At 73.0% G+C, this 55,859-nt stretch carries 56 protein-coding genes (2 of these 56 only partly in view); 20 read left to right on the top strand and 36 right to left on the bottom strand.

Translation table 11 applies throughout. The annotated features are described in order from the left end of the window. From ACFYZF_RS17110 to ACFYZF_RS17100, 3 genes are all read right to left on the bottom strand, one after another. Positions 1-1,795, bottom strand: partial view of a glycoside hydrolase family 65 protein gene (locus ACFYZF_RS17110; protein WP_387021280.1) — the 5' portion only. Its footprint begins 578 nt before the window's first position; only the first 1,795 of its 2,373 coding nucleotides appear in the window; it begins with the start codon at positions 1,793-1,795; its stop codon lies beyond the left edge, outside the window. Beyond that, entirely contained in the window at positions 1,792-2,544 is a 753-nt protein-coding gene (locus ACFYZF_RS17105) for a beta-phosphoglucomutase family hydrolase (RefSeq protein ID WP_387021278.1), read from the bottom strand. The genes ACFYZF_RS17110 and ACFYZF_RS17105 overlap by 4 nt, the downstream gene beginning before the upstream one ends. Positions 2,545-2,623: 79 nt before the next feature. Continuing rightward, the gene (locus ACFYZF_RS17100) at positions 2,624-3,091 is read right to left on the bottom strand and encodes a DUF4442 domain-containing protein (RefSeq protein ID WP_387021275.1); all 468 of its coding nucleotides are present in this window, start codon (positions 3,089-3,091) and stop codon (positions 2,624-2,626) included. 255 nt (positions 3,092-3,346) lie between these two features. Between ACFYZF_RS17100 and ACFYZF_RS17095 the strand changes: the two genes are divergently transcribed. After that, a complete protein-coding gene (locus tag ACFYZF_RS17095) occupies positions 3,347-5,449 on the top strand; it encodes a protein kinase (RefSeq protein ID WP_387021273.1) in 2,103 nt (700 codons plus the stop codon). Positions 5,450-5,593: 144 nt separating this feature from the next. Here the strand turns inward: ACFYZF_RS17095 and ACFYZF_RS17090 are convergent, their stop codons facing one another. From ACFYZF_RS17090 to ACFYZF_RS17060, 7 genes are all read right to left on the bottom strand, one after another. Continuing rightward, complete coding sequence (locus ACFYZF_RS17090) at positions 5,594-6,568, bottom strand: hypothetical protein (RefSeq protein ID WP_387021270.1); 975 nt, start codon at positions 6,566-6,568, stop codon at positions 5,594-5,596. Positions 6,569-6,658: 90 nt separating this feature from the next. Further along, positions 6,659-7,966, bottom strand: coding sequence for an ABC transporter ATP-binding protein (locus ACFYZF_RS17085; protein WP_387021268.1), 1,308 nt, complete (start codon positions 7,964-7,966; stop codon positions 6,659-6,661). A 119-nt stretch (positions 7,967-8,085) separates the two neighbouring features. After that, positions 8,086-10,275: a CDP-glycerol glycerophosphotransferase family protein gene (locus ACFYZF_RS17080; RefSeq protein WP_387021265.1), complete on the bottom strand. Its 2,190-nt coding sequence runs from the start codon at positions 10,273-10,275 to the stop codon at positions 8,086-8,088. A 16-nt stretch (positions 10,276-10,291) separates the two neighbouring features. Further along, positions 10,292-12,301, bottom strand: a complete 2,010-nt coding sequence (locus tag ACFYZF_RS17075; protein ID WP_387021263.1) for a DUF5941 domain-containing protein — start codon at positions 12,299-12,301, stop codon at positions 10,292-10,294. Next, positions 12,298-13,044: an ABC transporter ATP-binding protein gene (locus ACFYZF_RS17070; protein WP_387021260.1), complete on the bottom strand. Its 747-nt coding sequence runs from the start codon at positions 13,042-13,044 to the stop codon at positions 12,298-12,300. The genes ACFYZF_RS17075 and ACFYZF_RS17070 overlap by 4 nt, the downstream gene beginning before the upstream one ends. A 92-nt stretch (positions 13,045-13,136) precedes the next feature. After that, positions 13,137-13,964 (bottom strand): ABC transporter permease, encoded by an 828-nt coding sequence (locus ACFYZF_RS17065; RefSeq protein WP_387021258.1) that lies wholly within the window; start codon positions 13,962-13,964, stop codon positions 13,137-13,139. An 18-nt stretch (positions 13,965-13,982) separates the two neighbouring features. Beyond that, positions 13,983-15,353, bottom strand: a complete 1,371-nt coding sequence (locus ACFYZF_RS17060; RefSeq protein WP_387021255.1) for an L-serine ammonia-lyase — start codon at positions 15,351-15,353, stop codon at positions 13,983-13,985. 349 nt (positions 15,354-15,702) lie between these two features. Here ACFYZF_RS17060 and ACFYZF_RS17055 point away from each other — a divergent pair, with 349 nt between their 5' ends. Together ACFYZF_RS17055 and ACFYZF_RS17050 are read left to right on the top strand one after the other, a co-directional pair. Further along, positions 15,703-15,909 carry a PspC domain-containing protein gene (locus tag ACFYZF_RS17055; RefSeq protein WP_387021253.1) on the top strand — a complete coding sequence of 69 codons (207 nt, stop codon included), beginning with the start codon at positions 15,703-15,705 and terminating at the stop codon, positions 15,907-15,909. 24 nt (positions 15,910-15,933) lie between these two features. Further along, positions 15,934-16,548, top strand: coding sequence for a nicotinate-nucleotide adenylyltransferase (locus ACFYZF_RS17050; protein WP_387021250.1), 615 nt, complete (start codon positions 15,934-15,936; stop codon positions 16,546-16,548). A 30-nt stretch (positions 16,549-16,578) separates the two neighbouring features. On the opposite strand, the gene ACFYZF_RS17045 is transcribed toward ACFYZF_RS17050, so the two are convergent. From ACFYZF_RS17045 to pdxH, 6 genes are all read right to left on the bottom strand, one after another. Next, positions 16,579-17,265 (bottom strand): DUF4230 domain-containing protein, encoded by a 687-nt coding sequence (locus ACFYZF_RS17045; RefSeq protein WP_387021247.1) that lies wholly within the window; start codon positions 17,263-17,265, stop codon positions 16,579-16,581. Between the two features lie 512 nt (positions 17,266-17,777). Beyond that, a complete protein-coding gene (locus tag ACFYZF_RS17040; protein ID WP_161689172.1) occupies positions 17,778-18,083 on the bottom strand; it encodes a type II toxin-antitoxin system VapB family antitoxin in 306 nt (101 codons plus the stop codon). A gap of 218 nt (positions 18,084-18,301) precedes the next feature. Then, a complete protein-coding gene (locus ACFYZF_RS17035) occupies positions 18,302-18,904 on the bottom strand; it encodes a nitroreductase family protein (RefSeq protein ID WP_387021243.1) in 603 nt (200 codons plus the stop codon). A gap of 22 nt (positions 18,905-18,926) precedes the next feature. Then, complete coding sequence (locus ACFYZF_RS17030) at positions 18,927-19,856, bottom strand: aldose 1-epimerase family protein (protein ID WP_387021240.1); 930 nt, start codon at positions 19,854-19,856, stop codon at positions 18,927-18,929. Between the two features lie 10 nt (positions 19,857-19,866). Beyond that, positions 19,867-21,171, bottom strand: a complete 1,305-nt coding sequence (locus tag ACFYZF_RS17025; RefSeq protein WP_387021238.1) for an MFS transporter — start codon at positions 21,169-21,171, stop codon at positions 19,867-19,869. Then, positions 21,168-21,854 carry a pyridoxamine 5'-phosphate oxidase gene (gene pdxH / locus ACFYZF_RS17020; RefSeq protein WP_387021589.1) on the bottom strand — a complete coding sequence of 229 codons (687 nt, stop codon included), beginning with the start codon at positions 21,852-21,854 and terminating at the stop codon, positions 21,168-21,170. The genes ACFYZF_RS17025 and pdxH overlap by 4 nt, the downstream gene beginning before the upstream one ends. 246 nt (positions 21,855-22,100) lie before the next feature. Between pdxH and ACFYZF_RS17015 the strand changes: the two genes are divergently transcribed. The 4 genes from ACFYZF_RS17015 to ACFYZF_RS17000 all read left to right on the top strand — a co-directional run bounded on the left by ACFYZF_RS17015 (position 22,101) and on the right by ACFYZF_RS17000 (position 27,000). Further along, complete coding sequence (locus ACFYZF_RS17015; RefSeq protein WP_387021235.1) at positions 22,101-23,207, top strand: citrate synthase 2; 1,107 nt, start codon at positions 22,101-22,103, stop codon at positions 23,205-23,207. 320 nt (positions 23,208-23,527) lie between these two features. Next, a complete protein-coding gene (serC, locus tag ACFYZF_RS17010) occupies positions 23,528-24,655 on the top strand; it encodes a phosphoserine transaminase (protein WP_387021233.1) in 1,128 nt (375 codons plus the stop codon). Between the two features lie 185 nt (positions 24,656-24,840). After that, positions 24,841-25,929: a septation protein SepH gene (gene sepH / locus ACFYZF_RS17005; protein WP_387021230.1), complete on the top strand. Its 1,089-nt coding sequence runs from the start codon at positions 24,841-24,843 to the stop codon at positions 25,927-25,929. 84 nt (positions 25,930-26,013) lie between these two features. Beyond that, positions 26,014-27,000, top strand: coding sequence for an aldo/keto reductase (locus ACFYZF_RS17000; protein ID WP_387021228.1), 987 nt, complete (start codon positions 26,014-26,016; stop codon positions 26,998-27,000). A 121-nt stretch (positions 27,001-27,121) separates the two neighbouring features. On the opposite strand, the gene thpR is transcribed toward ACFYZF_RS17000, so the two are convergent. From thpR to ACFYZF_RS16975, 5 genes are all read right to left on the bottom strand, one after another. Beyond that, positions 27,122-27,700 (bottom strand): RNA 2',3'-cyclic phosphodiesterase, encoded by a 579-nt coding sequence (thpR, locus tag ACFYZF_RS16995; RefSeq protein WP_387021225.1) that lies wholly within the window; start codon positions 27,698-27,700, stop codon positions 27,122-27,124. A 12-nt stretch (positions 27,701-27,712) separates the two neighbouring features. Next, positions 27,713-28,222, bottom strand: coding sequence for a hypothetical protein (locus tag ACFYZF_RS16990; protein ID WP_387021222.1), 510 nt, complete (start codon positions 28,220-28,222; stop codon positions 27,713-27,715). Between the two features lie 111 nt (positions 28,223-28,333). Beyond that, positions 28,334-29,614, bottom strand: coding sequence for an MFS transporter (locus ACFYZF_RS16985; RefSeq protein WP_387021219.1), 1,281 nt, complete (start codon positions 29,612-29,614; stop codon positions 28,334-28,336). A gap of 64 nt (positions 29,615-29,678) precedes the next feature. Next, complete coding sequence (locus ACFYZF_RS16980; RefSeq protein WP_387021216.1) at positions 29,679-30,128, bottom strand: MarR family winged helix-turn-helix transcriptional regulator; 450 nt, start codon at positions 30,126-30,128, stop codon at positions 29,679-29,681. 142 nt (positions 30,129-30,270) lie between these two features. Further along, positions 30,271-31,749, bottom strand: a complete 1,479-nt coding sequence (locus tag ACFYZF_RS16975; protein WP_387021586.1) for an NCS2 family permease — start codon at positions 31,747-31,749, stop codon at positions 30,271-30,273. Between the two features lie 89 nt (positions 31,750-31,838). Between ACFYZF_RS16975 and ACFYZF_RS16970 the strand changes: the two genes are divergently transcribed. After that, positions 31,839-32,117 (top strand): DUF2530 domain-containing protein, encoded by a 279-nt coding sequence (locus ACFYZF_RS16970; protein WP_387021214.1) that lies wholly within the window; start codon positions 31,839-31,841, stop codon positions 32,115-32,117. 10 nt (positions 32,118-32,127) lie between these two features. On the opposite strand, the gene ACFYZF_RS16965 is transcribed toward ACFYZF_RS16970, so the two are convergent. Further along, the gene (locus tag ACFYZF_RS16965; RefSeq protein ID WP_387021212.1) at positions 32,128-32,964 is read right to left on the bottom strand and encodes a DUF3027 domain-containing protein; all 837 of its coding nucleotides are present in this window, start codon (positions 32,962-32,964) and stop codon (positions 32,128-32,130) included. A 106-nt stretch (positions 32,965-33,070) separates the two neighbouring features. Between ACFYZF_RS16965 and ACFYZF_RS16960 the strand changes: the two genes are divergently transcribed. Then, positions 33,071-34,753, top strand: a complete 1,683-nt coding sequence (locus ACFYZF_RS16960; protein WP_387021209.1) for an MFS transporter — start codon at positions 33,071-33,073, stop codon at positions 34,751-34,753. After that, a complete protein-coding gene (locus tag ACFYZF_RS16955; protein ID WP_387021206.1) occupies positions 34,750-35,505 on the top strand; it encodes a futalosine hydrolase in 756 nt (251 codons plus the stop codon). The genes ACFYZF_RS16960 and ACFYZF_RS16955 overlap by 4 nt, the downstream gene beginning before the upstream one ends. Positions 35,506-35,520: 15 nt before the next feature. Here the strand turns inward: ACFYZF_RS16955 and ACFYZF_RS16950 are convergent, their stop codons facing one another. Continuing rightward, positions 35,521-36,426, bottom strand: a complete 906-nt coding sequence (locus ACFYZF_RS16950; protein WP_387021204.1) for a GNAT family N-acetyltransferase — start codon at positions 36,424-36,426, stop codon at positions 35,521-35,523. 771 nt (positions 36,427-37,197) lie between these two features. Here ACFYZF_RS16950 and ACFYZF_RS16945 point away from each other — a divergent pair. Next, positions 37,198-38,115, top strand: coding sequence for a 1,4-dihydroxy-6-naphthoate synthase (locus tag ACFYZF_RS16945; protein WP_387021201.1), 918 nt, complete (start codon positions 37,198-37,200; stop codon positions 38,113-38,115). On the opposite strand, the gene ACFYZF_RS16940 is transcribed toward ACFYZF_RS16945, so the two are convergent. Together ACFYZF_RS16940 and ACFYZF_RS16935 are read right to left on the bottom strand one after the other, a co-directional pair. Next, on the bottom strand, positions 38,076-38,462 hold the full coding sequence (locus tag ACFYZF_RS16940; RefSeq protein ID WP_387021198.1) for a cold-shock protein: 387 nt from the start codon (positions 38,460-38,462) through the stop codon (positions 38,076-38,078). The genes ACFYZF_RS16945 and ACFYZF_RS16940 overlap by 40 nt on opposite strands. 28 nt (positions 38,463-38,490) lie before the next feature. Then, a complete protein-coding gene (locus ACFYZF_RS16935) occupies positions 38,491-39,114 on the bottom strand; it encodes an HAD family hydrolase (RefSeq protein WP_387021196.1) in 624 nt (207 codons plus the stop codon). An 84-nt stretch (positions 39,115-39,198) separates the two neighbouring features. Between ACFYZF_RS16935 and ACFYZF_RS16930 the strand changes: the two genes are divergently transcribed. Beyond that, complete coding sequence (locus ACFYZF_RS16930) at positions 39,199-41,658, top strand: helicase-associated domain-containing protein (RefSeq protein WP_387021193.1); 2,460 nt, start codon at positions 39,199-39,201, stop codon at positions 41,656-41,658. A gap of 76 nt (positions 41,659-41,734) precedes the next feature. Here the strand turns inward: ACFYZF_RS16930 and ACFYZF_RS16925 are convergent, their stop codons facing one another. Both ACFYZF_RS16925 and ACFYZF_RS16920 read right to left on the bottom strand, forming a co-directional pair. Next, on the bottom strand, positions 41,735-41,974 hold the full coding sequence (locus ACFYZF_RS16925; RefSeq protein ID WP_387021191.1) for a hypothetical protein: 240 nt from the start codon (positions 41,972-41,974) through the stop codon (positions 41,735-41,737). A gap of 73 nt (positions 41,975-42,047) precedes the next feature. Beyond that, positions 42,048-42,935 (bottom strand): L,D-transpeptidase family protein, encoded by an 888-nt coding sequence (locus ACFYZF_RS16920; RefSeq protein ID WP_387021188.1) that lies wholly within the window; start codon positions 42,933-42,935, stop codon positions 42,048-42,050. A gap of 173 nt (positions 42,936-43,108) precedes the next feature. On the opposite strand from ACFYZF_RS16920, the gene ACFYZF_RS16915 reads away from it, so the two are divergent. After that, positions 43,109-44,788 carry a DNA repair helicase XPB gene (locus tag ACFYZF_RS16915; protein ID WP_387021185.1) on the top strand — a complete coding sequence of 560 codons (1,680 nt, stop codon included), beginning with the start codon at positions 43,109-43,111 and terminating at the stop codon, positions 44,786-44,788. 10 nt (positions 44,789-44,798) lie between these two features. On the opposite strand, the gene ACFYZF_RS16910 is transcribed toward ACFYZF_RS16915, so the two are convergent. From ACFYZF_RS16910 to ACFYZF_RS16900, 3 genes are all read right to left on the bottom strand, one after another. Further along, positions 44,799-45,143, bottom strand: a complete 345-nt coding sequence (locus tag ACFYZF_RS16910) for a type II toxin-antitoxin system HicB family antitoxin (RefSeq protein WP_387021184.1) — start codon at positions 45,141-45,143, stop codon at positions 44,799-44,801. Then, on the bottom strand, positions 45,143-45,379 hold the full coding sequence (locus ACFYZF_RS16905) for a toxin HicA (protein ID WP_387021583.1): 237 nt from the start codon (positions 45,377-45,379) through the stop codon (positions 45,143-45,145). The genes ACFYZF_RS16910 and ACFYZF_RS16905 overlap by 1 nt, the downstream gene beginning before the upstream one ends. 98 nt (positions 45,380-45,477) lie before the next feature. Then, complete coding sequence (locus tag ACFYZF_RS16900; protein ID WP_387021581.1) at positions 45,478-46,359, bottom strand: RNA polymerase sigma-70 factor; 882 nt, start codon at positions 46,357-46,359, stop codon at positions 45,478-45,480. 215 nt (positions 46,360-46,574) lie between these two features. On the opposite strand from ACFYZF_RS16900, the gene ACFYZF_RS16895 reads away from it, so the two are divergent. Continuing rightward, positions 46,575-47,060 carry a carboxymuconolactone decarboxylase family protein gene (locus ACFYZF_RS16895; RefSeq protein WP_387021181.1) on the top strand — a complete coding sequence of 162 codons (486 nt, stop codon included), beginning with the start codon at positions 46,575-46,577 and terminating at the stop codon, positions 47,058-47,060. A gap of 103 nt (positions 47,061-47,163) precedes the next feature. Here the strand turns inward: ACFYZF_RS16895 and ACFYZF_RS16890 are convergent, their stop codons facing one another. From ACFYZF_RS16890 to ACFYZF_RS16880, 3 genes are all read right to left on the bottom strand, one after another. Continuing rightward, positions 47,164-48,045 carry a GNAT family N-acetyltransferase gene (locus ACFYZF_RS16890; protein WP_387021178.1) on the bottom strand — a complete coding sequence of 294 codons (882 nt, stop codon included), beginning with the start codon at positions 48,043-48,045 and terminating at the stop codon, positions 47,164-47,166. An 89-nt stretch (positions 48,046-48,134) separates the two neighbouring features. Then, a complete protein-coding gene (locus ACFYZF_RS16885; RefSeq protein ID WP_387021175.1) occupies positions 48,135-48,905 on the bottom strand; it encodes a TIGR03089 family protein in 771 nt (256 codons plus the stop codon). 119 nt (positions 48,906-49,024) lie between these two features. Then, positions 49,025-49,252: a winged helix-turn-helix domain-containing protein gene (locus ACFYZF_RS16880; protein ID WP_387021172.1), complete on the bottom strand. Its 228-nt coding sequence runs from the start codon at positions 49,250-49,252 to the stop codon at positions 49,025-49,027. 364 nt (positions 49,253-49,616) lie between these two features. Here ACFYZF_RS16880 and ACFYZF_RS16875 point away from each other — a divergent pair, with 364 nt between their 5' ends. Next, positions 49,617-49,880, top strand: coding sequence for a hypothetical protein (locus ACFYZF_RS16875; RefSeq protein WP_387021170.1), 264 nt, complete (start codon positions 49,617-49,619; stop codon positions 49,878-49,880). Continuing rightward, entirely contained in the window at positions 49,877-50,176 is a 300-nt protein-coding gene (locus ACFYZF_RS16870) for a hypothetical protein (RefSeq protein ID WP_387021167.1), read from the top strand. Before ACFYZF_RS16875 ends, ACFYZF_RS16870 begins: the two co-directional genes overlap by 4 nt. A 214-nt stretch (positions 50,177-50,390) precedes the next feature. Here ACFYZF_RS16870 and ligD (ACFYZF_RS16865) read toward each other — a convergent pair whose 3' ends face one another. Then, the gene (ligD, locus tag ACFYZF_RS16865) at positions 50,391-51,305 is read right to left on the bottom strand and encodes a non-homologous end-joining DNA ligase (protein WP_387021164.1); all 915 of its coding nucleotides are present in this window, start codon (positions 51,303-51,305) and stop codon (positions 50,391-50,393) included. Continuing rightward, a complete protein-coding gene (gene ligD / locus ACFYZF_RS16860) occupies positions 51,295-52,236 on the bottom strand; it encodes a non-homologous end-joining DNA ligase (RefSeq protein WP_387021161.1) in 942 nt (313 codons plus the stop codon). Before ligD (ACFYZF_RS16860) ends, ligD (ACFYZF_RS16865) begins: the two co-directional genes overlap by 11 nt. Positions 52,237-52,322: 86 nt before the next feature. Here ligD (ACFYZF_RS16860) and ACFYZF_RS16855 point away from each other — a divergent pair, with 86 nt between their 5' ends. Then, complete coding sequence (locus ACFYZF_RS16855; RefSeq protein WP_387021158.1) at positions 52,323-53,315, top strand: Ku protein; 993 nt, start codon at positions 52,323-52,325, stop codon at positions 53,313-53,315. Between the two features lie 42 nt (positions 53,316-53,357). Here ACFYZF_RS16855 and ACFYZF_RS16850 read toward each other — a convergent pair whose 3' ends face one another. Then, positions 53,358-53,750: a PPOX class F420-dependent oxidoreductase gene (locus ACFYZF_RS16850; protein WP_387021155.1), complete on the bottom strand. Its 393-nt coding sequence runs from the start codon at positions 53,748-53,750 to the stop codon at positions 53,358-53,360. 201 nt (positions 53,751-53,951) lie between these two features. Here ACFYZF_RS16850 and ACFYZF_RS16845 point away from each other — a divergent pair, with 201 nt between their 5' ends. From ACFYZF_RS16845 to ACFYZF_RS16835, 3 genes are all read left to right on the top strand, one after another. After that, positions 53,952-54,620, top strand: coding sequence for an FKBP-type peptidyl-prolyl cis-trans isomerase (locus ACFYZF_RS16845; RefSeq protein ID WP_387021152.1), 669 nt, complete (start codon positions 53,952-53,954; stop codon positions 54,618-54,620). Between the two features lie 161 nt (positions 54,621-54,781). Continuing rightward, a complete protein-coding gene (locus ACFYZF_RS16840; RefSeq protein WP_387021580.1) occupies positions 54,782-55,606 on the top strand; it encodes a hypothetical protein in 825 nt (274 codons plus the stop codon). Positions 55,607-55,773: 167 nt separating this feature from the next. Further along, positions 55,774-55,859, top strand: partial view of an HAD family hydrolase gene (locus ACFYZF_RS16835; protein WP_387021150.1) — the 5' portion only. It continues 568 nt past the right edge of the window; only the first 86 of its 654 coding nucleotides appear in the window; the start codon lies at positions 55,774-55,776; its stop codon lies beyond the right edge, outside the window.

Raw genomic sequence — 55,859 nt, 5'->3', positions numbered from 1 at the left:
CGAGCACCAGGTCGGCCTGCTTGACCACCTGCTTGCGGTACAGGTCGAAGTACGGGTAATGCAGCAGCAGCGGGTACTTCTCGGCGGGGGTGTGCTCGAAGTCCCACTCCTGGAGCAGGGTGAACCCGTCCACCTGCTCGTGCACGTCGACCTCGTCGTCGTACGGGACGCACATCGCGTTCGCCGCGTCCCGCCAGGCCGCCGCCTCCTCCTCGGTCACCCCCAGGTCGATCGCCTCGTCCCGGTACCGCATCGCGTACTCGGCGGCGGTGAGCAGGTTCCGCTGCGCCATCAGGTTGGTGTAGATGTTGTCGTTCTTCACCGCGGTGTACTCGTCCGGGCCGGTCACCCCGTCGATGTGGAACCGGCCGTTCCGGTCGTGGTGCCCGAGCGAACGCCACAGCCGCGCCGTCTCGACCAGCAGTTCCAGGCCGATCTCCCGGACCAGTTCCTCGTCGCCGGTGACCATCATGTACCGGCGGAGCGCGTCGGCGACATCGGCGGCGATGTGGAACGCGGCTGTCCCCGCCGGCCAGTACGCCGACGACTCCGGCCCCTCGATGGTGCGCCACGGGAAGGCCGCCCCGGCGAGGTTCAGCGTCCGGGCCCGGTCCTGCGCCTGTTCCAGGGTGGAGTGCCGCCAGTACAGGGCGTCGCGGACCGCGCCCGGCTGGGTGTAGGTGAGCACCGGCAGCACGAACATCTCGGTGTCCCAGAACGCGTGCCCGTCGTACCCGGGGCCGGTCAGGCCCTTCGCGGAGATCGGCCGCCGCTCGGCCCGGGCGCCGGCCTGGAGCACGTGGAACAGGCCGAACCGCACCGCCTGCTGCACCTCCGGGTCGCCCTCGACCCGCACGTCGGCGGCGTCCCAGAACTCGTCCAGGTACTCCCGCTGCTCGCGGCGCAGCCCGTCCCAGCCGTCGAGGCGGGCCGCGGCGAGGGCCGCGCCGACCTGGTCGCGCAGCGCCGGCAGCGACCGCTTGCTCGACCAGCCGTACGTCAGGTACTTGACCACCCGCAGCGTCTCGCCGGGCTTGAGCACGCACCCGACGGTGGTACGGACCCAGTCCTCGTACCCCTCCGACTCGACGGTGGTGCGCTCCGGGCCGTGCACGTCGTGGTCCATGGCGGCGCCCACCCGCAGGCCGCTGACCTTGGTCCGGTGGATCAGCAGCCCACCGGCCTCGGTGGTCAGCTCCTCCTCGGCCACCAAGGGCGATTCCAGGACCGCCGCCACCCGGGGGTCGCGGCTCTGCGCGGGGAGGTTCTCGTTGGCCACCAGCTCGGACTGGAGGATCAGCCGGATGGGCCGGTCGACCGCCTCCACCTCGTAGCTGATGGCGGCGAGCGCCCGCTGGGTGAACGACACCAGCCGGGTGCTGCGGACCTTGACCTCCCGGCCCGCCGGGGAACGCCAGTGCAGCTCCCGGTGCAGGGTGCCGGCCCGCAGGTCGAGGATCCGCTCGTGGGCGAGCAGCTCGCCGTACCGGACGTCGAGCGGTTCGTCGTCGACCAGCAGCCGGATCAGCTTGCCGTTGGTGACGTTGACGATCGTCTGGCCGGACTCGGGGAAGCCGAAGCCCGCCTCGGCGTACGGCAAGGGGCGCAGCTCGTAGAAGGAGTTCAGGTAGGTTCCGGGCAGGCCGTGGGGCTCCCCCTCGTCCAGGTTGCCGCGCAGGCCGATGTGCCCGTTGGAGAGCGCGAAGACCGACTCGGACTGGGCCAGCACGTCCAGGTCGAGGCGGGTCTCCCGGATGTGCCAGGGCTCCACCGGATAGGCGCGTTCCCGGATCATGCGGGTGTCCCCCTGTCGATCAGGTCGCCGAGGTCCGTCACCACGACGTCCGCCCCGTGCGCGCGCAGCTCCTCGGCCTGGCCCACCCGGTCCACGCCCACCACGTAGCCGAACCCGCCGGCCCGGCCGGCGGCGACGCCGGCCAGCGCGTCCTCGAAGATGGCCGCCCGGGCCGGCTCGACTCCGAGCAGCGCCGCCCCGGCCAGGAAGGTGTCCGGGTGCGGCTTGCCGCGCAGTCCCCGTTCGCGGGCGACCACCCCGTCCACCCGGGCCTCCAGCAGCGGGTCCAGCCCGGCTGCGGCGACCACCTGCCGGCAGTTGGCGCTCGCCGAGACGACCGCGCGGCGCAGGCCGGCGTCGGCCGTCGCCTTCAGGTACGTCACCGAGCCCGGATAGACCTCGACCCCGTCGGTGCGGAGGCGCTCCAGCAGGACGACGTTCTTCCGGTTGCCCACCCCGTTGACGGTGTCCGCCTCCGGCGGGTCGTCGGACCCGCCCTCGGGCAGGGTGATCCCCCGGGAGGCCAGGAAGGAGCGCACCCCGTCGGCCCGGGGCCGGCCGTCGACGTACCGGTTGTAGTCGGGCCCCGGGTCGAACGGCCGGTACGGCTCACCGCTGGCCGCCGAGTGCCGCCGGAGGAACGCGTCGAACGTCTGCGTCCACGCCGCGTTGTGCACCCGGGCAGTCTGGGTCAGGACGCCGTCCAGATCGAAGAGACAGGCGGTCACATGATCAGGTAGGCCCAGCACGGTACGAATCTATCCACCGGCCGGACCCGACAAACCGGATTCACCCCACGACGCGCGGGGAGCCGGGGTGGCGACACGCTCAGCGGTTGGGACGCAGCGTCCAGACCACGGTCATCGCCGAGGTCGGCGTGCCGTCCTCGGTAATGATCTCGACCTCGACCGGGAACTCGGGCCGCCGGCCGGCGTCCAGTTCGGCGATCACCTCGGCCGCCGCCCGGCCGAGCCGCGCGGTGGCCAGCACCGGCCCCATCGCCAGCTTCCGGTACGCGATCTCCGCGCGCACGGCCAGCGGCACCGCGCGGTCGAGGAGTTGGCCGAACGCGGCCAGCACCACCGCGCCGGAGGCGGTCTCACCGAGGGTGAACATCGCCCCGGCGTGCGGACCGCCGACGTGGTTGTGGGTGGCCGGCGAGTCGGGCAGCCGGACCACGGCGCGCACCCCGCCCTCAGCCTCGGGGGCCACCTCGACGAATTCGACCCCGAGCGTACGGGCGAAGGGGACGGCCTCCAGCATGCCGGCGGCCACCTGGCGAGAGTCGGTGCTCATACCCGAACGTTACTCTTCGGTAACTTGCGGGGCAAGCTCTGGGCGGGCCGCCCGTGCCGACCGAGGAGGGCGACGCGCGCCCAGCCACAGTCAGGTGTTTCGCATCAAGCCCGGTAAGAAGACCAAAGACCGGCGGGACCGGCCTCGGCGACGCGCCCTGGCTCGACTACCGCCCACGGGTGATTTGTTTGACTGTCGCTTTTCCGGCAAGTACCCGGGCACGAGGTCGAGTGCCGTGCCGGTACGGTCCTGGCTGTGCCCGACATTCCACAGCGTTCGATCGCCGGCCGATACCGGCTTGTCAGTCCCCTCGGGCAGGGCGGCATGGGACGGGTCTGGCTGGCCCGCGACGAGACGCTACGCCGGGATGTGGCGATCAAGGAACTGGTGCCGCCACCGGGTCTGACGGACGACGAGCGGCGGGAGATGCGCGAGCGGTCCATGCGCGAGGCGCGGGCGATCGCGCGGCTGGACCAGAGCAATGTGGTACGGATCTTCGACGTGCTGCATGCCGACGGCGAGCCATGGATCGTGATGGAGTTCGTCCCTTCCCGGTCGCTGCATGCGGTGCTGGCCGAGAACGGCCCGCTGACACCGACCCAGGTGGCACGGATCGGCCTGGCCGTGCTCGCCGCGCTGCGCGCCGCCCACCGGGCCGGACTGCTGCACCGGGACGTCAAGCCGGCGAACGTGCTGCTCGCCGATGACGGCCGGGTGGTGCTGACCGACTTCGGGCTGGCTACCGCACCTGACGACCCGAGCATGACCCGAACCGGGATCGTGCTCGGGTCCCCCTCGTACCTTCCGCCGGAGCGGCTCACCGACGGCATGCCCGGCCCTGCGGCCGACCTGTGGTCGCTCGGCGCGACGCTCTACGCCGCCGTGGAGGGGAGGCCGCCGTACGCGCGGTCGTCGGCGATCGCGACGTTGACCGCCATCGCGACCGATCCACCGACGCCACCCCAGCGCGCGGGTGCGCTGACCCCGGCTCTCGAAGGGCTGCTACGCAAGGACCCGAGCCGGCGGATCGACGCCGAGGAGGCCGAGCGACTCCTGCGTCAGGCGGTATCCGAGGAACCGTCCCCGGCGCACGCGCACGCGCAGACGTCGGCGTCGGCGAGGCCCGCGGCGACAGGCACGACGGCGGAGACGGCGACGCAGGAGGAGCCGACCCCGAAGCCGTCCGCCACCACGGCCCCGTCGGACAAGCCGGCCCAGACACCGACCGCCACCACGACCGCCCCCGCCACCACGAGGCGGAACCGCTGGCTGATCGCCGCCGTCGCGGCCGTGGGCCTTGTCGGCGTCATCGCGGTTCAACCGCTCATCAGCAACGCCCTGGCCGACGACGCCAAGCACGATCCGGCGCTCGGCACGTCGGTGTCACCGACCCAACCGCCGATGGCCGGATGGCACTACTACACCCAGGATCCCGGCTTCTCAGTACCTGTCCCGGACGGCTGGCAGCAGCTCCGCGACGGCACGCGCGTCGAGTTCCACGAACTGGGCAGCCGTCGCACGCTGGCCATCGACGCTCTCGGCGCACCGAAGGCCGATCTCCTGGCGGACGCCCGGGCCGCAGAGGCGGCGGACCGCGAGACCGGAAGGTATCCGGACTACAAACCGGTCCGCCTCCACAAGGTGAACTACCGGGCACGGGCAGTGGACCGCGAATGGACCTACGTCGACGTCAGCGGGAGGCGGATGCACGCCCTCAGCCGCACCTTCGTCGCCGAGAACGGCCAGGCATACGCGATCGACTGGACCACACCGGACGACGCTTGGACGCCCGGGCAGGACACTCTCTCACTGATCCTGGGAAGCTTCCGCGCGTTGCAGGCACAGGCATCACCGGGCGGAGCATCGACGTCTCCCAGGCCGCACAGGAGCGTTTCGCCCTCCCCTCGCGCCAGCGTCACCCCGTCCAGGTCACCGAAGCCCGCCAAGAGCAGCACGCTGGCAAAGCCCCGGTTCAGCAACCGACCCATCATCAACAACGGCAGCGGCACGTGCATCGACGTGCCGGACAGTTCCCCGACCACAACTGCCAAAATCCAGACATGGGAATGCCACGGCGCTGCCGGAGAGCAATTCACCCTCGCCGCAGACCGCACGCTTCGGGTGGTGGGCAAGTGCCTTGAGATCACGGACACCAGCAACGGCCCACACCTACGGATCGCCACCTGCACGGGCAGCGCGAAGCAGCGTTTCGACCTGAACAGCGCGGGCGACCTGGTCAGCCTCAGCACGGTCCCGGCCAAATGCGTCGACGTGCCCGGCGGCGACCCCGCCAACGGTGTCTGGCTCAACATCTGGGACTGCAACGGCAGCGAAAATCAGAAGTGGCACGTCGGCTAGGGCATATCGAAGTCGAGCACGATCTTGCACGCCTCCTTGATCGTCTGCTGATTATGGAGAACTCGCCCGGCGTGTCGTCTCACAAATCAGCAGACGATCAAGGTGCGACGCCCACAGCATCTTGAGGGGTGGGAAGCTCCCGCGCTAGAAGAGGTGCCCGATGGTGCGGATGATCTCGGCGTAGAAGTTGCCCTCGATGCTGCGGAACAGGGCGAACTTCTCACCAGGGCTGCCGAAGAACGGGCGCAGCGTCCAGGCGAGCTGGGTGCCGACGAAGCCGAAGAGCAGGATCCACACGTACAGCAGGGTCATGCTCGCCGGGCGCTCGGCAGCCGGTCGGCGGACCGCCGGCTCGGGCCAGTGGCGGTACTGCGCCGGCGGATACCCGGCGGGGAGCAGCCCCGGCCCGGGGTGACCGGGCACGACAGCCCCTGGCACGACAGCCACCGGGGCGGGAGTCGCTACCGCCATGGCGGGCGCGGGCTGGGCGGCGGCCTCGACGGCGGTTCCGTGGGCACCGACCTCGACCGGTGCGGGAGCCGGGGCCACAGCAGCGGGAGCCGGGGCCACAGCGGCGGGGGCCACGGCAGCGGGGGCCACGGCAGCGGGGGCCGGGGTGAGCAGGCCGTGGGTGTTGAGCACCTGCATGCCACCGGTCAGGAAGCGCAACCCGACCACCGCGCTCAGCGTCAGGATGGCGACGTTGAGCAGCTTGAAGAAGCCGTAGTCGGGCGCGGTGATCAGGAAGAAGAGGCTGATCGGCGCAAACGCCACGGCCAGCATCGAGGTGACGGTGATCGCCACCATCACCAGCGCCAGCGACTGTCGCACCGACAGTCGGGCCCCGAAGACCAGGTTGAACAGGTAGAGCGTGGGCAGGCAGATGGCGAGCGTGACCAGGAACAGCAGCGGCAGCTTGACCGCCGAGGTCAGCGCCATCAAAGCGCTGTGGAACGCGCCGAGCACCGCGCCGTAGCAGGCGAGGGCGATGCCGGAGCTGGCCAGCATCCGCATGGTGAGGCCGTTGAGATCGCGGTCGGCCACGATCTGCTGCCAGATGCCCTGCCGGTCGCGCAGGATGCGCTCGATGACGAGCGGGCTGGGACGGTCAGCCGACACTGGCGGACCCCTTTCTCACACCGTGCACTGTGGACGAGGTCCGCTGACCGTAGGGCACCGGCCTACCCGCCCGCCACCCCGCCCGCCGGGTCAGCGCCAGCCCACGTCGATCCGGTCGCCGCGCTCGTCGAAGAAGTGCAGCGCGTCCAGGCGCACCGAGACGGCCAGCGGATGACCGGCGGAGACCCCCGGGTACGGCGCGAGCCGGACCCCCAGCTCCGCCGGGCGGCGGTGGTGCCGGCCCTGGTCGCTGAGCACGCTGGCCCGGTTGCCCCGGCCGGCCTCCTCGGGAGTCGGTCCCGGCTCGGTGCCCCGGCCGGTGAGCCGCTGCATGACCTGCCCGAACCGGCGTCGGCCGCGCCGGCCGCCGTCGGTGTCCTCGGCCCGGCTGCCCATCTCGTCCACCACGATGGCGGTGGCACCGATGTCGAGGAAGGCCAGCGACTCGTGACCGTGGTGCTCCAGGTAGCGGATCCGGCCCCGGAGCACGTCGCCCGGGGCGTCCGGGGCGACCGGGGTGAGCGCCTCGGCCCGCATCCCGACGACGATCCGCTCGCCGTGGTAGTGCGCGACGGCCCGGCTGCGGATGTCGGTCCAGGGCAGGTAGAGCGACTGCTCGCCGATCTTCAGTGCGACGTACCGGTCGAGGTGGACGTAGACGGACGCCTCCAGCAGGTTCATCCGAGGGCTGCCGAGGAACGCGGCCACGTAGAGGGTGGCCGGGCGGCCGTACACCTGGGTCGGGGTGCCCACGTCCTGGAGCACGCCCTTGCGCATGATTGCCACCCGGTCGGCCATGGTCAGGGCCTCGGCCTGGTCGTGGGTGACGTAGATGGTGCTGACGCCCAGCTCGCGGGTCAGGCCGGAGATCTCCGCCCGCAGCTCCGCCCGTAGCCCGCTGTCAAGGTTGGACAGCGGCTCGTCCATCAGGAAGAGCCCTGGCCGGCGGACGATGGCCCGACCCATCGCGACCCGCTGGCGTTGCCCGCCGGAGAGCTGGCTGGGCTTGCGGCCCAGCACGTCGCCGATGCCCAGCGCGCTGGCCACGTCGGCGACCCGCTCGTCGCGTGGCAAGGAGTCGACCCCGGCCAGCCGCAGCGGGAAGGCGATGTTGTCCCCCACCGTCATGTGCGGGTAGAGGGCGAAGTCCTGGAACACCATGGCGATCTTCCGGTCCCGGGGCGGCAGGTCGTTTGCCAGCTCACCGTCGAGCAGGACCGCTCCGGAGCTCGGGGCCTCCAGCCCGGCCACCATCCGCAGCACGGTGGACTTCCCGCACCCGGACGGCCCGAGCAGGACCATGAACTCACCGTCGTTCACATCCAGGTTGATCTTGTCGACGGCGACCGTCCCGTCCGGGAAAACCTTGGTCACATCCTTGAGCGCGACGGTTGTCACCGTCTCCTCCCCCAGCTCGTCGGCCGTACCCGAATGTATGTGACCAGGATCATCGAGTCCGCACATCGGGTAAACGTGCCATGTTCGGCTCGTGACAGGCCTATTACGGGTCAGCAGGTTCAGCCCGGTTCGCCGAGAAAAACCCGGCGGACGACCCGTTCGGCGGCGTGGCCGTCGTCCAGGGCGCAGAACCGGGCCCGGAACCGCTTCCGGGCCTCGGTCGCGGCGGGGGCGTCGACCGCGCCGGAGCGGAACAGGTCGAGCAGACCGGGGAAGCTGGTGGTCACGGCGCCGGGCGGCTCGGCGAGCAGGTCCAGGTAGACGCCCCGGGCCAGCCGGTACGCCGTCCAGTCCGGCGCGTACACGACGATCGGCCGGTCCAGCACGGCGTAGTCGAACATCGCCGACGAGTAGTCCGTGACCAGCACGTCGGCGGCGAGGTAAAGGTCCTCGACCCGGTCGTGGTCGCTGACGTCCCGGATCCGGGCGCCGGCCGGGCCGAGGACCGGCCCCGACGACCGGCCGTCCCGGTCGTGGAAATAGTGGCTGCGGATCAGCAGCCGGCCGGCCGGCCCGAGCGTGTCGAGCAGCACGTCCGGGTCGAACGGCGGGCGGTACCCGGGCAGGTGCTCGCGGTGGGTCGGGGCGTAGAGCACCACCCGGTCGCCGGGGGCGAGGCCGAGCCGGGAACGCGCCTCGCGCACCTCGGTGGGGGTGGCGGTGGCCAGCCGGTCGTTGCGCGGGTACCCGACCTCCAGCGTGGTGTACGCGGCCGGGTACGCCCGCTCCCACATCTGGGTGGAGAAGCTGTTCGCGGAGACGCTGTAGTCCCACCGGTCCACCCGGCGAAGCAGCTTCGCGAAGTCCATCCCCACCGCGCCGGCCGGGTAGCGCTGCTGGTCCAGCCCCATCACCTTGACCGGGGTGCCGTGGTGGGTCTGCACGTGCACCGAGCCCGGCCGCTTGCGCACGAAGTCGGGAAAGTTCACGTTGTTGACCAGCCAGCTGGCCCGGGCCAGCACCCGGTGGTACTCGCGGCTGCCGGCCACCACGAACTCCACCCCGCTCGGGAGGGAGCCGACCCGGTCCCGCCGGACCACCCACACCCCGCGCACCTGCGGGGCCAGCCGGCGGGCCGCCTCGTAGATCGCCGCCGGGTTGCAGGCGTACCCGCGGTACCAGTACGCCGCGTAAACGGCCAGCGTCGGGTCGAGCGGCCGGCGCAGCTCGGCCCGGTAGTACTCGCGTAGCAGCGCGTCGCGGCCCACTCGGGCGGCCCGCCGGACCACCGGCCTCGCCCGACGGACCTGCCGCCGGGCGGCGTCCCGGGTGTGGTTGGCCCCCCGCAGGGCGCTGAACGTCCGCCACCGGCCGGCGGCGGCCAGCCGGTGCTTGAGCCCCTCCACCCCCTCCGGCACCGGATGGCCCCCGGGCGGTCGGAAGCGGGCGTGGTCGGCGGTGATCTGGGCGAAGAAGGCGGGCCGCAGCTCGGGAGCGATCCGCTCGCCGTTGCCGAGCACGGTCAGGTAGTGCCAGATCATCCGCTCGAAGACCGCCGGGCGCAGGTCGTCGACGGCCGGCGCCCACCGGTCCATCAGCCGGAACACCCGGTGCCACTGGACGAACACCTCGAAGTGCCGGTCCCCCCGGGTCCGGGTGATCGCGCCGGCCCGGCGCTGCCGGTAGTTGACGCAGACCCGGTCCAGCACCCCGATCCGCTCGGCGGCCATCAGCACCGGGAAGCTGAACGGCACGTCCTCGTACCAGCCCGGCTCGAAGCGCAGCCCGAGGTCGACCAGGAACTCCCGGCGGACCAGCCGGTTCCACGCGGTGTGCAGCAGCCGCAGCGTCTCCGGCCGCTCACGCAGCCGGAAGGTGGCCGGTCCGAGCGGCTCGGGGAAGACGTCCCGCATCGCGCTGCGGGTGGACCGCTCGTCCCAGCGCACCCGGACGTGGTCGACGACGAGCACGTCCGGGCGGGTGGCCCGGAGCCGGGCGGCCACCTCGGCCAAGCAGTCCGGGGCCAGCCAGTCGTCGCCGTCGACGAACCAGACGTACTCGCCGCCGGCCAGGTCCAGCCCGGCGTTGCGGGCCGGACCCAGGCCGACGTTCTCGGTCAGCCGGACGGCGCGGACCCGGTGGTCCCGGGCCGCGTAGTCGGCCAGGATGTCGCCGCTGCCGTCCGGCGAGTGGTCGTCGACGCCGATCACCTCGACGTCGTCGAACGGCTGGCCGAGAATCGAGTCGAGGCACTCGCTCAGGTACGCCTGCACCCGGTAGGCCGGTACGACGAAGCTGATCAGCGTCATCGACCGGCCCCCCACGTCAGCCCGGCTGCCGGACGCCTCCGCGCGCCGGGACGCCCGCGGCCCGCCGGGCGCGGGCGGGCAGGACGACCCAGGCCAGGACCACGCTCCCGACGAAAACCATGAACAGGTACGCACCGAGTGTAGCCATCACAACAGCCGCGAATCCGACGATCGCCGCGATGGCCAGCAGCACCGAGCGTCCCTCCCAGCCCAGCGTCCACGGGTGCAGCGGCGGGGCCGCCTGCCGCTTCTCCAACCGGGCCGTGAGGTCATAGTGGTGCAGGGTCAGCACGAAGACGTACCCGAAGACGACCCACGCCGGCACCCCGGCGACCACGCCGACCGCGACGGCGAACAGGTACTCGCCGGCCCGCAGCGCGGCCGGGACCAACCAGTCCAGCGGGCCGTTGTGCGCCGCCCCGGCCCCCAGGCCGGCGAGCAGCAGCACCAGCAGGGCCGCCGGCACGGCCCAACGCAGGGCGGCCGGGTCGCCGTCCCCGCCCGCCCGGAGCAGGGCCGCGACCAGCAGCGCCGCCGGGCCGAGGGCGCCGATCACCGCCAGCGTCAGCGGGCCCACCGGGCGCAGCGCGGGGAACCGGGCCGAGAGCGGGCCGTCGTCGCGGTGCAGGGTGGCGTCGACCGTGTCCAGCACCGGCACCCGCATCCAGCGGGCCCGCAGGGTGCGCAGCGCACCCGTGTACGCGAACGCCAGCGCCCCCCAGGCCAGCACCGCGACCAGGCTGACCAGCGGATCGAACAGCGCGACGGTCAGCGCGATCAGCGCCCACCGCTCCCCGATCGGGAACACCACCGTCCGCTTCAGCCAGTACGACAGCGACCCCGTGTCGGCCTGCACCCGGGTCGACGCGGCGTTCAGTTTGTCGCCGATCCCGCCGCCGCCCGCGCCGGCGGTTTTCGGCCGGCGGGCCGCCTCGTCGTGCAGCACCCCGTACCAGGTGTCGGTCATGTGCCGGACGGTCTGCAACGTCATCGCGGCGATGGCCAGCGCCCAGCCGTACCGGTAGCCGGCGGCCGTCGCCCCGTAGCCGAGGCCGGCGTAGACCACGTACTCCTTCGCCCGGTCGGCCATGGTGTCCAGCCAGCCGCCCCACGCGCTGAAGTGCCGGGTGTAGCGGGCGAGCTGCCCGTCCACGCAGTCCAGCATGAAGCCGAGGTAGAGCAGCACCGCGCCGGTGACCAGCGCGGGCCGGCCGCCGACGCCGAACAGCACCGCCGCGGCGACCGCGAACAGCACGGAGATCGCGGTGACCCCGGTCGGGGTCAGCTTGAGCCGCGCCGACGCCTTCGTGACGTACGGGGACCAGGTGCTGACGAAGTACGTGGTGAAGAAGTCGTCCTTCTCCTTCACCGACAGCCGCAGCTCGGCCTTGTCCTCGTCGACCGCTCCGAGTGCCGCCTCGGCGGCGGCCAGCCCCGCCGGGTCGGCGACCCGGTGGGCGACGAGCAGGCGTACCCGGTGGGCGAAGGTCAGCGTGCCGAGCGCGGTGAGGCCGGCGAACAACCGGTCCACCGCGGGCCCGGCCGGGGCGGGCCCGAGGGCTGCGCCGGCCGGCGACCCGCCCGCGGCGGCGGCCCGGGCGGCGGCGGCCAGGGCCGGCAGATCGTCCACCCCCACCCGCAGCGCCCCGCCGAACACCCCGGTCGCACCGCCTTCGAGCTGCCCGTCGATGCCGGCGGCGACCACCTGGCCGCGCTCCTCGCGCACCACGGCCCGGCCGGGGGCGGGCGGGTCGGTGAGCACCAGGGCCACCGTCGGCCCGACCGGGCTGGTGGCCAGGTGCCGCAGTACGGCGGTGTGCGCCACCAGGTCCGCCCCGCTGACGATCACCGGCCCGGTCGCGGCGTCGGCGAGGGCGGCCAGCTCGGCCAGGTCGGCGGCGTGCCGCACCTGACTCGCCCCGGCCCGGCGCCACTGGTCGGCCAGCCGGTCGGCCAGCGTCGCCCCGGCGCGTGTCGGCAGGTTCGCGGCCGGAGAACCGGCGGCGAGCACGATCGCGAGCGTCACCGCGGAACCGCGGTGTGGTACGCGTCCAGCGCCTCGGCGATCGTCCCGTCGACGGTCAGCCGCCCGGCGTCGAGGTACAGCCCTCGACGGCAGAACCGGGTCAGATCCTTTTCGTTGTGTGACACCAGCACCAGTGTGCGTCCCTCCCCCAGCAATCGGTCGATCGTCGCATAACACTTCTCGCGGAACTCCGCGTCCCCGACCGCGGTCACCTCGTCCATGAGCAGGATCGGGTGCGGCAGGTGCGAGATGATGGCGAAACCGAGCCGCACCTTCATCCCCGAGGAGTAGTGCCGCACCGCCGCGTCGATGGCCCGTTCCACCTGCTCACCGGCGAAGGAGACGATCTCGTCGAAGTGTTCGCGCAGGTAGCCCGACGACAGCCCGTGCAGCCCGCCGACGAGGTACAGGTTCTCCCGCCCGGTCAGGTCGTTGGAGAAACCGGCGGACAGCTCCAGCAGCGGTGCCACGTCGCCACGGACCCGGATGCGTCCCTCGTCGGGGATCAGCACCCCGGCGATCAGCCGCAACAGGGTGCTCTTTCCGGTGCCGTTGCGGCCGACCACCCCGACCGTCTCACCGGCCGCGACGGAGAACGACACGTCCCGCAGCGGCCAGAACCGGCCGGCGTCGGCCGACCTGTCGCCCGGTCGGATGAAGAACTCCCGCAGCCGCAGCTGCCGCCGCCGGTTGCGGACGAACCGGATGCCGAGGCCGTCCGCCTCGATGATCGGTTCCGTCATCACAGCTCCCTGAGCGCCGTCGTCACAGCCGCCATCACAGCTCCCTGAGCGCCGTCATCACAGCCGCCATCACAGCTCCCTGAGCGCCGTCATCACAGTTCCTTGAGCACGGCGGGTTCGAGCCGGCGGAACGCCCACCAGCCGGCCACCAGCACCAGCAGGCTCACCACGATCGTGGTGGTCAGCAGCCGGGCGTCGGGGAACTGGTCCGGGTACCAGATCGCGTGGTGGAGCTGGAAGATGCCGACCAGCGGGTTCAGCTCGTACCCGGTCTTCACCCAGCCGGGCATGGTGGACTCCCGGACCAGGCTGAGCGGGTAGATGATCGGGGTGGCGTAGAACAGCAGCCGGATCACCAGCCGCATGAACCGCTCGATGTCGCGCATCAACACGTTGAGCGCCGACAGCAGCAGCGCCAGCCCGACCAGCAGCACCGCCTGTACGGCGACGGCGAGCGGCAGGGCGAGCACCGACCAGCCGGGGTGCACCTCGCCGCGCGCCACGTAGACGCCGGCGATGGCGACCAGGATCGGCAGGCCGGCGGCGTACTCGGCGAACCGGCCGGTGATCCGGCTGATCGGGAAGACCTGGCGCGGCACGTTCAGCGTGGTGATCAGCCGGGCCTGCCCGGTCAGCGCGTTGGTCGCCTCGCTCAGCGCCGAACTGGTCCACATCCAGGCGAAGATGCCGGTGATCAGGAACAGCGGGTACGACGCGGCTGCCTGACCGAGGTGCCGGCTGGTGTCGCCGGAGTAGAGCACCCCGAAGACGAACCAGTAGATCGCCCCCATGCCGAGCGGCTCGATCAGCGACCAGAGGTACCCGAGCACCGACTGCTGGTACTTCACCGCCAGGTCGCGCCGGACGAGGATGCGCAGCGAGTTCCGGTGCGCCCACAGCGCCCCGACGCCAGACGCCACCCCCGCCTCCTCGCCGGATCAGCACTCGATCACGTTGACGGCCAGGCCGCCCCGCGACGTCTCCTTGTACTTGACCTTCATGTCGGCGCCGGTCTCACGCATCGTCTTGATCACCTTGTCCAGCGAGACGTGGTGCACCCCGTCGCCGCGCAAGGCCAGCCGGGCAGCAGTGATCGCCTTGATGCTAGCCACGGCGTTGCGCTCGATGCAGGGGATCTGCACCAGGCCACCGACCGGGTCGCAGGTGAGCCCGAGATTGTGCTCCATGCCGATCTCGGCCGCGTTCTCCACCTGCTCGGGGGTGCCGCCGAGGGCCTCGGCGAGCCCGGCGGCGGCCATCGAGCAGGCCGAGCCGACCTCGCCCTGGCAGCCCACCTCGGCACCGGAGATCGAGGCGTTCTCCTTGAACAGCACGCCGATCGCCCCGGCCGCCAGCAGGAACCGGACCACGCCCTCGTCGGACGCCCCCGGCACGAACCGGGTGTAGTAGTGCAGCACCGCCGGGATGATCCCCGCAGCGCCGTTGGTCGGGGCGGTGACCACCCGGCCGCCGGCCGCGTTCTCCTCGTTGACCGCGAGCGCGAACAGGGTCACCCAGTCCATCACCCGCAGCGGGTCGGTGGTCCCGGTGTCCGCCTCCAGGCTGCGCCGCAGCTCCGCCGCGCGCCGCCGCACCTTCAGCCCACCCGGGAGCACGCCGTCGCGCTCGCAGCCCTGCGCGACGCACTCCCGCATCACCCGCCAGATCTCCAGCAGCCCGTCGCGCACCTCGCCCTCGGTGCGCCGGGACAGCTCGTTGGCGAGCATCACCTCGCTGATCGACAGCCCGTTGCCGGCGCTGACCCGCAGCAGCTCGGCCCCGGTCAGGAACGGGTACCGGACCCGGGCGGTGTCGGGGACGATCCGGTCCGCCCCGGCCGCCTCCTCGTCGACCACGAACCCGCCGCCGACCGAGTAGTACGTCCGCTCCCGCAGCTCCGCCCCGGCGGCGTCGTACGCGACGAAGGTCATCCCGTTCGGGTGGTACGGCAGCGACCGACGCCGGTGCAGCACCAGGTCCCGGTCCGGGTCGAAGTCGATCTCCTGGACGCCGAGCAGGCCCAGCCGCCGCTCGGCCCGGACCCGCGCCACCCGGGGCCCGACGGTGTCGGTGTCGACGGCCTCCGGCGCCTCGCCCTCCAGCCCGAGCAGCACCGCCCGGTCGCTGCCGTGGCCGTGGCCGGTGGCGCCGAGCGAGCCGAACAGCTCGGCCCGCACCCGGGCCGTCGCGGAGAGCTGCCCGTCGGCCTTGAGCCCGGCGACGAACGTCCGGGCGGCTCGCATCGGGCCCACTGTGTGCGAGCTGGACGGCCCGATGCCCACGCTGAAGAGGTCGAAAACGCTGATCATGTGCACTTCCTCGCCGTCGACCCCGCAGTGCGGGCCCGGCCCGGTCGCGGCCTCCCCCGGTCGGGTCGGCCGTCCCACCGCCGTCCGGGTGTGGACGGCCCAGCGGACCAGCCTACCCGCGCAGGTCACCCACCCCCCACATCCTGCGTCCCACTGCGCACCCGCAGGCGAAACGCGCGGGCGGGGGGCGCGGCGCAGGCGAGGGAGAGGCGTCGCGACGGAGGCGCCCGGGTAAGCACCTACGGGACAGGGGTCGCGGGATCACCCTCGGGACGGAGGGCGGGGTGGCCGTCCGTTTCTACCGTGGAGTACAGACGCGGCGGGTACGCCGCAGAGTGGGAGTACGACAATGAGTCGCAAACTGGTCCGGCCCCGCGAGGGGCGCATGCTCGCCGGGGTCTGCGTCGGCCTGGCCCGCCGGTTCAACACCTCCGCCAACATGATCCGGCTGCTGTTCCTGCTGTCGCTGCTGCTGCCCGGTACCCAGGTGATCGTGTACCTGGTGCTGTGGGTGCTGATGCCGAACGAGGACCGCTACGCCGCCACCCGCTACTGATCCCCCGCCGACGTGGCCGACGAAGTGAGCGCTGCACCCCTCCCGGAGCCCAGGCGGCCCCAGGAGGGGTTCGCACACGGCCGGTTCCAGGTGCTGCACGTCGAACACCTGGAGTATCTACTCGCCGCCGCCGAGCGGTGCGGCTTCCTGTACGTGGGCATCACCCAACCCCATCTCGACCGGCTACGCCCCTCTGCCGGGGCGGCGGCACACCGGCACGACCCGACGGCCAACCCGCTGACGTACGGGGAACGCGCCGAGCTCGTCACCCGCTGCCTCGTCGCCGCGGGGGTCGGGAAGACCGCCTTCGCGGTGCGTCCTTTCCCGATCGAGCAGCCTGAGCTGCTCGCTGATCTCATCCCGCTCTCCGCCACGGCCTTCACCACGGTCTGCGACGAATGGAATCTGCACAAGATCGAAGTGCTGCGGCGGCTCGGCTACGACGTGCAGGTGCTGTTCCGGCGCGGCAGCCAGCGCATTACCGGCTCGGCGATTCGCCGCATGATCGGGCAGGGCGACCCGAAGTGGACCTCGTTCGTGCAGGCAGCCTGCCGGGACTACCTGCTCGACCTTGACTTGGCGGCCCGGCTGAGGGCGTTGGCCGGACAGTCGAAGGGGGACGATGCCCGACTACCGTGAGATCAGGGACAGTAACCGCCATGTATAGGCTCAGGGCGCGGTGTAGGTGACGGTCACCTTCTCGTACCCGAGGGAGCGGAGCAGGCCCTCCAGCATCTTGCGGGTGTTCTCCTCCGCGCGGGCCTGCAGGCCGCTGTCCCGGGCGGCGGCGGTGATCCGCTCCTCGGCCAGCTTGTACACCTGCTGCTGGCGGTTCGGGTCACCCTTGACCAGGTCGTTGAGCCGGTTGATCAGACCCCGCTGCTGCGCGACGACGTAGCTCTTCTCCATGTCCAGGTTTGTCTGGGCGAGCTGCGGCGCGGGAAGCTTGACCTCGACGGACTTCCCGTCGGCCGAAACGGCGATCGCACCCTCGGCGATCTTGCCGAAGTCGACGTACGCCTCGACGCTGCCCGCCCCCACGAAGAGGGTGCGCTCGTTGAGCAGGAACTCCGGGACGTTTTTCCGGTCGTTCTGCAGGTCGACCACGACCTGGAAGTTGCCCTCGGCCGCGACGTAGCGGCTGAGATCCTGGATGGACTTCAGCAGCGGGGGCTGACTGCGGTCGGTCTGCTCCTTGCTGAACGGGTTGCGGAAGTCCGGAAAGACCCCGGCCACCTGCGTGCCGAGCAGCACCACCACGGCCAGCGCCGCGGCACCGAGCACCACCAGCAACCCCCGGGCGGGCCCGGAGGGGCCCCGCGGGGCGGGCCGGTCGACCTCACCGTCAGGGGACATCGCGCTCACCATCCTCGATCGGACACATCGTCTTCCGATGACGGTACGGCCCTCGTGCGACACCCGCTCGGCGAGCACCCGGTCTGTGCGTGTCGCACTCTGGACGGGCCTCACTGCGCCATGTCGTCGTACCAGGTCACCAGCCCGCCCCGGCAATGTGGTGGGCCGGCCGGAGCGCGGCGGCGGAGACTGGGGCCTGTCCCGAGGGCCGGCACAGTTACCCGCCGGCCCCGATCCCGGCCTTGCTGGTAAGGGAGATACGGGCCGGCGTGTCGTGTTCGTCTTCAGCAGACGATCATGGCGAGGCGGGTGCGCCCAACCCTGCGCCTACGGCCGACTTCGGCACAGTCCCCAGATGCCCGCTCCCCGCGCGTGCGGGGGTGGGGTGGACTTCCGCCACCGCACGCCGGTCAGGTGACGCCCCCGGGCGGATCGGCGTGGGCGCGCCGGCCCGGGGACGGGCACGGAGCGTCAGCCGAACGCGGAGCCGGGTCAGGGAGGGCCGACAACCGTCAGTCGACTTGGCCGGAGAGCACCAGCACCCGGGCGTGGATCTGGTTGCGTTGCTGGAGGGCAGCGCGCAGCGCGCGGTGCAGCCCGTCCTCCAGGTACAGTCCGCCGTTCCACTGCACGACGTGCGGGAACAGGTCGCCGTAGAAGGTGGAGTCCTCGGCGAGGAGCTTGTCCAGCGCCAGCTCGCGCTTGGTGGTGATCAGCTGGTCCAGCCTCAGCGGGCGCGGTGGGATCTCCGCCCACTGCTTGAGCGTCAGGTTGTGGTCCGGGTAGGGACTCCCGTCCCGGACCGCTCTGAAGATCACGACGGTGCGCTCCCCTCCCCCTGACCGGGCCGACCCGCCGCGTCGGGTCGCATCGCGGTGTGGCGCCGCGCGTCGCGGCACCGATGACCGTGCCAGCGTAGCCGCCCGTGCCACACCGCGTTTTACTCCCTCATGTCGCATTCACCACTGCGGTGCCCCGGACCCGGCCGCCCGGACCGGGTACGCGCCGCCGGTCGCGGTCGGTTCCGACGGACCGGTCAGCTCCAGCGGCCCCGGTGGACCACCTCGTCGACCGGGCGACGCCCCCGGCTCAGCGACGGCGACCGGTGGTCCGGTGCCCGGTAGCCGACGGTCAGCGCGCCGATCGGCTGGTACTCCTCCGGCACCCCGAAGGCCTGCCGGTACGGGGCGGTGCGCTGGGGCGGGATGCCGAAGAAGCACGCGCCCAGCCCTTCGTCCGCCGCGGTGAGCAGCATCAGCAGGGCGGCGAAGCCGGTGTCGACGTGCCAGTACGGCACCGGCCAGCGCTCCGTCGAGCGGTCCGCCCAGCCTTTGTCCGGCTCGGCGTACCGCTCCAGGTACGCCGATCGGTTGGCGTGTGGCACGACGATCAGCGGTGCCCGCCGCATCCCGGCCAGCCACCGCTCCCGCCCACCGCCGTCCGGGGTGGTTGCCGCCCAGAACCGCTCCCGGTCCTCCGGCGCCTCTAGCACCAGGAATCCCCAGCCCTGGGCGAACCCGGCGGACGGGGCCCGGACCGCGTGGTCGAGCAGCCGCTCGACCACCTCGGGCGGGACCGAGCGGTCCGGGTCGTAGTTGCGCACCATCCGGCGCCGCCGGACGACCTCGGCGAACTCCATGTCGCTCCCTCGCGCCGGCCGGTCAGGCCCCGGGACGGATGCCCCAGGTGCCCCGCCAGGTGTCCCCCGGCTCCAGCGTGATCACGTCCTTGCCCGAGCGGAACGCGTCCGGCGGGCAGGTCATCGGCTCGACAGCCACCGAGCGCCGGTGCCGCTCCCCGCCGAGGGTGTCCCCGGTGAAGACCTGCCACCAGCCGAACTCCCGGTCCGCCCAGATCCGCACCGCGACGGCGTCGTCCGGGGCGGCCAGTGTCACCGAGGAGCCGCCGTCGGCGGCCCGGATCACCTCGCCGAAGGCCGCGTCGAGCACCGCGTCGCCGATCCTGCGCGGGCTGGTGTAGTCGTACTCGGTGCCGGCGACCGGGGTCGCCCCGACCGGCAGCAGCCGCCCGTCCAGCATCACCCGGGTCCGCCCGGGCACCTGGATCAAGATGTCGTCGACCGCCACCCCGGGCAGCCGCAGGTACGGGTGCGTCGAGAAGCCGAAGGGGCAGGGCCCGTCGCCGACGTTGGTCACCTCGTGCTCGACGAGCAGGCCGTCCGGGCCCACGGCGTACCGGTTGCGCAGCCGCAGGCCCCACGGGTAGCCGGGGTGCGGCGGCAGGTCGTAACCGACCGTCACCGCGTCGTCGGCCTGCTCGACCAGGTGCCACCGCGCCCAGTTGACCAGACCGTGGATGGCGTTGTTCCGGGTCGGCTCGGTCAGCGTGAGCTGCAACGCCCGTCCCCCGAAGGAGTACTGCCCGTCGCGGATCCGGTTGGGCCACGGGGCCAGCACCTGCCCGGCCCCGCCGGGGCAGATCTCGTCGAGGTCGTACCCGTCGAGGTAGTCGGTTCCGTCGTGCCGGTATGTCCGTAGACCGCCGCCCACCTCCACGATGACGGCCTCGTGGCCGGCGGCGGAAATGGTCCACTGCGCGCCTGACGGCGGGGGGGTCGCGGCGTTCTGCATGCCGGTGACCTTAGCCGCTCGCTTCCTGTGTACGCGGTGTGGCGGCCCGGTAGCGGATCAGGGCCGGGAAGACCGCCACCAGCAGCACCGCCAGCACCGCCGCGGCCAGGCCGCCGCCGACCCAGGCGACGCCGATGCCGAGCCCGGCTGCCGTCGCCCCCGCGCGCAGGTCGCCGAGGCGGGGCCCGCCCGCGACGACCACCGTGTTCACGCCCTGGAGCCGGCCGCGCATCCGGTCGGGCGCGTGCACCAGCAGCATCGTCTGCCGCAGCACGGCGCTGATCAGGTCGGCCGCGCCGGCCAGCGCGAGCAGCCCGACCACCAGCCAGAGCTGGCGGGCCAGCCCGGCGGCGGCGATGGCCACCCCCCAGCCGACCACGGCGAGGACCAGCGCCAGCCCCTGCCGGCGGAGCCGGCCGATCCAGCCGGAGGTGAGCCCGCCGAGCATCGACCCGATGGCGATCGCGCTGTAGAGCCAGCCGACCGCAGCACCGCCGCCGAACCGCTCCTGGGCCACCTGGGGGAAGAGTGCCCGGGGCATCGCCAGCACCATCGCGATCAGGTCGATGACGAAGGAGAGCAGCAGCACGGGGGTCGCGCCCAGGTAGCGGAAGCCGTCCACGATGCTCCTCAGCCCCGCCCGGCGGGGCGCGGCGGAGCCGTCCGGGTCGGGCTCGGGGCGCAGCGCCGGCAGCCGGAAGGTGGCCCACAGCGAGACGGTGAAGAGCAGGGCGTCCACCGCGTACGCCACCGGCAGGCCGAGCCCCGTGCCCCAGCCGGCGAAGATCAGGCCGGCGGCCAACGGCCCGAACACCGAGGTGACGGTGTGGGTGGTGTAGTTGAGCGTGCTCGCCGCGGCCACCAGTTCCGTCGACACCAGCCGGGGCAGGATCGCGCTGCGGGTCGGCGAGGTGACCGCGAACGCGGTGGACTGCACCGCCACCAGGGTCAGCAGCAGCACCGGGCTGCCCACCCGCAGCAGGGCCTGGACCAGCAGCGCGAGCGTCGACGCCCAGAGCAGCGCCCCGCCGGCGAGCAGCACCAGGCGGCGGTCCAGGACGTCGGCGACCGCCCCGCCCCACAGCCCGAAGACCAGCAGCGGCAGGAACCCGGCGACGCCGAGCAGGCCGACCCAGAACGAGCCGCCGGTCAACGCGTACATCTCCACCGGCACCGCGACCGCGGTGAACTGGAAGCCGAACATGGCCACGGCGCTGCCGAGCCACACCCGCCGGTACGCCGGCACGCCGAGCGGGCGCAGGTCGATCGCCCAGCGGCGCGCCCCGCGCGGCCGGACCTCCTTGACGGCGGTCACGGGGCCAGCCGCTCCACCACCCAGCCTCCGTCGCCGGCCGTCCCCGGGGCGGGCCCGGTGCGGCGGAACCGCAGCCGGTCGTGCAGCCGGCTGGCCCGGCCCTGCCAGAACTCCACCGTCTCCGGACGCACCCGCAGCCCGCCCCAGTTCGGCGGGGCGGGGATCGGCTCCACCTCGGCGAAGCGCTCGGCCGCCGCCCGGTAGCCGGCGTCCAGCGCGGCCCGGTCCGGGATCACCCGGGACTGGGCGCTGGCCCAGGCGCCAAGTTGGGAGCCGCGCGGCCGGCCGGCGTAGTACGCCTCGGTCTCGGCCCGGTCCACCGGCTCGATCCGCCCGGCCACCACCACCTGCCGCTGTATCGCGAACCACGGGAAGACCAGGCTGGCGTACGGGTTGGCCAGCGCCTCGACGCCCTTGCGGGAGCCGTGGTTGGTGAACAGGACGAAGCCCGCCGCGTCGTACCGCTTGAGCAGGACGGTGCGGCCGCTGGGGCGGCCCCGGGCGTCGGCGGTGCCGAACACCATGGCGTTCGGCTCGGGCAGCCGGGCGGCCACCGCGTCGGCGAACCAGCGGGCGAACTGCGTGTGCCAGTCGGCCGCCAGGCCCGCCTCGGAAAGGCCCAGGTCGGCGGCGTACTCGTTACGCATCCCCGCCGGCCCGGGTGTGTCACCCGTCACAGTCAGTCTCCCTCTCGTCGGACCGCCCGCATCCGCACCGCTGGCCAGCCCGCACCCCTCAGTCTCACCGAGGCCCGCCGGACGTCCACCGGCGGGGATGAGGCGTGCAGCACAGTCGCACTGGGTCGCGCAGTCGGTTACCCAGCAGGCAAGATGTCACGAACACGTCCCTGAGGATCGCCTGAGGCGCTCGACCGGCCGGGCCGGATGAGCCCGGGGCGGGCGCATCGAGCAGATCCAGGAGAGAGCGACATGGCCGACTTCAAACCCGGGCTGGAGGGCGTCGTAGCCTTCGAGACCCAGATCGCCGAGCCGGACAGGGCGGGGGGCGCGCTGCGCTACCGCGGCGTCGACATCGAGGACCTGATCGGTCAGCTCTCCTTCGGCAGCGTCTGGGCGCTGCTGGTCGACGGGCGCTTCGGGCCGGGGCTGCCGCCGGCCGAGCCGTTCCCGGTGCCGGTGCACTCCGGCGACATCCGGGTCGACGTGCAGTCCGCCGTCGCCATGCTCGCCCCGTACTGGGGGCTCAGCCAGCTGCTGGACATCTCCGACGAGCAGGCCCGCGAGGACCTGGCCCGGGTCTCGGTGACCGCGCTCTCCTTCGTCGCCCAGTCCGCCCGCGGCCTGGGCCTGCCGGCCGTGCCGCAGAAGGAGATCGACAAGGCTGAGACGATCGTCGAGCGCTTCATGAAGCGCTGGCGCGGCGAGCCCGACCCGCGGCACGTCAAGGCCGTGGACGCGTACTTCATCTCGGCCGCCGAGCACGGCCTGAACGCCTCCACGTTCACCGCCCGGATCGTCGCCTCCACCGGCGCGGACGCCGCGGCCTGCATCTCCTCCGGCATCGGAGCCCTCTCCGGCCCGCTGCACGGCGGCGCCCCCTCCCGGGTGCTCACCATGCTGGAGGCCGTCGAGCGCAGCGGGGACGCCGAGGGGTACGTCAAGGGCGTCCTGGACCGGGGCGAGCGGCTGATGGGCTTCGGCCACCGGGTCTACCGGGCCGAGGACCCGCGCGCCCGGGTGCTCCGCCGCACCGCCAAGGATCTGGGCGCGCCGCGCTTCGAGATCGCCGAGGCGCTGGAGAAGGCCGCCCTGGCCGAGCTCCAGGCCCGCCGGCCGGACCGGGTGCTCGCCACCAACGTCGAGTTCTGGTCGGCCGTGGTGCTGGACTTCGCCGAGGTGCCGGCGCACATGTTCACCTCGATGTTCACCTGCGCCCGGATGGGCGGCTGGAGCGCGCACATCCTGGAGCAGAAGAAGCTCCAGCGGCTGGTCCGCCCGTCGGCCACCTATGTCGGCCCGGGCCCCCGCAAGCCGCAGGAGGTCGAGGGCTGGGACGCCATTCCGCACGGCGTCTGAGCCGGGCGTCCTCCCGACGCAGTCACCACCTGGGCGCGCGGCGCCCGTCCAGCCGATCAGCGCCAACGCGAAGGGGCCCCGCCGGTCGGCGGGGCCCCTTCGCGTTGCCGGGAGGGCTGCCAGCCGCGCGACCGGCGGGTGTGTCACACGCCTCACCGCCGGGTGTCCGGGTCGGCCCGGGTGCGAGGATGAGTGCTCGGCAGAGCCGCCGGACCAGGTTCGGATCCCGGCCGACCGTGCGCCCACGCACGCGACCGCCGTCGGTCCGCACCCCGCCCACCCAGACCGGGCCCCGCCCACGCGGAAGGATCTCGACAACCGTGGCTGACGCACCGACCATCCGGATTCCCGACGACATCAAGCCCACCGACGGGCGGTTCGGCTGCGGGCCGTCCAAGGTCCGTCCGGCGGCCGTCTCCGCCCTCGCCGACGCGGCGACCGGCTTCCTGGGCACCTCGCACCGGCAGAAGACCGTCCGGGACCAGGTCGCCCGGCTGCGGCGCGGCATCGCCGAGTTCTACTCCCTCCCCGAGGGCTACGAGGTGATCCTCGGCAACGGCGGCACCACGGCGTTCTGGGAGGTCGCTGCGTTCGGCCTGATCCGGGACCGGGCCCAGTTCGCCAGCTTCGGCGAGTTCGGCGCGAAGTTCGCCAAGTCGGTCAGCCAGGCGCCGTTCCTCGGCGAGCCGACCGTGCGCAAGTCGGAGCCGGGCACCGCCCCGACGCTCGTGGCCGAGGCCGGGGTCGACGCGTACGGCCTCCCGCAGAACGAGACGTCGACCGGCGTGGCCGTGCCGATCAGCCGGGTGGCCGGTGCCGACGAGGGCTCGCTACTGCTGGTCGACGCCACCTCCGCCGCGGGCGGCCTGGCGGTCGACGTGCGCGAGACCGACGTCTACTACTTCGCCCCGCAGAAGTGCTTCGCCTCCGACGGCGGCCTCTGGCTGGCCCTGATGTCGCCGGCCGCGCTGGAGCGGGCCACCGAGATCAAGGCCTCGGGCCGGTACATCCCGGCGTTCCTCGACCTGGTCACCGCGATCGACAACTCGCGGCTGGAGCAGACGTACAACACCCCGGCCCTGGCCACCATCTTCCTGGCCGCCGAGCAGACCGACTGGATGAACGAGCAGGGTGGGCTGGACTGGGCCGCCAAGCGCACGGCCGAGAGCGCCGGCATCGTGTACGGCTGGGCCGAGCGCTCGGCCGTGGCGACCCCGTTCGTCACCGACCCGGCGCTGCGTTCCAACGTGGTCGCCACCGTCGACTTCGCCGACGGGGTGGACGCGGCGGCGATCGCCAAGGCGCTGCGGGCCAACGGGATCGTCGACACCGAGCCGTACCGGAAGCTGGGCCGCAACCAGCTCCGCATCGCGCTCTACCCGGCGGTCGAGCCGGCCGACGTGGAGGCGCTGACCGCCTCGATCGACTACGTCGTCGAGCGGCTCTAGGCATCGTCACATCGGGTGGTCGCCGGATCACCGACGGCCACCCGATGTGATCATCCTCGCAACCCGCCCGCGACATGCGGGTGTCGGTTCCCCCACCTGGTGACGGATGGGCGTACCGTGGTGCGAGACGCCCGGGTGGCCGACTCGTGGCGTGCGGCCAGCGAAGCGGGACGGAGGCAACGCTCATGCGCCCAGTACGCTTCGTCGCCCTCTCCGAGGACGGCCAGGCGCTGGTGCTCGCCGACGAGGTCGGGCGGTTGCTCGCCCTGCCCATCGACGAGCGGATCGCCGGCGCCATGCACGCCGAGCCGGGTGCGCCCCCGCTCGCCGTGGTGTCGAACACCGCCGACCTGGTGCCGTCGCTGTCCCCGCGCGACATCCAAGCCAAGATCCGCTCCGGCGAGTCAGCCGAGGACGTCGCCCGCATCGCGGGCGTCCCGGTCGACCGGGTGCTGCGCTACGCCGGCCCCGTGCTCCAGGAGCGGGCGATGCTCGCCCAGCACGCCCGGCGCACCCGGCTCAAGGGCGCCGAGAAGCCGACCCCGCTGGCCGACGTGGTCAACGGCCGGCTGGCCCAGCACGGGATCGACACCGAGAAGATCTCCTGGGACGCGTACCGTCGCGACGACGGCACCTGGCGGATCATCGCCACCTGGCCGTCGGGCAAGGCCACCGCGCAGGCGGTGTGGGACCTGGACAAGACCCGGCAGAACGTCACCCCGCACGACGACATGGCGCAGTACCTGTGCGCCGAGCGCCCCACCCCGATCCTCGGGCAGGAGCCCACGCCGGAGCGGGGCGGCCACGCGCTGCCCGGCCCGTCGCGCGCCGAGCCGGGCCGGGGCGGGCACGGGCTGCCCGCGGCTACCGGCGATCACGGCCGCCCGGGGCGGGACCCGATCCGCGCGGGGCGGGACGCCCTGCTCGCCTCGCTGGACCGTCCACTCGGCTCGACGTCCGGGCGCGGCCTGGAGCCGCGCACGCCGGCGGCGCTGGCCGGGTCCGAGGCGCCCCGGCAGCGGCCGGTCGGCGGGGGGGCGGCGGCCCTGCTCGGCGGCGGCCAGGGCTCCGCGTTCGACGACGACTCGGACGCCCCGAAGGAGATCCCGGCCGTGCCGTCGCTGGCGGTGCTCCGGCCCCGCCGCACGGGGTCCGCTGCGGCGGCGGCCGGCGGGAACGAGGCGACCGACGCCTCCGGCAAGCCCCGCAAGCGGCTGCCGAGCTGGGACGACGTCCTCTTCGGCAGCGGCCCGGCGGCCCGCGAGTCCTCCTGACCCACCCGTTCGCCGGGAGCGTGCCCGCCACGCCCCCGGCGAACGGCGAGGCACTCGACGTGCGCCCGTGGCAGGGTGGGCCGCATGGAGTACACGAATCTGGGACGCACCGGGCTCTCGGTGAGCCGGCTCTGCCTCGGCACCATGAACTTCGGGCCACAGACCAGCGAGCCGGACAGCTTCGCCGTCATGGACCGGGCGCTGGAACACGGCATCAACTTCTTCGACACCGCCAACGTGTACGGCTGGCAGACCGGCGAGGGGATCACCGAGCAGATCATCGGCCGTTGGTTCGCCCAGGGTGGCGGCCGGCGGGACAAGGTCGTCCTGGCCACCAAGGTCTACGGCAAGATGGGCGAGTGGCCCAACGAGCAGGGCCTGAGCGCCCGGCACATCGTCCGGGCCTGCGAGGACTCGCTGCGCCGGCTCCAGACCGACGTCATCGACCTGTACCAGATGCACCACGTCTCCCGGGTCACCCCGTGGGAGGAGATCTGGCAGGCCATGGAGACCCTGGTCGCCCAGGGCAAGGTGGTCTACGTCGGATCGTCCAACTTCGCCGGTTGGCACATCGGGCAGGCGCAGGCGGCGGCCGAACGGCGCAACTTCCTCGGCCTCGTCTCCGAGCAGTCGATCTACAACCTGCTGACCCGCCACGTCGAGTTGGAGGTGGTTCCGGCCGCCCAGCACTACGGCCTCGGCATCATCCCCTGGTCGCCGCTGCACGGCGGGCTGCTGTCCGGGGTGCTGCGCAAGATGGCCGAGGGCGGGGCCGCCCGGGGCACCAGCGGCCGGGCCGCCGAGGGCCTGGCGGAACACCGGCCGGCGATCGAGGCGTACGAGAAGTTCTGCGCGGAGCTCGGCCACGACCCGGCGGACGTGGCGCTGGGCTGGCTGCTCTCCCGGCCGGGGGTGACCGCCCCGATCATCGGGCCACGCACCCTCGACCAGCTCGACCGGTCGCTGGGCGCGCTGGACGTGCGGCTCGACGACGCGGCGCTGGCCCGGCTCGACGAGCTGTTCCCGCCGGTCGGCAAGGGCGGCCCGGGCCCGGAGGCGTGGGCCTGGTGACGGGTCCGTGACCAGCTGTTGAGCGGCGGTGTGCCGGCCCCCGCGCGTCGGGGGCCGGCATGCCGCGTCGGTGCCAGCCCTCGCGTCAGGGCCGGCACACCGCCGGCCTGCGGAACGGGCCTCAGACGGGCCAGGCCGCCAGCCGGTCGTACGTCGGCCGGGGGCCCTGGTGGCTGCGGGCCAGCACCAGTTCGGCGGCCGGCCACCGCGGTCCCAGGTAGTCGTGCAGGGCCTCCCGGTCGGCGGCCACGTCGGCGCGGTCGATCCGGTCGCCGGGCCGGGCGATGGTCAGGTGCGGGCGGAACGGCTTCTCGTCGTGCGGCAGCCGGCCCCGGCTCAGCCCGATCCGGACCAGCCGGGCCAGGACACGAAGCGCCTCGACGTCGCCGCGCACGTCCACCCAGAGCACCGTGAGCCGGCCCTCGCCGAAGCTGCCACCGCCGCCGAGCCGCAGCACCGGTGAGCCGACCCGGCCGGCCCGGAACGTCTCGGCGGCGATCCCGAGGGCGCTCTCCGCATCGACCAGCCGGCCCGCGTCCACCTCGCCGAGGAAGGCGAGGGTGAGGTGCGCGTTCGCGGGGTCGGCGAGCCGGACGTCGGTGCCCACCGCAGCCGCCCGGCCGACCCGCAGCCGGGTCACCTGGGCGGTCAGGTCGGCGACGGCCGCAGCCGGCGGGTAGACCGCGACGAACAGCCGCACCCGGGACGCCGTTCAGTGACGCCGCTGGCGGTGCGGGGCGCGGGCGGCGGGCAGGGGCAGCCCGGCGGCGTGCAGCGCCCCCTCGACCCGGACCCGCTCGATCTCCCGGTCGACGCCGGTCAGCTCGCCCAGGTGCTCGGTGAGCCCCAGGCACCGGCAGGCCGCCCGGAGGTGCTCGTCGTACGCGTCGAGGACGGCGGCGTGCCAGATCACCGCCCGGCCGACCTGGTTGACCCGGTGACCGCCGAAGCGGCGCAGATCGGCGGCGATCTCCTGGAGGGACCGGCGATCGGCCCGGTCGAACTCGGTCAGGTCGATGCCCCGGGTGAGCGAGTCGGCCTCGACGGCCCGGTCCAGCCGGGCGACGGTCCGGCGTTCCCGGCGGCGTTCGCGCCACTCGGCGTACCCGCAGGCGACCCGGTCGATGATCTCGTCGGCGCAGAAGAGCAGCGCGAAGGCAACCGGCAGACTCGCGACAGCGGCGAACGCCAGGACGAGGAGAATCGCGCGGCCTACCTCCACGCATCGACGCTAAGCCCCCGCAGGCCTGCCCGCTACCGCATTCTTGACATCCATGGGCATCAATTTTTTACCATCCGCCTGCTCGCCGGGGGTCCGACAGCGGACCTTCCGTCACTCCGGGGAGACGACGTAGAAACGGGGCATCGGGAGAATCCGCAGGCGCAGGCGGGCACCCGAGCGGCGCAACTGCCAGGCGAGCGCGATCAGCGCGGTGGCCAGCGAGATCAGCCCGCCGATCCAGATGCTCGCCCCGGCGCCGAAGGTCTCGGCGACCCAGCCGATCAGCGGCGCGCCGACCGGGTTGGTGCCGAGGAAGACCAGCACCCACAGCGCCATGACCCGCCCCCGGAACGCGGCGTCGGTGCCGAGCTGCACCCGCTGGTTGGCGGCCTGGGCGAAGAACACCATGAAGAACCCGGCGGGCAGCAGCAGCGTCACCACCATCCAGTACGCCGGCACGACCCCGACCAGGGTGCCGAAGACGGCACAACCGATCGCCGCGCCCAGCACCACCCAGACCGACGGGCGGCTGCGCCGCCCGGTGCCGGCCAGCGCCCCGCCCAGCGCGCCGACGGCCAGGGCCGTGCTGAACAGGCCGAACGAGGCGGCGCCGGTGTTGAACACGGTCTTGGCCAGGGCGGCCAGGGTGAGCTGGAAGTTGAACAGGCTCATCCCGATCACCGACATCACCGCCATCGGCAGCAGCAGGTCGGGGCGGCGGGCGACGTACCGCAGCCCGTCGACCACCCGGGCGGAGTTCCGCTCGCCGACCGGCGGCAGGGCCTCGCGGTACAGCTCGGCGGGACGCATCCGGACCACGTTGGCCAGCGGCGCCAGCGAGCTGACCGCGGTGAACAGGAACACCGGGCCGACGTCGACGACGGCGATGGCCAGGCCGGCCACGGCCGGGCCGACGATCCGGGCCGAGTTGAACACGGCGGCGTTGAGCGACAGCGCGTTGGGCAGCAGGGATGTGCCGACCAGCTCGGAGACGAACGCCTGCCGCACCGGGGTCTCCACCGCGTTCGCGACGCCGAGCAGGGCTGCGAAGACAAAGACGTGCCAGAGTTCCACCAGGCCGGTGAACACCAGCAGGCTCATCCCGAACGCCAGCACCGTCCAGAACACGTTCGCGACGAACAGCAGCAGGCGCTTGTCGTACCGGTCGGCGAGCCGCCCGGAGATCAGGGTGAGCAGCAGCACCGGGGCGAACTGGAGCGCGGTGACGAAGCCGAGCGCGGTGGCGGAGTCGCCCGAGATCTGAAGGACGAGCCAGTCCTGGGCTATGAACATCATCCAGACGCCGATCATCTTGATCAGCTGCCCGGACGCGAAGAGCCGGTAGTTGCGGACCTGCAATGACTGGAACATCGTGCTCAACTTCGCCTGCACCCTGTATGCGCCTCCTCGGTCGTACGCGTCATCGACGGCGGACGGCGCGGGCGCGGTGGCGCGGTCAGGCGCGGGCGAGCTGCTGGAGGATCTCGGACGCCCTCTGCAATGTCTCCCGGTCGGGCTCGGTGAGCTCGGCCAGCCGGTGGGCAAGCCACTCGTCGCGGACCCGCTCGAACTGGTCGAGCACGGCCTGCCCCCCCTCGCTCGCCGAGAGGATGACCTGCCGGCGGTCGGTCGGATGGGGGGTACGCCGCACGAGGCCGCGCTCCTCCAACTTCGCGACGATCTTGGTCATCGTCGGCGGTTGCACCCGCTCGACGTCGGCCAGTTCCCTGGGCGTCAGCGCGCCCGCCAGCCTGAGGCTGGTGAGCGCGGAGAGCTGGGTGACCGTCAGGTCGCCCACCGGGCGGGCCTGTCGGACCCGCCGGTTGAGCCGGGTTATCGCATCACGCAACTGGGGGGCCAGTTGCGCCGGTGGCACGCGCTTCGCCGTCACCGTCCACTCCGTCACAATAGTTAGCCTAGCTAATGAACCTGGCTGACGGCAGGCGATATGACCATGCTCACCAGGGAGTTCATGACCGAAAGGCCGGGGTACCCGAATAGGGCACCCCGGCCCGGCCGGCCACGGTGGGTCGTCAGAGCACCACGGACTAGAGCACCACGGACTCGATCGGCCCGCGCAGGAAGTACAGCACGAAGAGCACAGCCACCCCGTACAGCAGGGGGTGAACCTCGCGGGCCTTCCCCTTCGCCAGCTTGACCACCACGAAGGAGATGACGCCGGCACCGATGCCGTTGGAGATCGAGTACGTGAACGGCATCAGGGCGATGGTGAGGAACGCCGGGATGGCGATCTCGTAGTCGGTCCAGTCGATGGTCCGCACCGCGGTCATCATCAGGAAGCCGACCACCACCAACGCCGTGGACGCCGCCTCGAACGGCACCACCAGGGACAGCGGCGCGAGGAACATCGCGAGCAGGAACAGCACGCCGGTGACCAGGTTGGCCACGCCGGTCCGCGCGCCCTCCGCGACACCGGCGGCGCTCTCGACGTACGACGTGCTGCTGGAGACGCTCGCCGCGCCACCCGCCGCCGCCGCGATCGAGTCGACCAGCAGGATCTCCTTGGCCCGCGGCGGGGTGCCCCGCTCGTCGAGCATGCTGCCCTCCTGGCCGATCGCGACCATCGTGCCCATCGTGTCGAAGAAGTCCGTGATCAGCAGCGTGAAGACGAACATCAGCGGGATGAGCCAGCCGACCCGGGTCCAGGAGTCCAGCACGTTGAAGTTGCCCAGCAGCGACAGGTCGGGGACGTCCACGACCTTCTTCGGCAACTCCGGCACGTTCAGCGCCCAACCGTGCGGGTTGGGCTTGCCGTTGACGAAGGACGGGCCGACGTTGGCCACGGCCTCCACGACGATCGCCAGCACGGTCGAGGCGAGGATGCCGATCAGGATCGCGCCCCGGACCCGGCGGACCACCAGCACGATCGTGACCAGCAGGCCCACCACGAAGACCAGCAGCGGCCAGCTGACGATCTTGCCGCTGATGCCGAGCCCGACCGGGACAGTGGTGTTCGCCGCGTCCGGGATGCGGCGGACGAAGCCGGCGTCGACCAGGCCGATGATGGTCAGGAAGAGGCCGATACCGACGCCGATCGCGGTCTTGAGCTGGGTGGGCACCGCGCGGAACACTGCGGTACGCAGGCCGGTGAGCACCAGGATCGCGATGAGCACACCCTCGATCACCACCAGGCCCATCGCGTCGGCCCAGGTCATCTGCGGGGCGATCTCGTACGCGACCAGCGCGTTCACGCCCAGGCCGGCGGCCAGCGCCATCGGGAACCGGCCGACGACCCCCATCAGAATGGTCATCAGGCCGGCGACCAGCGCCGTCGCGGCGGCCAGCGCGGGGATGGACAGCTTCTTGCCGTCGCCGTCGACGGCGCCACCGAGGATCAGCGGGTTGAGCACCACGATGTAGGCCATCGTGAAGAAGGTCGCCAGACCACCTCGGACCTCGCGGCTCAGCGTCGAGCCGCGGGCGGTGATCTCAAAAAATCGGTCGAACCCGTTACGGGGGTGGGCTGGATCGGGTGCATTGCTCTTGTACGGCGGCGCAATGGCCATCTGGTCCTCGCAGGTGATCTTCCGTCTGTCGCGCGCATCGTCGCAGATCACCGGCCACCTGCAAAAGTTGGTCGCGTACGCTTGCCCCCGTGCGACAGGTGCAACCGCCGCGGCCCGAGCCGCTCGACCCGCCGATGGTGCCGTTCGCGGTCGCCGGGCTGGCGGTCTGGGCGGTGGTCGGTCTGGTGCTGCTGATCTTCTTCCGGACCTGGCTCACCGAGCATGGCCGTCAAGACTGGCTCTGGACGTGCCTGGCCGGATTCCTGTGGGGCTTTCCCGGTCTGGCGGTGATGATGCGCCACGACGCCAACCGGCGTCGCCGCCGCGCCGCGGCTCAGACCGTCCGGCCGGCTGACGCCGGCCGCTGACGCCGCCCGGTCAGGGGCCGTACGGCTCGGCCGGCTCCGCCGCCACCGAGCCCGGGGCCCAGCTCACCGACACCGGCTCGCTCACCGACATCGCCTCGACCGCGCTGTCGTCGTACACGGTGGGCAGTTCGTCGACCGGGGTGTCGGGGGTCTCGGTGAGGGTCTCCGAGTGTGCGCCGCAGCCGTGGTCGGCGCTGACCACCCGGCCGTCGTCGGGGGCGTAGAAGTTGCCACACGCGCCGAAGGACTGCCGCAGCGAGCCGGCCAGCGGCAGGTAGAAGCCGCAGGTGCCGCAACGGGCCGCCGCCGGGGCGGCCGCGGAGATCGACGCGGCGGGCCCATGGTCGCCCTCGTACCAGCGCTGGGCGGTCTCGGCGCGGCCCTCCCGGGAGAGCACCCGGGGCCGGCCGAAGCCGAGCTCCCAGGCGGTCTCCTCGACGGCGGGGTCGTCGGAGAGCACGTACCCGGGGGCGAGCCGCTCGTCGTCCGGCGAGGTGGGCAGCAGGTCGCCGGGGCCGAGGTCGCCCGGCTTGAGCCGCTCCTGCCAGGGCAGCCAGCCGGGGGCGAGCAACGCGTCCGGGCCGGGCAACAGGACCGTCTCGCAGATGGTGACGTTCCGGCTGCGCGGCACCCGGGTCACCGTTACCGCCCACCGCCAACCCCGATAACCGGACAGCAGGCACTCGAAGTAGTGGGTGACGAGCCGGTCGGCCTCGGCAACGGACTGGAGGTGGTCACCGACGACGTCGGAGGGCTCCACCTCGGTGATTGCGTCGCGGGCCACCTCGACGGCGGCAGCGCAGACCTGGTCGAGGCGGGCGGCGCGGGCGGAGACGGGCCTGGTCACTCAACCATTGTCCCCCATGCGCGGCGACGACCGACAGGCACTCCCCGGAGCGTGTTCTCCGATGGTGGTCGCGCGGGGGCGGGGCGGATGGGCGAGGATGGTGCACATGCCGTTGTTCTCCCGCTCCGAGCGGTCCCTACTCGGGCGGACCGTCGGCACCGGCATCCGCGCCCTCCGCCTGCTGCTGCGCGGATCCGCGCGGGGCGGGCGCTGGATGACCCGCCGGGCCGGCTCGGCCCGGACCAGGGGCGCCGGCGGCGAGGTCGGCATGGTGCGCCTGTTCGACCTGCACGCGGTCTCCTGTGCGGGGGACACCCTGATCGCGATCGGGCTCGCCGGCACGATCTTCTTCGAGGTGCCGCTCGGCGAGGCGCGCAGCAAGGTGGCGCTGTACCTGCTGGTCACGATGGTGCCGTTCGCCATGCTCGCGCCGGTGGTCGGCCCGCTGCTGGACCACTTCCGGCACGGCCGGCGGTACGCGCTCGCCGCCACCATGCTCGGCCGGGCCTTCCTCGCCTGGATGATCTCCGACCACATGGGCGGCTTCGGCCTCTACCCGGCGGCCTTCGGGGTGCTCGCGCTCTCCCGGGCGTACGGGGTGGCCCGCTCTGCGGCGGTGCCCCGGCTGCTGCCGGAAGGGCTCGGGCTGTCCCAGGTGGGCGCGCGGGCCAGCGTCTACGGCACCATCGCCGGCGGGCTGGTCGCCCCGATCGGGCTGGCCGCGTTCTGGTTCGGCCCGCAGTGGTCGCTCCGGGTCGCCTCGGTGATCTTCCTGGTCGGCATGGTGATCGCGCTGCGGCTGCCGCCCCGGGCGGACTCGGAGCCACCCGAGCGGGTCCCCAGCCCCCTGCGGTCGCTCGGCCGGCGGGCCGCCGGGGACCGTCCGCTGGGGCGCGGTCGACCGGCCGGCCGGCTCGTCATCGCCACCCTGGTCGGTGCGGCCCTACCCCGCGCGGTGTACGGCTTCCTGCTGCTCTTCCTCGCGTTCGCGCTGAGGAAGGGCGACCTGACGACCGACTTCTTCGGCCGGGACCTGAGCCCGGAGGTGGCGCTCGGCCTGGTCGGCGGGGCGCTGGCCGTGGGCACCTTCCTGGCCACGGCGGTCGGCACCCGGCTGCGCATTCACCGGCCCGCCGCGATCCAGTCCAGCAGCATGATCATCGTGGCCGGCACGGCCGTCCTGGCCACCATCCAGTTCTCGCTGCCGATGGTGGCGCTGCTCTGCCTGGTCGCCGCGCTGGCCAGCGGGGTGGCGAAACTGTCGGTCGACGCCTCCATCCAGGAACGCATCCCGGAGCGGCTGCGGGCCAGCTCGTTCGCCCACTCCGAGACGGCGCTGATGCTGGCCTTCGTGGCCGGCGGCGGCCTCGGCCTGGTCCCGCTCGACGGACGGCTCGGCATCGCCGTCGCCGCCGGGGTCGGCGTGCTCGCCGCCGCCCGGGGCGTGTACGTCGCCGGGAAGCTCCGCGACGAGCGGCTGATCGGCCGCCCGCTCGGCGACGACGAGCTGACCGAGGAGGCCACCGCAGCACCGCCCGACGCCGACGACACGGCGGCGGACGTCGCCCCGATCTCCCCCGCCCCGGCCCCACCCGGCCCGCCCTCACCCGACCGGTCCGCGTCCGACCCGGTCCGGGGCCCCGCCGCCGATCCGGCCGACGATCCGGCCCTCGCCCCGCCCGGGTACCACATCTACCGGCCCTCCTCCGCCGCCTCCGGCTCCGGCTCCGGCGGCCCGGGCGGGGCCGACGACGAGACCCGCCGCGAGCCCCGGGACCCGGTATCGTGACCGGCCCCACCGCCGCGCGGACCACCTCCGGAGGGCTGCTCGTGGTGACCGCGGTGCCGGCCGAGGCCGAGGCGGTCCGCGCCGGCCTCCCGGCCCCCACGCCGCACCGCCCAGGTTCATCGGGAACGGGCCCGGGGACAGGGGCAGGCCCGGGGCCACCGCCGCCAGACCCCGCAGTCACCGTCGTGCCGGTCGGGGTGGGACCGGCTGTCGCCGGGGCCGCCACCGCCCGGCTGCTCGCGCTCGCCGAGGCCGCCGGCCGCCCGTACCGGGCCGTGATCAGCGCGGGGATCGCCGGCGGCTTCGTCGGCCGGGTGGCGGTCGGCGGCACGGTGCTCGCCACCCGCAGCATCGCGGCGGACCTCGGCGCCGAGTCACCGGAGGGCTTCATCCCGGTGGACGAGCTGGGCATGCCGTCCGAGTTGCTCGGCGGCGGCAGCGTCGTGCCCGCCGACCCGGAACTGCTCGCCGCGCTGCGCGCCGCTCTGCCGTGGGCGACCGTGGGCGCGGTGCTCACCGTCAGCACGGTGACCGGCACCTCCGCCGGCACCGAGGCCCTGGCCGACCGACATCCGGACGCGGTGGCCGAGGCCATGGAGGGGTACGGGGTGGCGGTCGCCGCCGCCCAGGCCGGCCTGCCGTTCGCCGAGCTGCGCACCGTCTCCAACCCGATCGGCCCGCGCGACCGGGCCTCCTGGCGACTGCGCGAGGCGTTCGCCGCCCTCACGGCGGCCACCGCCGCACTGGCCTGAACCAGGGCCGGGCCGTCAGCACGCCCACCGGGGCGGTGAGCGGTCGAGGCGAAGCGCGTAGGGCCGGCTCGCCTCCAACCGGTACCCGCAGGTCAGCAACAGATCGACGCCACCGAAGTCGGCAACGGCGTGCGCCACACGGAGCCCCGTTCGGTCCATCTCCACGGTGAGCGCCTCCACCAGCCGCCGCCCGATGCCGAGCCGGCGACACGCCCCGGTCACCAGGACGCCGTCCAGCACGATCTCCCGCTCCCCGGCGTCGATCAGGTCGCCGTACAGCAGGCGAGGGCTGCGCTCGTGGGCCCGCAGCTCGCCGAGCACCCGGCCGTCGGGCAGCTCCGCCACGAACCGCCAGCACGTCGAGGGCAGGCCCTCGTCGGTGACCCGGCGCACCGCCACTTCACGGCGGATCCGGTCGGCCCACCGGCGCTGGTCCCGGTAGCGGCGACTCAGTTCGTACGTCGCAGCCGGCACCGGTCGCGGGAACCGCTCCGGGGGCAGCTTGTACCACTCCGCCCACCACGCGCCCGGCCAGTCCTTCGGGTCGTGCACCTCCCAGACGTCCAGGTGCGCCGGGTACCGCCGCCCCGCCTCGTCCCGCATCCCGTCGTGCGGCACCCCCGGCACCGCCAGCACCTCGGGCGGCCGGTCCCCGGGCCCGTCCCCGGGCCGTCCGACCAGCAGCCGGCCTCCCGCCGCCCGCACCAGACGCTCCACGGTGCGCAGCCTCGGATCGGCCGCGCCCCCCGACTCGATCCGGGCGACAGTGCTCTTCGGCACGCCGGCCCTGGCCGACAGCTCGCGCTGGCTCAGGTCGGCCTGTCGGCGCAGGGCCCGAAGCACGGCCGCGACGTCGACCGCCTGATCGTCGATCTCAGTCGGCTTGCAGTCCCGCCCGGCGGTACCTGTTGAATTCTCCACGCATCGATGGTCGGCGGCGGCTGGCGAACCATCAACATCCAACCGAAACCTGTGGACAGACCTGTGGACAACAGCCCTCGGCGGTGGAAGACGGGTCTCCATCCGGTCCCTTTGGAGCTGCCCCGTTCATGCGCCCACTGGTCGGCACCGGCCGACCGCCATGTCCCCCATACCGTTACGGCCGTCCTACACAAGGCGGCGGACCGGCGCAGAACGGCGGACTGACGCAGAACGGCAGAACGGGGAACGGCAGAACGGAAGAACGGCAGAACGGCAGAACGGCGCAGAACGGCGCAGAACGGCGGAGCGGCGCAGAACGGCGGAGCGACGGCAGACTGGGCGGACGTCGGACGTCGGACGTCGGACGGCCGGCGGCCGAGGAAGGGCGGAGGAGAGCCCTCCGGTTGTTTCTCGGCCGAGAGATCAGTGAACTCCGGATTGCCCCGTTCATGCGGGCAGCTCCAAAGGCGGCGGAAGGCAACCCCGAAGCCCGTGCGCCACGCCCCGGACGCAGCTGACGCGTCGTGCCCACCACCGGCCGACGCGCCACCCACCGCTCGCCGCCCACATCCGCCCCGCACCGCCTGCGCCCACACCCACCCCCGCACCGCTCGGCGCCCACACCCTCACCGCCCGCGCCCGGCCGGGGCGAGGCGCAGCGGGCAGGGGCGGGTCACAGCGGGTGGGGCTGGCCGGGGCACGGCGGGAGGGGCGGGGATACGGTGGGAGGGGCGGGGATACGGTGGGAGGGGCGGGGATACGGTGGGGGGCGTGGCGCTCTCCCTGGCGATCTCGCCCTGCCCCAACGACACGTTCGTCTTCGACGCCCTGGTGCACGGCCGAGTGCCGGGCGCCCCGCCGGTCGAGGTGACGTACGCCGACGTGGACGTGACCAACACCGCCGCCGAGCGGGGAGCGTTCGACCTGGTGAAGGTGAGCTACGCGGCGCTGCCCTGGCTGCTGGACGACTACCACCTGCTGCCCTGCGGCGGCGCGCTCGGCCGGGGCTGCGGCCCGCTGGTGCTGACCCGGGGCAGTCAGGCCGACCCGAGCGGTCAAACCGACCCGAGCGGTCAAACCGACCCGAGCGGTCAAACCGACCGGCCGGACCGTACCGACCTGACCGGCGCGACGGTCGCGGTGCCCGGGGACCGGACCACGGCGTACCTGCTGTTCCGGCTCTGGTCGGCCGACCGGCCCCCCGCGCGCATCGAGGTCGTCCCGTTCCACGAGATCATGCCGGGGGTGGCGGCCGGGCGGTACGACGCTGGGCTGGTGATCCACGAGGCGCGGTTCACGTACCACCGGCACGGGCTGACCGCCCTGGTCGACCTCGGCGAGTGGTGGGAGGGCGACACCGGACTGCCGATCCCGCTCGGCGCGATCCTGGCGCGCAAGGGCGCGGTCGACCCGGTCGAGGCGGCCGGGTGGATCCGCGAGTCGGTCCGCCAGGCGTGGGCCGACCCGGAGGCCAGCCGGGAGTACGTGCTCGCGCACGCCCAGGAGATGGAGCCCGACGTGGTGGACCGGCACATCGCCCTCTACGTCAACGAGTTCACCGCGGACCTGGGGAACGCGGGGTTCGCCGCCGTGAAGGCGCTGCTGGGCCGGGCCACCGACGCCGGACTCGTACCTCCGACCTCTGGCCCTCAGACCTCCAGCTCGCTCGCCACCGCGTGGACGAGCTGAGCGATCTTCTGCGCTGCCTTCCGGTCCGGGAAGCGGCCCCGCCGCAGGTCCGGCTGGACCTTCGCCTCCAGCACCTTGATCATGTCCTCGACGAGGCCGTGCAGCTCCTCCGCCGGCCGGCGGCGCAGCTCCGCCATCGATGGTGGGGCGTCGAGCAGCTTGACCCCCATCGCCTGGGCGCCCCGGCGGCTGTCCACCACGCTGAAGTCGACCCGTTGACCACCCGTGAGGTCGGTGACGCCCGCCGGTAGCGCGCCCTTGGGCAGGAACACGTCGCCGCCCTCGTCGCTGGTGACGAATCCGTAACCCTTGGCCGCGTCATACCACTTCACTCGACCCGTCGGCACCTGAGAACCCCTGCTTCGCTTGAGACGTCTACTGCTTCAAGGCTAGCCGGATCATGTGGTCGAGCGCCGCTGGGAATCCGGTGAGATCGTCCAGCACGAGGTGGGCCCCGGCGGAACGCAGCTCCTCGGCCGAACAGGGGCCGGTGGCCACCGCGATCCCCGGGACCCCGGCTGCCCCTGCGGCCGCCATGTCGGCCACGTGGTCACCGACGTACAGGGTCGCGCCGTGCTCGCGCAACGCCGTCGCCTTCTCCTCGGCGAACAGGTCACCGGCCAACTCGTCCACGACCAGCCCCAGGTGGTCCAGGTGCAGCCGGGCCAGCCGGCCGATCTTGGCAGTGACCACCAGCGCCCGGCCGCCGTGGGCGTGCACGGCCTCGATGGCCGCGATCGCGCCGGGCATCGGCAGGGTCGGGGTGATCGCGTACGCCGGGTAGAGCTCCCGGTACGCCTCGACGGCCGACTCGACCCGCTCGGGCGGGAACCAGCGGGCGATCTCCACACGCAGCGGTGGGCCGAGCCGGGACACCGCCGCGTCGGCGTCCACGGGTACGCCGGTGCGCGCGGTGAGCGCCCGGAACGCCGCAGCGATGCCGGGACGCGAGTCGACCAGGGTCATGTCGAGGTCGAAACCGACCGTCAGCGAGGGCATTCCGAGAACGTACCCGCCTATCACCGGCCGAGCCGGACGTCAGGGGGGCGCGCGGGCCCCGAAGCGGGCTAGCGTGGAACGACGATGACCACCTCACTCGCCGACCACCTACGGACGCTGCCCGACGAGGCCCTGGCCGCCCTGCTCCAGTTGCGGCCGGACCTCGTCGTGCCCGTGCCGGCCGACGTGTCCGCGCTCGCGATCCGGGCCCAGTCACGGGTCTCGGTGGCCCGGGCCCTGGACGGGCTGGACCAGTTCACCCTCCAGATCCTCGACGCTGCCCGGCTTACCCGGGGCCCGGACGACGGCACCACCGCCATGGAGGCGGTGCTGGCCATGGCCACCGCCGGCCCCCGCGCACCGGCCCCCGCCACCATCCGTGGCGCGGTGAACAAGCTGCGTGCGCTCTTCCTGCTGTACGGCCCCGAGCACGCGCTACGCGTGGTGGGCGGCGTGGACGAGGTCTCGCCGTACCCGGCGGGGCTGGGCCGGCCTGCGACGGGGCTGGACCCGCACGTGGCCGCCCTCTGCGCGGACCCGGCGAAGCTGCGCCGCACGCTGCTGGCCGCGCCGCCGTCGGCCCGGGCGATCCTGGACCGGCTGGCCGCCGGGCCGCCGGTGGGCAGCGTGCCCCCGGGCGCGCTCCAGGCCCCACCGCTCGGCGCCGAGGACAGCGTCCCACCGGACCCGACGAACGGCGGCGCGCCGACCGGCTCGCCGGTGCGCTGGCTGGTGGACAACCGGCTGCTCGTGCTGGTCTCCGCCGGCACCGTGGAGCTGCCCCGGGAGGTCGGCCTGCTGCTGCGCCGGGACAGCGGCCCACTCGGCCCGCTGCGCACCAGCCCGCCGCCGGTGGCCGCCGCGCCGCGCGAGGCGAAGGCCGTCGACTCGGCCGGGGCCGGGCAGACCATGGAGGTGGTACGGAACACCGAGGCGCTGCTGGAACTGCTGTCCGCCGAGCCGGCGCCGGTGCTGCGCTCGGGCGGGGTCGGGGTGCGTGACCTGCGCCGGCTGGCCAAGACCCTCGGCGTGGACGAAGCGACCGCCGCCCTGCTGCTGGAGGTGGCGTACGCGGCCGGGCTGGCCGGCGAGCTGGAGCTGACCGGTGCCGCCACCGCCCGGTACGGCGCGGACCAGCAGGTCATGCCCACCGGCGGGTACGAGGTGTGGCGGGCCATGTCGCTGGCCCGGCGCTGGGTGCAGTTGGCCCGGGCGTGGCTGGTGATGACCCGGCAGGCCGGCCTGGCCGGGCAGCGGGACGACCGGGACCGGCCGATCTCCGTGTTGTCGGCCGAGGCGGAACGGGCCGGTGCGCCCGCCGCCCGCCGGGCCGTGCTGTCGGTGCTGGCCGACCTGGAGCCGGCCACCGCCCCGACGCCGGAGGAGGTGCTGGGGCTGCTCGACTGGCGGGCGCCCCGACGCAGCCGGGGCCGGGAGGCCGCGTACCGGGAGGTGCTGGCGGAGGCGGCGCGGCTCGGGGTGACCGGGCTGGGGGCGCTCACCTCGTACGGGCGGCTGCTGCTGGCCGACCTGACAGACGCCGACGAGCGGGGGTCGGACGACCCGCTCGGGCTGCACACGGACGCGGAGAGCGGGGCCGCGTCCACTGCCGTGCGGGCGCTGGACGCCCTGCTCCCCTCCCCGGTCGACCACTTCCTGGTGCAGGCCGACCTGACCGTGGTGGTGCCCGGCCCGCCCGACCCGGCGCTGGCCGGGGAGCTGGAGGTGGTGGCCGAGCACGAGTCGGCGGGCGGGGCGAGCGTGCACCGGGTTACCCCGGCGAGCGTGCGCCGGGCCCTGGACGCCGGGTACTCGGCCGACGACCTGCACGCCCTGTTCCGTCGCCGCTCCCGCACCCCGATCCCGCAGGGGCTGACCTACCTGGTGGACGACGTGGCCCGCAAGCACGGCGGGCTGCGGGTCGGCTCCGCCGGCGGGTACGTGCGCAGCGACGACGAGGCACTGCTCGCCGAGGTGCTGGCCGACCGGCGGCTGGAGTCGCTGGCGTTCCGCCGGCTGGCCCCGACGGTGCTGTCCACCCCGTACCAGGTCAACCGGATGCTGATGGCGTTGCGCGACGCCGGGTACGCCCCGGTGCCGGAGGACGGCTCCGGCGCGGCGGTGCTGGCCCGGCCGAAGACCCGGCGGGCCCCCGGACGGGCGCCGGTCGGTCGGACGCTCGACCCGCTGGCGTCCCCGAAACTGGCCATGCCGCGGCTGCTCGGGGTGGTGGAGCAGATCCGCCGGGGCGAGGCTGCGGCGCGGGCGGCCCGGCGGGCCCCGGCGGTGGTGCGTGGCAGTACGGCCGGCTCGGGCCCGGCGCCGGCGCACGGCCACAGCGACGCGCTCGCCGTGCTCCAGCAGGCGGTCCGGGACAAGGCGCTGGTCTGGGTGGGGTACGTCGACACGCACGGGGCGACCGCGTCCCGGCTGCTCCGGCCGGTGTCGATCGGGGCGGGCTATCTGCGGGCCGAGGACGAGCGGACGGAGATGCTGCACACCTTCGCGCTGCACCGGATCACCGCGGCGGTCCTGGAGAGCTGACCGGCGTGCCGGATCACCGCGGCGGCCCTGGAGAGCTGGCGCGCGCGCCGGCGCCCGGCCGGGGCCCCGTCCCCGGTCAGCGGCGGCTGCGCCGCACGGTGCCCACCACGGAGACGGCCAGCAGCAGGGCGAACCCCGCCCCGGCGGACTCGCCGACCGAGGCGACGAAGCCCTGCTGCTGGACCAGCCAGCCGTACAGGAACCAGGCGACGAGGACGGCGGCGGCGAGCCCGTAGCCGACCACGGTGGCTGTGGTGACCGCCGCGATGCCGGGCACGGGCTCGTCCTCGGCGGTCACCTCGTGGTCGACGCTCATCGCCGCCTCCTCGGAGCCGGGGCTGATCGGGTGCCGGGCGGATCGGGTGCCGGGCGGATCGCGGGCCGGCCGGTCAGGTGCCGGGTCGGCGGCCGAAGAGGATCACCCGGCTGCCGACCTTGCCCAGCTCCCACGCCCGGCGGGCGTCGGCGGGGAGCAGGTTCACGCAGCCGTGCGAGCCGATCGACTTCTCGTGCAGGTAGGTGGTGGTCTGGTGGTAGCCCATCCCCTGGGTGAAGTGCTGCCAGTACGGCAGCCACACCTCGTACGGGTCGGACCACTCCTTGATGTTCCGGTAATTGATCTTGTAGGTGCCGGCGGGGGTGGCATACCCCGGCATGCCGGTCCGGGTCACCGTCGGGCCCCAGACGACCTTCCCGCCGCGCACCGCCCAGGTGGTCTGCCGGGTGAGGTCGATGCAGAAGGTGGTGCCGGACGACCCGGCCTTGCACCGGCGGGTGTCGGTGGTGGCCAGCCGCTTCGCCACGTCGTACGTGGTGGGGCCGGCGCGGCCGGCGGCCGGGCGGATGTCGTACCGCTGCTGGAACTTCTTGATCGCGGCGCAGTCGGCGGCGGACTGGCGGCCGTCCACAGTCACCCGCCCGAACCCGCCCAGCTTCGCCAGGTACGTCTCCACCTCGCGCTGATGCTCGCCCTGCGGGCAGCCGGCGGCCCGGGTCGGCACGGTCGGCACGGCCCGCTCGGGGGCAGCCGTCCGGGTCGGCGTCGGCTTGGGCCTGGGTTTCGGTTTCGCCTTCGTCGGGGTGGGTTTCGGCCGGGTCCGCTGGTCGGGGCCGGACGAACCGCCCGCCCCCGTTCCCTGCTCGGCTGAGCCGGCCTGGGCGAGCCCTCCTCCACGGCCACCCGGGTCGGCCTGCCGATCGGGCGTGCACGAACCGACGCCGACCAGCGTGACCACGGCCAAGGCGACGACCCTGGCGGTGAGCGGAACCTGTCTCATGAGGCCTCCCAGGGTGGTCGTCCCTCTGCTAGACGCCGGGCGTACGGGAATGGTTGCACCCCGGTGTCCGATTTTCTGCCCTCATCCGCTTCCGTGCAAGACTGGATGGTCGGCCCGGGGTCACCCGGACACCCGCGAGGCGGCCGGCGACCAGGCAAGGAAAGGACGCTGGCGTGAGCGGTGGACCATTGATCGTTCAGTCGGACAAGACCCTGCTGCTGGAGATCGACCACCCCGACGCCCAGGCCTGCCGGATGACAATCGCGCCGTTCGCCGAGTTGGAGCGCTCCCCCGAGCACGTGCACACGTACCGGCTGACCCCGCTGGGGCTGTGGAACGCGCGGGCCGCCGGCCACGACGCCGAGGGCGTGGTGGACTCGTTGCTCAAGTACTCCCGCTACCCGGTGCCGCACGGGCTGCTGGTCGACGTGGCCGAGACGATGGACCGGTACGGCCGGCTGCAACTCGCCAACGACCCGGCGCACGGGCTGGTGCTGCGGGCGCTGGACCGGATGGTGCTGATCGAGGTCGCCAAGAGCAAGAAACTCGCCGGGATGCTCGGCGCGAAGCTCGACGACGACACGATCGCGGTGCACCCGTCCGAGCGGGGCCGGCTCAAGCAGGCGCTGCTGAAGCTCGGCTGGCCGGCGGAGGACCTGGCCGGGTACGTCGACGGCGAGGCCCACCAGATCGATCTGGCCGAGGCCGGCAAGGACGGCGGGAAGCCGTGGACGCTGCGGTCGTACCAGCGGGAGGCCGTGGAGGCGTTCTGGGCCGGCGGGTCGGGCGTCGTGGTGCTGCCCTGCGGCGCGGGCAAGACGCTCGTGGGCGCCGCCGCGATGGCCGAGGCGAAGGCGACCACCCTGATCCTGGTGACCAACACCGTCGCCGGCCGACAGTGGAAGCGGGAGCTGATCGCCCGCACCTCGCTGACCGAGGAGGAGATCGGCGAGTACTCGGGCGAGCGCAAGGAGATCCGCCCGGTCACCATCGCCACGTACCAGGTGCTCACCTCGCGGCGCGGCGGCGCGTTCACCCACCTGGACCTGTTCTCCGCCCGCGACTGGGGCCTGGTCGTCTACGACGAGGTGCACCTGCTGCCCGCGCCGATCTTCCGGTTCACCGCCGACCTCCAGGCCCGCCGCCGGCTCGGCCTGACCGCCACCCTGGTACGCGAGGACGGCCGGGAGGGTGACGTGTTCAGCCTGATCGGCCCCAAGCGGTACGACGCGCCGTGGAAGGACATCGAGTCGCAGGGCTGGATCGCCCCGGCCGAGTGCACCGAGGTACGGGTGACGCTGACTGACGCGGAGCGGATGTCGTACGCGACGGCGGAGGCCGAGGAGCGCTACCGGATGGCGGCGACCGCCCGCACCAAGCTACCGGTGGTCAAGGCGCTGGTCGACCGGCACGCGGGCGACCAGGTGCTGGTGATCGGCGGGTACATCGACCAGCTGCACCAGCTCGGCGAGTACCTCGACGCCCCGATCATCCAGGGGTCGACGACCAACAAGGAACGGGAGCGGCTGTTCGACGCGTTCCGGTCCGGGGAGGTCCGCACGCTGGTCATCTCGAAGGTCGGCAACTTCTCCATCGACCTGCCCGAGGCGGCGGTGGCCATCCAGGTGTCCGGGACGTTCGGGTCGCGGCAGGAGGAGGCGCAGCGGTTGGGCCGGGTGCTCCGGCCGAAGGCCGACCGCCGGCAGGCACACTTCTACACCGTCGTCTCCCGGGACACCATCGACACCGAGTACGCCGCCCACCGGCAACGCTTCCTCGCCGAGCAGGGGTACGCGTACACGATCATCGACGCCGACGACGTCCTCGGCCCGAAGCTGCCGACGGTCGACTGACCCGCTCCGGTCAGGCGGCTCGGAGCCTCCGCAGGACGTACTGGTTGAGGCTCATGCCGTCCTCAGCGGCCTGGACGGCGAGTTCCCGGTGCAGGCTCTCTCCGACGCGGAGGTTGAACTTGCCCGAGTAACTGCGCTCGGCGAACGGCTGCGGCACCGGCTCGCCCTGCTCCTGCATGTCCTCGATCACCTCACGCAGCAGATCCTCAAGCCCTTGCAGAGCCTCGATCTGGGAGGGAGCCAGCCACGAGAGAGAGGGAAACTCGGCACAGGTGGCGACGAATTCGCGATCCTCGGCAGACCAGGTGACCCGGTAGGTGTAGTGGGTGATTTCGGGACGGAGATCAGGCTGCATCACATGGCCTCCTTCTTGTCGATCGCCTTGAGCACTTGCCGCACCTGGTACGCCTTCGCCTTGCCTTTGTCGTTCTGGATGTTCACGCGTGGGTCGCCCGCCCAGGGCGTCTTGAACACCGCGTGAGAGCTGCCGGCTTGTCGTGGCTTCCCGAAGTAGTGTTCGCATGCCCGGTAAAGATCGTTGTAGGCGATGTTCTGCTGGTTGGACCGCATCGCTGCAACGAGCTTGTCCATGGACGGCACGCGGTCAATGGTACTACCAGCGGTACCACGGTCGCAAACACTTCGCGGTGCACCTGCTACCCGCGCCGATCTTCCGGTTCACCGCCGACTCAGCGGCTCAGCACAATTTCCCGCGCCATGTGCGACAGCTTCTCAGGATTGCGTACGGCGTAGAGCCCGGTGATGCGGCCGTCGTCGACGCGCACCGCCAGGACGGTGTCGAGCTCCCCGGCGAGTCGGACAATCAGCGCCGGGTTGCCGTTGACCTGCGCCGGCCGCAGCGACGAGAGGTGCGCGCCCCTGCTCCACCCGCCGGCCAGCAGGCGGGCGACCTTGTCGGCCCCCACGATGGGCCGCAGGACGGCCTGCCTGACTCCACCACCGTCGCCGAGAAGGACGACATCCGGGGCGAGGATGTCGAGCAGGCGTTGCAGGTCACCGGTTTCGACCGCCCGCTGGAACGCATCGAGCGCGTTCCGGGTCTCGACCGCCGAAACGACCCGGCGTGGCCGGCGCGCCGCGACGTGTGCCCGGGCCCGGTGTGCGATCTGCCGGACCGTGGCCGGGCTCTTGTCGACGGCTTCGGCGATCTCGTCGTACCCGAGGTCGAACACCTCACGCAGCACGAACACCGCCCGTTCGGTCGGCGCGAGCGTCTCCAGCACCAGCAGCATCGCCATCGAGACGCTGTCGGCCAACGCGACGTCCTCGGCCACGTCGGGCGCGGTGAGCAGGGGCTCGGGCAGCCAGGGGCCGACGTAGGACTCCTTGCGGCGGCCGAGCGTACGCAGCCGGGCGAGTGCCTGGCGGGTGGTGATCCGGACAAGGTAGGCACGCCGATCCCGCACCGTGCCGAGTTCGACGCCCGCCCACCGCAACCACGTCTCCTGCAGGACGTCCTCCGCGTCGGCGGCCGAGCCGAGCATCTCGTACGCGACGGTGAACAGCAGGTTCCGGTGGGCGAGGAACGCCTCGGTGGCCGGGTCCGGCAGCTCGGTGCCCCGGCCTCCGCCGGCTGCGGTCTGCGGTGTGCCCACCATGGGTGACTCCCGTTCGCTCTCGACTGCGTCACCCATCAGACGCCGAACCCCGCCGGCGTGTGACACCTCCGGCTGTGGCAGTCGTCACCCGCCCCCGCCGTCACAGGAACCCGAACGCCGGCATCTCGTGTTCGTCCGACCGACCCCCACGAGTGAAGGACGGCACCATGGACGCCCGATTCAACCTGTTCGACAACGAGCTCGCCACGAGGTTCGCCAAGCGGTTCGCCAACGCCGGCATGGTGATCCATCAGTCGCCGCTACCGAAGTCCACGCAGGAGCTGGTGTCGCTGCGCGCCAGCCAGATCAACGGCTGCGGCTGGTGCATCGACATGCACACCAAGGAGGCCGCAGCCGCCGGTGAGACCTCGGTCCGGCTCAACCTCGTCGCCGCCTGGCGCGAGTCCACCGTCTTCACCGGGGCCGAGCAGGCCGCGTTGGCGCTCGCCGAAGAGGGCACCCGGCTCGCCGACGCCCACCAGGGCGTGTCCGACGAGACCTGGGCCCAGGTACGCAAGCACTACGACGATGACCAGATCGCCGCGCTGGTCTCCCTGGTCGCCCTGATCAACGCCGCCAACCGGCTGGCCGTGATCGTGCACCAGCGGGGCGGTTCCTACCAGCCCGGCATGTTCGCCGCCGCGTTCGACTGACGTGCTTCCGCCATGTCGGCGAGATGGCGGTTCGAGGTCACCCCGACACCGCACATCGCCGACATGGTGGTCGGCACGGCTTGCCCGCCGCCGCCCGGCTGTGTCAGGGACGGCGGCGCAGGTAGCGGGCGCGGCGGCCGGCGTCGCGGAACCCGAGCCCCCGATACAGCACGGCGGCCGGGTTGTCGTCGTTGACGCAGAGCCACGCCTCCCCGGCACCGTCACCAGCCAACGACCGCAGCGCGACGGCCATCAGGTGCGCCCCGACCCGCCGCTGCCGCCAGCCGGGGACCACGCCCACCTGGTCGACCCAGTTGTCGATGACGTTGAGGAAGCCGACGGCGGTGCCGTCGGGACCGCGGGCGATCAGCGACAGGTCCGGCCGGTACCCGTCGTCGTCCCACAGCTCGCCCAGCCACTCCTCGGCCTCGGGCGCCCGGAATCCGGGCCGGTCGGCGAAGGACGCCCGGTACGTCTCGAACAGCTCGGGGCCGGCCTCCCGAACCACTGGCCCGGTGCGCACCCCGTCGGGCGGCGGCACGTCCGGCAGGGCGGCGAGGTCGTGCCGCAGCACCCACTCGACGAAGGTCCGCTCGAAGCCGCGCGCCACGAACAGGGCGTCCGCGCCGGGGCTCCAGGACTCGGTGGTGAGCAGCAGCTCGGCGCCCCCGGCCTGCTCGCCCGCCCAGTCCAGCAGCCGACCGCCCAGACCCCGCCCGCGCCAGCCCGGATGCACCAGGCCGGTGCTGGTGGCCGGCTCCCGGCCGGTGCCCACGCCGACGGCCGCGACCAGGCGGCCATCGTGCCAGGCACCGAGGGTACGAGTCTGCAACAGCCGGGCCCGCAGCAACGGGGGACGGGCGAACAGCGGCAGCCCGCCGTCGACGGCCAGGCATTCCCCGGCCAGCTCCGTGAGCGCCGCGAGGTGCTGCTCACCGACATCCGCCCAGGTGAGGGCGTCCACGCCCAGATCCGTCCGGTCCACCGGGATCCCTTCCTCGTCCTGCTCGCCGAGAGAAGTAGGCGTCGCGGAGCCCGGTGGAGTCAAAGGGTTTCCGGCCGGCCCAACGGCGCTCAGAGCGCCCGGGTGATCCCCTCGGCGGCGATCAGGGCGTCCCGCCGGGCCGGGTCGAGGTTGGCGCAGACCACCACGGACGCGCCCGCGACCAGCGGCGCGAGCAGCCACTTCACCGGCTCCTCGTAGTCGGGCGTGTCGACCAGCACCCGATCGCCGGGGCGCAGGCCCAGCGAGTCGGCGATGTGCCGGGCGATCTCGCCCCACGCGTGATAGCTCGTGCCGTCCGGGGTGGCCGCGAACGACGGGTGCACCGCCGCGTAGGCCGGTGGGGCCGCGTCCTGCCGGCTCACCTCGGCGAGCCAGTCCCGCCAGCCCTCGGGCACCTCGGCGCGCGGATGACCGAGGCCGAGCACGAACCGGTGCCGCCCCTCGGGCACGTCCTCCAGCCAGTCGTCCAGCCGCGCCCACGACACGAAGACCGCGTCCAGCGGCTCGTCGGCACCCTGGTCGAGGACCGGCAGCCCGGCGGTCGCCCGGGACCGGGCCGACACGGCCACACCGATCGACCAGGCGCCCAGCAGCACGGCGGCGGTCTGCCAGTGCGCCGGCAGCAGCACGGCCGCCCGGTCGCCGACGCCCAGCCCGCAGTCGTCGCGCAGCAGGGCGGCGGCGCGGGCGGCCCAGTCGCCCAACTCGGACGCGGTCAGGTCTACCCGCTCGCCGGTGGCGTCGTCGCAGAAGGTGAACAGTGGACGGCCGACGTCGCCGGCCGTCACGGCCGGGGACGGAACGGTCGCCGTGACCGCCGGGACAGTGGTCCGCTCCACGTGGCACTCCTCGGTTCGGGTGATTTCATGGCGAGCAAGAACGGCTTGGCCCTGACGGAGTCCGCTGGCGCAGTCGCGGCACCCCGGGCGGCGCGGCAGTTGACCGCCCACCAGCCTGGTCAGGGCCGGGTGGACTCCGCGACGAAGACACCGCGACCCGGGCGGCCGACCAGCACGCCCTGCTCCCGCAGCGTCGCCACCGCGCGGTGAATCGTCGAGAGCGACAGGTCGTAGTGATCAGCCAGTTCTTGGGTGGACGGTATCTGTGACCCGGGCTGGAACTCGCGCACCTCGATCCGCCTCAGCAGATCCTTGATCAACTCATTCATGGTCGGCGGAATCGGCACGTGGAGGCCCCTTGCAGTCGGTTGGCGCTCCCAGTATCGAGCACGAGGTGAAAGAGCGGCAACAACTGGAAGGGAAGCAGCAGGCAGCGTGCCAGCGAGATTTGATAGGTAGGCAAGCGTTGACAGAGGTGAGAGGTATCGGTAGCGTCACTGTCGGTGATGCGGTGCTGCTGCGGTCGGTTGGCACCTCTCGTACCGGTCTCGCATTGCCGCCGGAAGACCCCCCGCGCCACTCCCCCGGCGCGGCCCTGCCGCCGTACCGCCGTTCGTGGCTGCGGCGGCCGGGCGGGGCGGCCTCCGCCGACTCGGACCGGCGGGGGCCGCCCCTCCACTTCGACGTGCACCCGACGAAGGGCGGTCCCCCGTGCGCCACCTGATCCGTTGGCTGACCGGCCGACAGGAGAGAACGAGACGACCCCTGCGCCCCGCGCAGATCCGCGAGCGGCGGTTCAGCGTCCGCCGGCACGGGCTCGACCCGTTCGAGATCCGCACCTTCCTGCACGAGGTCGCCGACGAACTGGCCGTGGCGCAGACCGCCGTGGTCGCGGTGCGGGAAGAGAACGTACGCATCCGGCGGGCGCTGCACGCGTGGCAGAGCGGCCAGTCCGGGAAGCACCGGTACCGATGAGTGACCGCTGGGTGATCCACCTGCCGATCACCGCGCCCGACCTGCTCCGGGCGCGGATCTTCGCCCGGACGGCCACCCGCCTGCTGGCCCGGCTCAGCCGGCGCGTCGACCTGGGCGAGGTGACCGTCTCGGCCGAGGACGCCCAGGGCGTACGCCATCGGGTCTTCTGCGACCGGTTACTGCCCGGAGGCGCACGGTGCGCGTTGCCGACCGACCACGCCGTGCCCTGCTCCCACCGGCCATGGTCACCGGCGCGCAACGTCCGGCCGGCCCGGTACCGGCTGCCCGACGGCTGAGCGGGTGTGCGCTGCCGACCGATCTCCTGGCCGGCCGCCTGACCGGCGGTCGCCGGATCGTCGCGGTTTCCGCGAACACCCGGACCTACTTCACCCCATGCCACCTGGGCATCTTCGTGTGCGACGCAGGACGCAGGACGCTCTTCGGGGCTCCCGCACCCGCCTTAGGGCCCGCTGACGGTCCTCCACCGACGACGCGGACTCGGCCGGCACGTCAGCCGGCGGGCAGTTTGGGGCCGCCGTCGAGCAGCGGCGCGAGCAGATCCCCCTGCTTCTCCACCCGCTTCAGCACCTCCACAGCGGTATAGGGGCGAGCGGCCGGCCGCTTCCCGGCGGCACCGGCGGAAACCTCGTCCCAGGTCAGCGGGGTGGAGACGGCCGGCACGGACTGCGCCCGCAGCGAGTACGGCGACACCGTCGTCTTGGCCGCGTTGTTCTGGCTCCAGTCGATGAAGACCTTCCCAGGGCGCAGGTTCTTCGCCATCCGCGACACGACCAGCTTCGGGTGTTCCTTCTCCAACTCCTGGGCGACCCGCTTCGCATAGTCCGAGACGAGATCAGAGGACTGGGTACCAGCGATCGGGCAGCAGAGCTGCATGCCCTTCTTCCCGGACGTCTTCGGGTACGAGTCGATGCCGTCGGAGGCGAGCCGGTCGCGCAGCAGCAGCGCCACCTCGCAGCACTCGCGCAGCCCGGCCGGGGCACCCGGGTCCAGGTCCACGACCATCGTGTCCGGGTGGGCTCCGATCCTCCACTGCGGTGTGTGCAGTTCCAGCGCGGCCAGGTTGGCCAGCCAGACGAGGGTCGGCAGGTCGTCGGCCACCACGTAGTCGATGGTCTCCCGGCCCTTGCTCGACCCGGGGACGGGCAGCGTCTCGGTGTGTACCCAGTCGGGGGTGGCGGCCGGGGCGTTCTTCTCGAAGAAGCTCTTCTCGTCGACGCCGTTCGGGTACCGGATCCGGGTGAGCGCCCGGTCGGCCAGGTGGGGCAGGAGCACCGGGGCGATCCGGGTGTAGTAGTCGATCACCTCACCCTTGGTGAAGCCCGCCGCCGGGTAGAGCACCTTGTCCAGGTTGGAAAGCTCCAGCGTGCGCCCCTGCACGTCGACCCGGAACCGGTCACCCGGCATCGTCCACCTCCTGCGGCGGCTTGTCCGGGCGGAGCCGCAGCACACGGGGGAAGCGCAGCCGGCCGTCCGGGGTGCGCTGACCGTACTTCACCTCGACCACCACCGTGGGCCGTACCCAGATGGCGGCCCGGGCGTCCTCGCGCGGCACGTCCCCGGAGAACGGCGACTCCCCGGAGCGCAGCGGCTCCAGCTCGCGCAGCAGTTCCCGCTCCATGGCCGCGCCGATGCCCCCGCCGACCCGGCCCCGGTAGACGAGCCGCCCGTCGGGGCCGGGCACCCCGATCAGCAGCCCACCGATCCTGCGCGCGCCGGGTCGCCAGCCGCCCACCACGAAGTCGCCGGTCACCTCCAGCTTGACCTTCACCCAGTCCGGCGAGCGGACGCCGGGCCGGTAGGCCGAGCCGGCCCGTTTGGCCATCACCCCTTCGAGGCCGTGCTCGCCGGCCGCCTCGTAGGTGGCCGGGCCGTCGGTGAAGGTCGGCGGCACCGCCCACCGGGCGGCACCGAGGCCCAGCCCGTCCAGCAGCTCCCGCCGCTGCCGCCACGGCCGCCCTGTCAGGTCCGCGCCACCCAGCCGGAGCAGGTCGAAAATCATGTACGTCACCGGCACGGTCGCCGCGAGCCGGGCCGCCTTGGCCGCGTCCCGCACGTGCATCCGCTCGGCCAGGGCGGTGAACGAGGGCTGGCCGGCCTGGTTGAGCAGCACCACCTCACCGTCGAGCAGCGCGTCGTCGACCTGCTCGCCGAGGGTGATCAACTCCGGGTACGCGGCGGTGATCTCGACGCCGGAGCGGGCGTACAGGTGTTGCCGGCCGGCGGTGATATCGGCCAGCGCGCGTACGCCGTCCCACTTGAACTCGTACGCCCAGTCGGCGCCGGCGGGCAGCGGGCCGGTCATCGCGAGCATCGGCTTCAACGGCGCGCCGGGCATTTCTCGACTGTAGTAGGGCAATCGAAGTGCTCGCGCCCGCTTCGATCCTTTGGGATCCTGAGCTGAACCGGGGAGAGGAGTGGGGTATGCGGGCGATCTGGAAGGGGGCGGTCTCGTTCGGGCTGGTCTCGATCGCGGTGAAGCTCTATTCGGCCACCGAGGAGAAAGACATCCGCTTCCACCAGGTGCACCGGGAGGACGGCGGGCGTATCCGCTACAAACGCACCTGCTCCGTCTGCGGCGAGGAGGTCACCTACGACGACATCGCCAAGGGGTACGACATCGGCGGTGGCGAGATGGTGATCCTGACCGACTCCGACTTCGCCGACCTGCCGCTGACCACCTCGCGCGCCATCGACGTGCTGGAGTTCGTGCCGGCGGAGCAGGTCGACCCGATCCTCTACAACAAGGCGTACTTCCTGGAGCCGGAGGGCACGGCGACCAAGCCGTACGTGCTGTTGCGTGACGCGCTCGCCGACTCGGAGCGGGTGGCGATCGTGAAGGTGGCGCTGCGCCAGCGGGAGCAGTTGGCCACCCTGCGGGTCCGGGAGGGGGTGCTGCTGCTCAACACGATGCTCTGGCCGGACGAGGTGCGCACCCCGGACTTCGGCTTCCTGGGCGAGGACCTGAAGGTCCGGCCCCCGGAGCTGGCGATGGCCAGCTCGCTGATCGACTCGATGGCCGGGGAGTTCGAGCCGGACGTCTTCACCGACGACTACCGGGCGGCGTTGCAGGAGGTCATCGACGCGAAGGTGGAGGGCCGGGAGGTCGTCCAGCCGGAGGAGGTCGAGGCGGCCCCGGCCGCGGCGGTGGACCTGATGGCCGCGCTGAAGGCGTCGGTGGAGCGGGCCCGGGTGGCGCGCGGCGAGCAGCCGGCGGCCGGTGGCGGGGAGCCGACCCCGATCACCTCGGCCCGGTCGGCGCAGAAGGCGGCCAAGGCCCCGGCGAAGAAGACCGCCGAGAAGAAGGCCGGGGGTACGAAGAAGGCGGCCACGAAGAAGGCTGCGGAGTCCGACGCCGCGAAGAAGGCCCCGGCCAAGAAGGCCGCCCCGAAGAAGGCCCCCCGCAAGACCGCCTAGCGGCGGGGCCCCGGTCGACCGTTGGGCCCCCCGCCACGCACGTCAGCCGCGCCCGAGCTTCTGGGTGGGGGTGACCCGGACGATCACCCGCTCCTCGCCGGGCTGCCGGAACGGGTAGGTGTCCTGCCCGAGGTACTTCTGCGCCATCCGGTCGATGTGCTCGTCGGCGCCCTCCTCGACCAGTTCGGTGGTGCCCTTCACCCACAGGGTGCGGAAGTCGTCGGCCTTGTCGACGACGGAGACCGCGACCATCGGGTTGCGCTGGATGTTGTTGTACTTCTGCCGCCCCTTGGCCGTGTTGAACACGATGTGCCGGCCGTCGGTGTCCACCCACACCGGCGTCACGTGCGGGGTGCCGTCCGGCTCGATGGTGGCCACGTGGGCGAGCTGCGGTTCAGCCAGCAGGGCCAGGTCTGCTTCGGTGAGGATCGCCATGGTCGTGAAACTACCCCCGTCGGAAGCCCCGCATCGGGCAACCCTGGCCAAAGGGCAGCGACCGGACGGGCGGGCGCGAACGGGACGGCCGGAGCGGGACGTGCTCGGGCCGAGGCAGCACCGAGGGGAGTAAGGCGGGTACCGTGTGCGCTGGCCTCGGCAGCGGCCGCCGGGCCCCCACCTCTTGATCAGGGAGTCGACGTGAGCGAGCGTGTGCAGAACCGGTCGGCGGGCCAGGGCCCGGGCGGCAAGGCGGAGCGGCGACTGGGCCTCCAGTTGGCGGCGAAGAAGGCCGCCGAGGCGAAGCGCCGCCGGCAGTCCATCCTCGGCGCGCTCGCCGGCCTCGCCGTCGTGGCGGTCCTGGTCGGGGTCTTCGTCGTCGTGAACCAGGGCGACGACGACGCTCCGGGTGAGTTCGCGTCCGCCCCGTCGGCCGGGGCCAGCGCCCCATCGGCCGAGCCCACCGCGCCGCCCGCCCCGCAACTTCCCGAGGGGACGGACCCGGCGCTGGCCACCAAGCCGAAGGTCGAGGCGGGCAAGGGCGAGCTGAAGAAGCTCGTCGTGACGACGCTGATCAAGGGCAAGGGCCCGGCGGTCAAGTCCGGCCAGCAGATCACCACCAACTACGTGGGCGTGTTCTACAAGGACGGCAAGGAGTTCGACGCGTCCTGGAAGACCGGCCAGCCGGCCACCTTCGGGATCGGCGTCGGGCAGGTCATCAAGGGCTGGGACCAGGGCCTGGTCGGGGTGAACGTGGGCAGCCGGGTGCAGCTCGACCTGCCCGCCGAGCTGGCGTACGGCAACGACGCCTCCGGCGGCCGTCCGGCGGGCCCGCTGCGGTTCGTCGTCGACGTGCTCGCCGCCCAGTAGCCCGCGCGGTCATGCGGTAGTTCACAGCGGTCTTCCTTCCGGTCGCCCACGACCAGTAGGTTCGGGGTCACCGTGGGCGGTTCCGGCCGCGCCACGGTGATTCCCGACCCGACGCGGAGGTGCACGTGGCGGCGCTGGACGACCCGGGTCTCGCCCGGCTGATGTGGACGCACTTCGAGCCGGTGCACGCGGTCACCTATTTCCATCCGCGCTCCCGTGCCGCCTACGAGGCGGTCGGTCTGCGCGGCTACTGGCGGGGCTACTTCGCCGGCCGGTCCGCCCCGCTGGGTGCCGCCGAGGCGGCCCCGGTGGTCGCGGCGTTCTTCAGCTTCGCCCCGCACATGGTGGCCCGGGCGCTGCCGGCGGTGTGGCGGCTGGTCACCCCGGAGGAGGCGCTGCGGGCCCGGCTCACCGGTGCGGTGCAGGCGCTGGCCGAGCTGACGTACGAGCTGCCGGAGGGGCACCTCGCCGAGGCCGCCGGGCTGCTGGAGACGGCCGCCCGCGCGGCGCAGCCCGCCGGCCGGGTGCTGGGGGCCGCGAACGCCGCCCTGCCGGCCGCCGAGTACCCGCTGGCCCGGCTCTGGCGGGCGGCCACCACCCTGCGCGAACACCGGGGCGACGGACACGTCGCCGCGCTGGTCGCGGCGGGCCTGGACCCGGTGGAGACGCTGGCCTGGAAGGTGGCCGACGGCATGGCGCCGGTGAACCTGCTGGGCCGGGGCTGGTCCGAGGAGCAGTGGCGGGCGGCGGCCGGCCGGCTGGCCGAGCGGAACTGGCTGACGCCCGACGGCGAGCCGACCGGGCACGGCCGGGCCGCGTTCCAAGCCGTAGAGGATGCCACCGATTTGGCGGCCACCCACCCGTGGCGGGCGCTCGGCACGGACGGCACGGAGCGGCTGCGGGAGCTGCTCGACCCGATCGCCCGCGCCGGTCACACGGTGATCCCGCCGGGCAGTCCGATCGGCCTGCCCCCGCTGCCGGCCTGAGCCCGGCCAGCCGCCCCGGCCCGGCCACCGCCGGGTCGGCCAAGTCCCCGGCCGCCCGCCGTGGCGGGGCTGCCCGTTTCCGGCCGCCTGTCGGTGGCGGGGCCGCCCCGGCTCGGGCCGGGAGCCTGTCCGTCGCGGGGCCGCCCCGGCTCAGGCAGGATGGGGGCGTGGCTGATGCGGTGGTTTTCGACCTGGACGGCGTGATCGTGGACTCCGAGCCGGTCTGGGAGGAGGTCCGCCGGGCCTACGTGGC

The organism is Micromonospora sp. NPDC001898, assembly GCF_042891255.1.
Taxonomy (GTDB): domain Bacteria; phylum Actinomycetota; class Actinomycetes; order Mycobacteriales; family Micromonosporaceae; genus Micromonospora.
This window is presented reverse-complemented; position numbering and strand designations above follow the sequence as displayed.

Bases quoted from the DNA above. Each gene is read 5' to 3' on its own strand.
- ACFYZF_RS17100 (WP_387021275.1), bottom strand. From the start codon at position 3,091: ATGAGCACCGACTCTCGCCAGGTGGCCGCCGGCATGCTGGAGGCCGTC.
- ACFYZF_RS17080 (WP_387021265.1), bottom strand. From the start codon at position 10,275: ATGACGCTGATCAGCTTCGTCGTACCGGCCTACCGGGTGCAGGCGTAC.
- ACFYZF_RS17070 (WP_387021260.1), bottom strand. From the start codon at position 13,044: ATGACGGAACCGATCATCGAGGCGGACGGCCTCGGCATCCGGTTCGTC.
- ACFYZF_RS17060 (WP_387021255.1), bottom strand. From the start codon at position 15,353: ATGATCAGCGTTTTCGACCTCTTCAGCGTGGGCATCGGGCCGTCCAGC.
- ACFYZF_RS17055 (WP_387021253.1), top strand. From the start codon at position 15,703: ATGAGTCGCAAACTGGTCCGGCCCCGCGAGGGGCGCATGCTCGCCGGG.
- ACFYZF_RS17045 (WP_387021247.1), bottom strand. From the start codon at position 17,265: ATGTCCCCTGACGGTGAGGTCGACCGGCCCGCCCCGCGGGGCCCCTCC.
- ACFYZF_RS17035 (WP_387021243.1), bottom strand. From the start codon at position 18,904: ATGGAGTTCGCCGAGGTCGTCCGGCGGCGCCGGATGGTGCGCAACTAC.
- ACFYZF_RS17030 (WP_387021240.1), bottom strand. From the start codon at position 19,856: ATGCAGAACGCCGCGACCCCCCCGCCGTCAGGCGCGCAGTGGACCATT.
- ACFYZF_RS17015 (WP_387021235.1), top strand. From the start codon at position 22,101: ATGGCCGACTTCAAACCCGGGCTGGAGGGCGTCGTAGCCTTCGAGACC.
- sepH (WP_387021230.1), top strand. From the start codon at position 24,841: ATGCGCCCAGTACGCTTCGTCGCCCTCTCCGAGGACGGCCAGGCGCTG.
- ACFYZF_RS17000 (WP_387021228.1), top strand. From the start codon at position 26,014: ATGGAGTACACGAATCTGGGACGCACCGGGCTCTCGGTGAGCCGGCTC.
- ACFYZF_RS16975 (WP_387021586.1), bottom strand. From the start codon at position 31,749: ATGGCCATTGCGCCGCCGTACAAGAGCAATGCACCCGATCCAGCCCAC.
- ACFYZF_RS16960 (WP_387021209.1), top strand. From the start codon at position 33,071: ATGCCGTTGTTCTCCCGCTCCGAGCGGTCCCTACTCGGGCGGACCGTC.
- ACFYZF_RS16935 (WP_387021196.1), bottom strand. From the start codon at position 39,114: ATGCCCTCGCTGACGGTCGGTTTCGACCTCGACATGACCCTGGTCGAC.
- ACFYZF_RS16930 (WP_387021193.1), top strand. From the start codon at position 39,199: ATGACCACCTCACTCGCCGACCACCTACGGACGCTGCCCGACGAGGCC.
- ACFYZF_RS16925 (WP_387021191.1), bottom strand. From the start codon at position 41,974: ATGAGCGTCGACCACGAGGTGACCGCCGAGGACGAGCCCGTGCCCGGC.
- ACFYZF_RS16920 (WP_387021188.1), bottom strand. From the start codon at position 42,935: ATGAGACAGGTTCCGCTCACCGCCAGGGTCGTCGCCTTGGCCGTGGTC.
- ACFYZF_RS16910 (WP_387021184.1), bottom strand. From the start codon at position 45,143: ATGCAGCCTGATCTCCGTCCCGAAATCACCCACTACACCTACCGGGTC.
- ACFYZF_RS16905 (WP_387021583.1), bottom strand. From the start codon at position 45,379: ATGGACAAGCTCGTTGCAGCGATGCGGTCCAACCAGCAGAACATCGCC.
- ACFYZF_RS16895 (WP_387021181.1), top strand. From the start codon at position 46,575: ATGGACGCCCGATTCAACCTGTTCGACAACGAGCTCGCCACGAGGTTC.
- ACFYZF_RS16870 (WP_387021167.1), top strand. From the start codon at position 49,877: ATGAGTGACCGCTGGGTGATCCACCTGCCGATCACCGCGCCCGACCTG.
- ligD (WP_387021164.1), bottom strand. From the start codon at position 51,305: ATGCCGGGTGACCGGTTCCGGGTCGACGTGCAGGGGCGCACGCTGGAG.
- ligD (WP_387021161.1), bottom strand. From the start codon at position 52,236: ATGCCCGGCGCGCCGTTGAAGCCGATGCTCGCGATGACCGGCCCGCTG.
- ACFYZF_RS16855 (WP_387021158.1), top strand. From the start codon at position 52,323: ATGCGGGCGATCTGGAAGGGGGCGGTCTCGTTCGGGCTGGTCTCGATC.
- ACFYZF_RS16850 (WP_387021155.1), bottom strand. From the start codon at position 53,750: ATGGCGATCCTCACCGAAGCAGACCTGGCCCTGCTGGCTGAACCGCAG.
- ACFYZF_RS16840 (WP_387021580.1), top strand. From the start codon at position 54,782: ATGTGGACGCACTTCGAGCCGGTGCACGCGGTCACCTATTTCCATCCG.